The 56,164-nt window shown below is 69.8% G+C and carries 53 protein-coding genes and 1 riboswitch (1 of these 54 cut by a window edge); of the genes, 26 read left to right on the top strand and 27 right to left on the bottom strand.

Going from position 1 to position 56,164, the window contains the following annotated elements; translation table 11 throughout:
• From ACFOES_RS14265 to ACFOES_RS14140, 26 genes are all read right to left on the bottom strand, one after another.
• Positions 1–547, bottom strand: the 5' portion of a protein-coding gene (locus ACFOES_RS14265; protein WP_377833977.1) for a (d)CMP kinase. Its footprint begins 56 nt before the window's first position; only the first 547 of its 603 coding nucleotides appear in the window; the start codon lies at positions 545–547; the stop codon falls past the left edge of the window.
• A gap of 128 nt (positions 548–675) precedes the next feature.
• Complete coding sequence (locus ACFOES_RS14260; protein WP_377833976.1) at positions 676–1,212, bottom strand: hypothetical protein; 537 nt, start codon at positions 1,210–1,212, stop codon at positions 676–678.
• A complete protein-coding gene (gene aroA, locus ACFOES_RS14255) occupies positions 1,209–2,561 on the bottom strand; it encodes a 3-phosphoshikimate 1-carboxyvinyltransferase (RefSeq protein ID WP_377833975.1) in 1,353 nt (450 codons plus the stop codon). Before aroA ends, ACFOES_RS14260 begins: the two co-directional genes overlap by 4 nt.
• A 73-nt stretch (positions 2,562–2,634) precedes the next feature.
• Positions 2,635–3,357: a tRNA (guanine(46)-N(7))-methyltransferase TrmB gene (gene trmB / locus ACFOES_RS14250; RefSeq protein ID WP_377833974.1), complete on the bottom strand. Its 723-nt coding sequence runs from the start codon at positions 3,355–3,357 to the stop codon at positions 2,635–2,637.
• Positions 3,358–3,562: 205 nt separating this feature from the next.
• Positions 3,563–4,027: a preQ(1) synthase gene (gene queF / locus ACFOES_RS14245; protein WP_377833973.1), complete on the bottom strand. Its 465-nt coding sequence runs from the start codon at positions 4,025–4,027 to the stop codon at positions 3,563–3,565.
• A 3-nt stretch (positions 4,028–4,030) separates the two neighbouring features.
• Positions 4,031–5,197 (bottom strand): methionine adenosyltransferase, encoded by a 1,167-nt coding sequence (gene metK, locus ACFOES_RS14240; protein WP_377833972.1) that lies wholly within the window; start codon positions 5,195–5,197, stop codon positions 4,031–4,033.
• A 6-nt stretch (positions 5,198–5,203) separates the two neighbouring features.
• Positions 5,204–5,252, bottom strand: a riboswitch (SAM-SAH riboswitch).
• A gap of 117 nt (positions 5,253–5,369) precedes the next feature.
• Positions 5,370–6,425, bottom strand: a complete 1,056-nt coding sequence (locus ACFOES_RS14235; RefSeq protein ID WP_377833971.1) for a DUF2332 domain-containing protein — start codon at positions 6,423–6,425, stop codon at positions 5,370–5,372.
• On the bottom strand, positions 6,422–7,129 hold the full coding sequence (gene pth / locus ACFOES_RS14230) for an aminoacyl-tRNA hydrolase (RefSeq protein WP_377833970.1): 708 nt from the start codon (positions 7,127–7,129) through the stop codon (positions 6,422–6,424). Before pth ends, ACFOES_RS14235 begins: the two co-directional genes overlap by 4 nt.
• Positions 7,130–7,499: 370 nt before the next feature.
• Positions 7,500–8,033 carry an NADH-quinone oxidoreductase subunit B family protein gene (locus ACFOES_RS14225; protein WP_377833969.1) on the bottom strand — a complete coding sequence of 178 codons (534 nt, stop codon included), beginning with the start codon at positions 8,031–8,033 and terminating at the stop codon, positions 7,500–7,502.
• Positions 8,033–9,550 (bottom strand): hydrogenase large subunit, encoded by a 1,518-nt coding sequence (locus ACFOES_RS14220; RefSeq protein WP_377833968.1) that lies wholly within the window; start codon positions 9,548–9,550, stop codon positions 8,033–8,035. The genes ACFOES_RS14225 and ACFOES_RS14220 overlap by 1 nt, the downstream gene beginning before the upstream one ends.
• 4 nt (positions 9,551–9,554) lie before the next feature.
• Entirely contained in the window at positions 9,555–10,991 is a 1,437-nt protein-coding gene (locus ACFOES_RS14215) for a hydrogenase 4 subunit F (protein ID WP_377833967.1), read from the bottom strand.
• Positions 10,988–11,668, bottom strand: a complete 681-nt coding sequence (locus tag ACFOES_RS14210) for a hydrogenase-4 component E (RefSeq protein ID WP_377833966.1) — start codon at positions 11,666–11,668, stop codon at positions 10,988–10,990. Before ACFOES_RS14210 ends, ACFOES_RS14215 begins: the two co-directional genes overlap by 4 nt.
• Complete coding sequence (locus tag ACFOES_RS14205) at positions 11,669–12,622, bottom strand: respiratory chain complex I subunit 1 family protein (protein ID WP_377833965.1); 954 nt, start codon at positions 12,620–12,622, stop codon at positions 11,669–11,671.
• Complete coding sequence (gene hyfB / locus ACFOES_RS14200; protein ID WP_377833964.1) at positions 12,613–14,616, bottom strand: hydrogenase 4 subunit B; 2,004 nt, start codon at positions 14,614–14,616, stop codon at positions 12,613–12,615. Before hyfB ends, ACFOES_RS14205 begins: the two co-directional genes overlap by 10 nt.
• Positions 14,606–14,902: a helix-turn-helix domain-containing protein gene (locus ACFOES_RS14195; RefSeq protein WP_377833963.1), complete on the bottom strand. Its 297-nt coding sequence runs from the start codon at positions 14,900–14,902 to the stop codon at positions 14,606–14,608. The genes hyfB and ACFOES_RS14195 overlap by 11 nt, the downstream gene beginning before the upstream one ends.
• A 180-nt stretch (positions 14,903–15,082) precedes the next feature.
• The gene (locus tag ACFOES_RS14190) at positions 15,083–15,487 is read right to left on the bottom strand and encodes a DUF5333 domain-containing protein (protein ID WP_377833962.1); all 405 of its coding nucleotides are present in this window, start codon (positions 15,485–15,487) and stop codon (positions 15,083–15,085) included.
• 78 nt (positions 15,488–15,565) lie between these two features.
• Positions 15,566–16,453 (bottom strand): EamA family transporter, encoded by an 888-nt coding sequence (locus ACFOES_RS14185; protein ID WP_377833961.1) that lies wholly within the window; start codon positions 16,451–16,453, stop codon positions 15,566–15,568.
• A gap of 17 nt (positions 16,454–16,470) precedes the next feature.
• A complete protein-coding gene (locus ACFOES_RS14180; RefSeq protein WP_377833960.1) occupies positions 16,471–17,115 on the bottom strand; it encodes a DsbA family oxidoreductase in 645 nt (214 codons plus the stop codon).
• Complete coding sequence (gene wrbA, locus ACFOES_RS14175; protein ID WP_377833959.1) at positions 17,112–17,738, bottom strand: NAD(P)H:quinone oxidoreductase; 627 nt, start codon at positions 17,736–17,738, stop codon at positions 17,112–17,114. Before wrbA ends, ACFOES_RS14180 begins: the two co-directional genes overlap by 4 nt.
• A 105-nt stretch (positions 17,739–17,843) precedes the next feature.
• Positions 17,844–18,734: a LysR family transcriptional regulator gene (locus tag ACFOES_RS14170; protein WP_377833958.1), complete on the bottom strand. Its 891-nt coding sequence runs from the start codon at positions 18,732–18,734 to the stop codon at positions 17,844–17,846.
• Between the two features lie 3 nt (positions 18,735–18,737).
• Positions 18,738–20,108 carry a dipeptidase gene (locus ACFOES_RS14165; RefSeq protein ID WP_377833957.1) on the bottom strand — a complete coding sequence of 457 codons (1,371 nt, stop codon included), beginning with the start codon at positions 20,106–20,108 and terminating at the stop codon, positions 18,738–18,740.
• A 156-nt stretch (positions 20,109–20,264) separates the two neighbouring features.
• Positions 20,265–20,660 carry a VOC family protein gene (locus ACFOES_RS14160; RefSeq protein ID WP_377833956.1) on the bottom strand — a complete coding sequence of 132 codons (396 nt, stop codon included), beginning with the start codon at positions 20,658–20,660 and terminating at the stop codon, positions 20,265–20,267.
• Between the two features lie 65 nt (positions 20,661–20,725).
• Positions 20,726–21,460 (bottom strand): hypothetical protein, encoded by a 735-nt coding sequence (locus ACFOES_RS14155; protein WP_377833955.1) that lies wholly within the window; start codon positions 21,458–21,460, stop codon positions 20,726–20,728.
• A complete protein-coding gene (locus tag ACFOES_RS14150) occupies positions 21,457–23,916 on the bottom strand; it encodes a Lon protease family protein (RefSeq protein ID WP_377833954.1) in 2,460 nt (819 codons plus the stop codon). Before ACFOES_RS14150 ends, ACFOES_RS14155 begins: the two co-directional genes overlap by 4 nt.
• A gap of 427 nt (positions 23,917–24,343) precedes the next feature.
• Complete coding sequence (locus ACFOES_RS14145) at positions 24,344–26,311, bottom strand: acetoacetate--CoA ligase (RefSeq protein WP_377833953.1); 1,968 nt, start codon at positions 26,309–26,311, stop codon at positions 24,344–24,346.
• Between the two features lie 87 nt (positions 26,312–26,398).
• Complete coding sequence (locus ACFOES_RS14140; protein ID WP_377833952.1) at positions 26,399–26,866, bottom strand: Lrp/AsnC family transcriptional regulator; 468 nt, start codon at positions 26,864–26,866, stop codon at positions 26,399–26,401.
• 147 nt (positions 26,867–27,013) lie between these two features.
• Between ACFOES_RS14140 and ACFOES_RS14135 the strand changes: the two genes are divergently transcribed.
• Entirely contained in the window at positions 27,014–28,060 is a 1,047-nt protein-coding gene (locus tag ACFOES_RS14135) for a Glu/Leu/Phe/Val family dehydrogenase (RefSeq protein ID WP_377833951.1), read from the top strand.
• Positions 28,061–28,103: 43 nt separating this feature from the next.
• Here ACFOES_RS14135 and ACFOES_RS14130 read toward each other — a convergent pair whose 3' ends face one another.
• Positions 28,104–28,415, bottom strand: coding sequence for an NIPSNAP family protein (locus ACFOES_RS14130; protein ID WP_377833950.1), 312 nt, complete (start codon positions 28,413–28,415; stop codon positions 28,104–28,106).
• 213 nt (positions 28,416–28,628) lie between these two features.
• Between ACFOES_RS14130 and ACFOES_RS14125 the strand changes: the two genes are divergently transcribed.
• The 25 genes from ACFOES_RS14125 (at position 28,629) to ACFOES_RS14005 (ending at position 56,128) form a co-directional block, all read left to right on the top strand.
• Positions 28,629–29,321, top strand: a complete 693-nt coding sequence (locus tag ACFOES_RS14125) for a TetR/AcrR family transcriptional regulator (RefSeq protein ID WP_377833949.1) — start codon at positions 28,629–28,631, stop codon at positions 29,319–29,321.
• 217 nt (positions 29,322–29,538) lie between these two features.
• On the top strand, positions 29,539–30,861 hold the full coding sequence (locus tag ACFOES_RS14120) for an extracellular solute-binding protein (RefSeq protein ID WP_377833948.1): 1,323 nt from the start codon (positions 29,539–29,541) through the stop codon (positions 30,859–30,861).
• Between the two features lie 99 nt (positions 30,862–30,960).
• The gene (locus tag ACFOES_RS14115; protein ID WP_377833947.1) at positions 30,961–31,875 is read left to right on the top strand and encodes a carbohydrate ABC transporter permease; all 915 of its coding nucleotides are present in this window, start codon (positions 30,961–30,963) and stop codon (positions 31,873–31,875) included.
• A gap of 1 nt (position 31,876) precedes the next feature.
• Positions 31,877–32,848 carry a carbohydrate ABC transporter permease gene (locus ACFOES_RS14110; RefSeq protein ID WP_377833946.1) on the top strand — a complete coding sequence of 324 codons (972 nt, stop codon included), beginning with the start codon at positions 31,877–31,879 and terminating at the stop codon, positions 32,846–32,848.
• 15 nt (positions 32,849–32,863) lie between these two features.
• Entirely contained in the window at positions 32,864–33,964 is a 1,101-nt protein-coding gene (locus ACFOES_RS14105) for an ABC transporter ATP-binding protein (protein WP_377833945.1), read from the top strand.
• A 10-nt stretch (positions 33,965–33,974) separates the two neighbouring features.
• Positions 33,975–34,856, top strand: coding sequence for an FAD binding domain-containing protein (locus tag ACFOES_RS14100; protein ID WP_377833944.1), 882 nt, complete (start codon positions 33,975–33,977; stop codon positions 34,854–34,856).
• The gene (locus tag ACFOES_RS14095; protein WP_377833943.1) at positions 34,853–35,344 is read left to right on the top strand and encodes a (2Fe-2S)-binding protein; all 492 of its coding nucleotides are present in this window, start codon (positions 34,853–34,855) and stop codon (positions 35,342–35,344) included. The genes ACFOES_RS14100 and ACFOES_RS14095 overlap by 4 nt, the downstream gene beginning before the upstream one ends.
• Positions 35,341–37,704: a xanthine dehydrogenase family protein molybdopterin-binding subunit gene (locus tag ACFOES_RS14090; protein ID WP_377833942.1), complete on the top strand. Its 2,364-nt coding sequence runs from the start codon at positions 35,341–35,343 to the stop codon at positions 37,702–37,704. The genes ACFOES_RS14095 and ACFOES_RS14090 overlap by 4 nt, the downstream gene beginning before the upstream one ends.
• Before the next feature lie 13 nt (positions 37,705–37,717).
• Positions 37,718–38,614: an NAD(P)-dependent oxidoreductase gene (locus tag ACFOES_RS14085; protein ID WP_377833941.1), complete on the top strand. Its 897-nt coding sequence runs from the start codon at positions 37,718–37,720 to the stop codon at positions 38,612–38,614.
• Positions 38,614–39,213 carry a CoxG family protein gene (locus ACFOES_RS14080; protein ID WP_377833940.1) on the top strand — a complete coding sequence of 200 codons (600 nt, stop codon included), beginning with the start codon at positions 38,614–38,616 and terminating at the stop codon, positions 39,211–39,213. The genes ACFOES_RS14085 and ACFOES_RS14080 overlap by 1 nt, the downstream gene beginning before the upstream one ends.
• 5 nt (positions 39,214–39,218) lie before the next feature.
• A complete protein-coding gene (locus ACFOES_RS14075; protein WP_377833939.1) occupies positions 39,219–40,394 on the top strand; it encodes a M20 aminoacylase family protein in 1,176 nt (391 codons plus the stop codon).
• A 189-nt stretch (positions 40,395–40,583) separates the two neighbouring features.
• Positions 40,584–41,585, top strand: coding sequence for a Gfo/Idh/MocA family protein (locus tag ACFOES_RS14070; RefSeq protein ID WP_377833938.1), 1,002 nt, complete (start codon positions 40,584–40,586; stop codon positions 41,583–41,585).
• A gap of 1 nt (position 41,586) precedes the next feature.
• The gene (locus tag ACFOES_RS14065) at positions 41,587–43,161 is read left to right on the top strand and encodes an acyl CoA:acetate/3-ketoacid CoA transferase (protein ID WP_377833937.1); all 1,575 of its coding nucleotides are present in this window, start codon (positions 41,587–41,589) and stop codon (positions 43,159–43,161) included.
• Entirely contained in the window at positions 43,158–43,925 is a 768-nt protein-coding gene (locus ACFOES_RS14060; RefSeq protein WP_377833936.1) for an enoyl-CoA hydratase/isomerase family protein, read from the top strand. Before ACFOES_RS14065 ends, ACFOES_RS14060 begins: the two co-directional genes overlap by 4 nt.
• A gap of 1 nt (position 43,926) precedes the next feature.
• Positions 43,927–45,453 (top strand): aldehyde dehydrogenase family protein, encoded by a 1,527-nt coding sequence (locus ACFOES_RS14055; RefSeq protein WP_377833935.1) that lies wholly within the window; start codon positions 43,927–43,929, stop codon positions 45,451–45,453.
• A 56-nt stretch (positions 45,454–45,509) separates the two neighbouring features.
• A complete protein-coding gene (locus ACFOES_RS14050) occupies positions 45,510–46,760 on the top strand; it encodes an ABC transporter substrate-binding protein (protein ID WP_377833934.1) in 1,251 nt (416 codons plus the stop codon).
• A 125-nt stretch (positions 46,761–46,885) separates the two neighbouring features.
• Positions 46,886–47,761: a carbohydrate ABC transporter permease gene (locus ACFOES_RS14045; protein WP_377833933.1), complete on the top strand. Its 876-nt coding sequence runs from the start codon at positions 46,886–46,888 to the stop codon at positions 47,759–47,761.
• Positions 47,761–48,642 (top strand): carbohydrate ABC transporter permease, encoded by an 882-nt coding sequence (locus ACFOES_RS14040; RefSeq protein ID WP_377833932.1) that lies wholly within the window; start codon positions 47,761–47,763, stop codon positions 48,640–48,642. The genes ACFOES_RS14045 and ACFOES_RS14040 overlap by 1 nt, the downstream gene beginning before the upstream one ends.
• A 4-nt stretch (positions 48,643–48,646) precedes the next feature.
• Positions 48,647–49,759 carry an ABC transporter ATP-binding protein gene (locus ACFOES_RS14035; RefSeq protein WP_377833931.1) on the top strand — a complete coding sequence of 371 codons (1,113 nt, stop codon included), beginning with the start codon at positions 48,647–48,649 and terminating at the stop codon, positions 49,757–49,759.
• Entirely contained in the window at positions 49,756–51,255 is a 1,500-nt protein-coding gene (locus ACFOES_RS14030; RefSeq protein ID WP_377833930.1) for an FAD-dependent oxidoreductase, read from the top strand. Before ACFOES_RS14035 ends, ACFOES_RS14030 begins: the two co-directional genes overlap by 4 nt.
• Positions 51,252–52,010, top strand: a complete 759-nt coding sequence (locus tag ACFOES_RS14025; protein WP_377833929.1) for a 3-ketoacyl-ACP reductase — start codon at positions 51,252–51,254, stop codon at positions 52,008–52,010. The genes ACFOES_RS14030 and ACFOES_RS14025 overlap by 4 nt, the downstream gene beginning before the upstream one ends.
• Before the next feature lie 9 nt (positions 52,011–52,019).
• Positions 52,020–53,606 (top strand): GMC family oxidoreductase, encoded by a 1,587-nt coding sequence (locus tag ACFOES_RS14020; RefSeq protein ID WP_377833928.1) that lies wholly within the window; start codon positions 52,020–52,022, stop codon positions 53,604–53,606.
• Positions 53,603–53,923, top strand: a complete 321-nt coding sequence (locus tag ACFOES_RS14015) for a Dabb family protein (protein WP_377833927.1) — start codon at positions 53,603–53,605, stop codon at positions 53,921–53,923. Before ACFOES_RS14020 ends, ACFOES_RS14015 begins: the two co-directional genes overlap by 4 nt.
• Before the next feature lie 21 nt (positions 53,924–53,944).
• Positions 53,945–55,114 carry a dihydrodipicolinate synthase family protein gene (locus ACFOES_RS14010; protein ID WP_377833926.1) on the top strand — a complete coding sequence of 390 codons (1,170 nt, stop codon included), beginning with the start codon at positions 53,945–53,947 and terminating at the stop codon, positions 55,112–55,114.
• A gap of 3 nt (positions 55,115–55,117) precedes the next feature.
• Positions 55,118–56,128, top strand: coding sequence for a LacI family DNA-binding transcriptional regulator (locus tag ACFOES_RS14005; protein WP_377833925.1), 1,011 nt, complete (start codon positions 55,118–55,120; stop codon positions 56,126–56,128).
• The last annotated feature ends 36 nt before the right edge of the window (positions 56,129–56,164 follow it).

Below are 56,164 nucleotides of genomic sequence, written 5' to 3'. Positions count from 1 at the left end.
TGCTCAATTCCGAGGTGTCCAGCAGCACCGCGTCCGCGGCCGGTTTCATCGGCGCCGCCGCCCGCTCGCTGTCGCGCCGGTCGCGCTCCCGCAACTGCGCCAGCACCTCGGCCTCGCCGACCGCTTCGCCACTGTCGCGCAGTTCGAGCCAGCGGCGATGGGCGCGGACTTCGTCGGAGGCGGTGACGAAGAGCTTCACCTCGGCCTCCGGGCAGATGACGGTGCCGATGTCGCGGCCGTCCAGCACCGCGCCGCCCTCGGCCCGGGCGAAATCGCGCTGGAAATCGACCAGCGCCTGCCGCACCTCGGGGATCGCCGCCACCCGGCTCGCCGCCGCCCCGGCCTCGGCGCTGCGCAGGTCGCCGCGCTCCAGGTCGGCGGGCGCCAGCGCCCGCGCCGCCGCCACCGCGTCGCCGCCCTTGGCGCCGACGGCCCGGTAGAGCAGCCCGGTATCGAGATGGGCAAAGCCGAAATGCGCCGCCACCGCGCGGCTGATGGTGCCCTTGCCCGCCGCCGCCGGCCCGTCGATCGCCACCGTGAAGATCATCGCCTCATCCTTCCGTTCCGTTCGCGGCGCTGCCGGGACGCCTCCGGCGGGAGTATTTGGACAAAGAAGAAGCGCATTTCTTCTTTGCGAAAATACGCCCCGCGGAGCGTTCCCGACCCGCCACGGGCCTAGCCCTTCCGCCTCGCGCGCAGCCATTGTCCCAGCCGTATCAGCGCCAGCGCCAGCACGAGCGTCATTGCCGTCGCGCCGAGCGCCGATTTCACCACCGTCGCCCGGCTGGCGGCGGCGGCCATCTCCGGCGTCAGGGCTTCGGCCCCGCCGCGCAGCATCTCGGCCACGCGGGCGTTCTCAAGCCAGTCGAAGCCGGCGGTGGCCGCGCAGAGCGCCAGCCCGGCGAGCCGCAGCCAGAGCGGCCAGCGCCGGGTCAGGTGCCACAAGGCGATCCCGAGCGCCAGCGCCAGCATGCCGGGGTAGAAGAGGTCCAGCCGCTGCTGGACGTCGAGGTAGAATTCGGTCGTCACCCCGTCGAGCGCGGCGAGCAAGGCGCGCGCGTCGTCGTAGGTATAGCCCGCGGGACGCATGTCGAAGGGCATCCGCCCGCCCGCCGCCGCGGCGATGCGGGGCAGGGACCAGCCGACCATCGCGCCGTAGAGCGCCGCCGTCGCGGCGAAGAACGCGGCATAGGCGGCGCGGGCGCGGGTCATTGGTTGACGCGCGCGATCGGGGCGCCGAGCGCGGCCATCAGCGGCTCGAAGACCGGGAAGGAGGTGGCGATCGGGGCGCCGTCATCGACGCTGACCGGTTTCTGCGCCGCCAGGCCGAGGACGAGGAAGGACATCGCGATGCGGTGGTCGAGATGGCTGGCGCAGGTGGCGCCGCCGGGGACATTGCCGGCGCCCATGCCGTGGACGGTCATGCTGTCCTCGGTCTCCTCGACGGTGACGCCGCAGGCTTCCAGCCCGCGCGCCATGGCGTCGATCCGGTCGCTTTCCTTGACCCGCAGCTCCTTGACCCCGCGCATCACCGTGGTGCCTTCGGCGCAGGCGGCGACGACCGACAGCACCGGGTATTCGTCGATCATCGAGGCGGCGCGCTCGGGCGGCACCTCGACGCCTTTCAGCGTGCCGGTGAAGCGCACGCGCAGGTCGGCCACCGGCTCGCCGCCCTCCTCGCGCGGGTTCTCGAAACCGATGTCGGCGCCCATCTCGACCAGCGTGGTGTAGAGGCCGTTGCGGGTCGGGTTCTGGCTGACGCCGGGCACGGTGATCTCGGAGCCTTCGGTGATCAGCGCGGCGCAGACCGGGAAGGCGGCCGAGGACGGGTCGCGCGGCACGGCGACGGTCTGCGGAGTGAGCTCGGGCCGGCCGGTCAGGGTGATGACGCGGCCCTCGGGGCTGTCCTCGACCGTCAGCTCGGCGCCGAAGCCGCGCAGCATGCGCTCGGAATGGTCGCGGGTCGCCTCGCGCTCGATCACCACGGTCTGGCCCGGGGCGTTGAGCCCGGCCAGCAGCACCGCCGATTTCACCTGGGCCGAGGGCACCGGGGTGGCATAGCGCACCGGTACCGGGGCGGCGGCGCCGACCACGGTCATCGGCAGCCGGCCGCCCGAGCGGCCATAGGCGCGGGCACCGAACAGGGCGAGCGGATCGGTGATCCGGCCCATCGGCCGTTTGCGCAAGCTCGCGTCGCCGGTGAAGGTGGCGGTGATCGGCGAAGTCGCCATCGCGCCCATGATCAGCCGCACGCCGGTGCCGGAATTGCCGCAGTCGATGATGTCGGCCGGTTCGGCGAAGCCGCCGGTGCCGACGCCGTGGACCGACCAGGCGCCGTCGCCGGTGCGTTCGACCTCGGCGCCGAAGGCGCGCATCGCCTTGGCGGTGTCGAGCACGTCCTCGCCTTCCAGCAACCCGGTGATCCTCGTCTCGCCGACGGTGAGGGCGCCGAGGATCAGGGCGCGGTGGCTGATCGACTTGTCGCCGGGGATCTCGGCCACGCCGCTCAGCGGGCCGGAGCGGCGCGCGGTCATCGGGATCGGGGTGTCATGGCCGGACATCGGGCGCTCCTTCGCTGGTCTGACTGCCTGATAGCGCAGCCGTGGCGGGGCGTCCATCGCGTGCGCGGGCCGGTCAGCCCCGGGGCGCGGCTGCCGTCCGGCGGAAGGTCAGGTAATGCGGCACCCGGCCCTCGCGCAGCGCCTTCTGCTCGTAGCGGGTCGAGAGCCAGTCGTCCCAGGCGGTGCCGCTTTCCGCGACCAGGTCGAAACCGGCCGGCGGCACCTCTTCCAGCGTCTGGCGGACGTAATCGGGAATGTCGGTGGCGACGCGGAACTCGGCCCCTTCCTTCATCACTCGGGCGAGCGGGTCGAGATGCTCGGGCGTGACGAAGCGGCGGCGGTGGTGGCGCGCCTTGGGCCAGGGGTCGGGATAGAGCAGGAACGCCTTCGAGATCGAGCCGTCGGGCAGGACGTCGAACAGGTCGCGGACATCGCCGGGATGGACGGCGACATTCTCGACCCCGGCGGCACGGATCTTGCCCAGCAGCATGGCGACGCCGTTGATGAAGGGCTCGCAGCCGATGATCCCGACCTGCGGGTTGAGGGCGGCCATGTGCACCATGTGCTCGCCGCCGCCGAAGCCGACCTCGAGCCAGACCGGCTTGCCGCCGAACAGGGCGTCAAGGTCGAGCGGTGTGCGCTCGGGGTTGGCGTCGAAATCCACCGGGCCGGGCGACAGCGCGGCCAGATCCTCGGAAAGATACTCGCGCTGGCTGTCGCGCAGGGTCTTGCCGTGGCGGCGGCCGTAGAAGTTGCGCCACGGGCGCTGGGGCGTCTTGCTGTGCTCGTCGGTCATGTCGGCAATCTGTGCTGAAGGCGCAGGGGGTCTAGACCGCCGGGCGGCGTGGCGTCAAGGCGGGGCTCGCAAAGCGCGGCACAGTTCAGGCGTTTGCCGGGGCGTCAGCCCCGGATCGGGCCGGCCCGCCCCCCAGGGCGGGCGCGATCCTCGTTTCCGAAGAACAAGTGCAAAGTGACGGCGAGTCGTCTTTGCCCTCGTCGCCTCACCCGCGCCCGCGATAGGGCGGCACGCCCTGGTCGGGGATCCACGCCCCCTCGGGCGGGGCGCCGGTCTGCCAGAAGACGTCGATCGGGATGCCGCCGCGCGGATACCAGTAGGCGCCGATGCGCAGCCAGACCGGCGACAGCAGCTCGACCAGCCGTTTCGCGATCGCCATCGAGCAATCCTCGTGGAAGGCGCCGTGGTTGCGGAACGAGGTCAGGTAGAGCTTGAGCGACTTCGACTCCACCAGCCAGTCGCCGGGGATGTAGTCGATGACGATATGGGCGAAGTCGGGCTGGCCGGTCATCGGGCAGAGCGAGGTGAATTCGGGCGCGGTGAAGCGCACGACGTAATTGTCGCCACGGTTGCCGGCCGGCACCTTTTCAAGCACCGCCGTTTCCGGACTGTCCGGGGTCTCGACCGCTCGGCCCAGCTGGGTGAGCCCGGAGACGTCGGTTTTCGCCATCGCTTACACCGCGTTCTTCAGTTCGGCGGCGAGATCGGTCTTCTCCCAGGAGAAGCCGCCGTCATCCTCGGGCGCGCGGCCGAAATGGCCATAGGCCGCGGTGCGCTCGTAGATCGGCCGGTTGAGGCCGAGATGGGTGCGGATGCCGCGCGGGGTCAGGTCCATCACCCGGCCGATGGCGCGCTCGATCGCCTCTTCCTCGACCTCGCTGGTGCCGTGGGTGTCGACATAGATCGACAGCGGCTTGGCGACGCCGATGGCATAGGAAAGCTGCAGGGTGCAGCGGCGGGCGAGCCCGGCGGCGACGACGTTCTTGGCGAGGTAGCGGGCGGCATAGGCGGCCGAGCGGTCGACCTTGGTCGGGTCCTTGCCCGAGAAGGCACCGCCGCCATGCGGCGCGGCACCGCCATAGGTGTCGACGATGATCTTGCGCCCGGTCAGGCCGGCATCGCCGTCCGGGCCGCCGATGACGAAGGTGCCGGTCGGGTTGATCCACCATTCGGTCTTTTCCGAGATCCAGCCCGAGGGCAGGACCTCGCGGATGTAGGGCTCGACGATGGCGCGGATGTCGTCCGAGGTCTGGGCCTCGTCGGAATGCTGGGTCGAGAGCACGATCGAGGTCACCTCGACCGGCTCGCCGTCCTCGTAGCGCACGGTCAGCTGGCTCTTGGCGTCGGGGCGCAAGGTCGGCTCGGCGCCCGATTTGCGGGCCTCGGCCAGCCGGCGCAGGATCTTGTGCGAATACTGGATCGGCGCCGGCATCAGCTCGGGCGTCTCGTCGACGGCATGGCCGAACATGATGCCCTGGTCGCCGGCGCCGTCACGGTCGACGCCCTGGGCGATATGCGCCGATTGCTCGTGCAGGAAGTTCAGCACGTGGCAGGTGTTCCAGTGGAACTTCTCCTGCTCGTAGCCGATATCCTTGATGCAGTCGCGGGCGATCTGGCTGATGCGACCCATGTAGTCGCGCAGACGTTCCTGGTCGGACAGGCCGACCTCGCCGCCGATGACGACCATGCCCGAGGTGGCAAAGGTCTCGCAGGCGACGCGGGCATGCGCCTCTTCGCTGAGGAAAGCGTCGAGGATGGCGTCGGAAATGCGGTCACAGACCTTGTCGGGATGGCCCTCCGACACGGACTCGGAGGTGAAGACATAGTTCTTGCGCGACATGAAAAGTGCTCCATTGGGGTTAGACCGCCACGCCAGGAAGCCGTTGTGGCGGCAGGTCCTGAAGGGGTAGCGGCCCCGGGCGTCAGGGTCAATGGGACATATCGGTTGACCCAAAATCCCAGCGCGCAAGGCGTTTCGGCGGCTCCCTGGCGCCGGCTGGCGCGGCCGGGAGCTACTCTCCGGCCGGCGGCGTCCAGCGCAGCCAGCGGCCGTGGAAATCGACGCGGCCGAGGGCGTGGGTCCTGCCGCCGGGCCAGGTTTGCAGCGTCAGGCCCGCCCCCGGCGTCGCCTCGTCGGCCTCCATCGCCAGATGGGCCAGCGGTGCCTCCGGCGTCGCCCGGGCGCCGGCCGCCTGCAGCGCGGCGGCGAGGCGGGCGCGGGTCTCGGCCGGGAAATACTGTGCCGCGATGGTGTGATAGACGAGGTGCAGCGCCCCCGGCCGCGGTTCGGCCAGCCGCGCCTCGGCCCAGCCGGCGGCATCGCCGCGATCGACCGGCGGCGGCCGCTGCGCGGCGGCGTCCAGCGCGGCGGCGGTGCGGGCGAGGCGGTCGGACTGGTCGGCCCAGAGATAGGCCAGCAGCCGCAGCCGGTCGGCGCCCGGGGCGAGCGGGTTGAGATCGACCCCGCGACGTTCGGTGACCTCGGGCGCGGTTTGCGGCGGCAGCGGCCCGTCCCAGTCCGGCGTCAGGGTCAGCACCGGGGCGTCCGGGCCGTAGCGGTGGCCGTCGATCTCCAGCGCATAGCGGTCCCAGAGCAGGTTGAGCCCGGCGCTGGCGCCCAGTTCCGACAGCACCAGCGGCAGGCCGAAGCGGTCGGCCAGCCAGTGGCCGGCGGCGATCAGGGCGGCGGCGCGGCGGACCTCGTTGGTCTGCGGCGCGTTGTCGAGCCAGTCCAGCAGGAAGGCCTGGTGCCGGGCCATCGCCTCGAGCACGGCCCCGACGAGGGCGTCGTCGCTCAGGCGCGCCCAGTCGGCATAGGCGGCGGCGAGGGCATCGTCCTGCCCCGACAGCACCAGCGCGTGCAGCCCGCCGGCCAGCCGCAGCGGCACCGCGTCGCCGCGCGCGGTGAGGTCGCGGGGCCAGCCGAACAGCCGGTCGGTCAGCGCCGTGCCGGGATGCAGGCGGTCGGCCAGCAGCGGCAGCAGTCGCGCCATGAAGGGCGAGCCGAGCCCGGCGCAGGCCCTGGCCTGCAGGCGGAAGGCCTCGGGCAGGGAAACCGGGGCCGTCACTTGAACTTGTCCGCCAGTTTCTGCAGCGCGCTGCGGCTGTCGGGTTCGGGCTCCGCGGCCGGCTTCGCGGCCTTCCCCGCGGGTTTGGCGCCCGGCTTGTCGCCTTTCGCCTCGGCCTTGCCGCCCGAGGAGCGTGGCGGCGCGGTGCGCAGGCTGACCGCGTTCATGAATTTCTGGCTGTCGCCCGCGGCCAGCGCCGCGGCGCCGTCGGAAATGCCGCGCAGCAGGTCGTCGAGCCAGTCGTCGTCGGCCCTGGCGAAATCGTGCAGCACGTAGCCCGCGACCCGGTCCTTGTGGCCGGGATGGCCGATGCCCAGCCGCACCCGGCCGTACTCGGCGCCGATATGGGCATGGATCGAGCGCAGCCCGTTATGCCCGGCATGGCCGCCGCCCTGCTTGACCCGGCACTTGCCCGGGGCGAGGTCGAGTTCGTCATGGAAGACGGTGATGTCGTTGGGGGTCAGCTTGTAGAAGCGCATCGCCTCGCCGACCGACTGGCCCGACAGGTTCATGAAGGTCTGCGGCTTGAGCAGGACGACCTTCTCACTCCCCAGCCGGCCCTCCGAGACCAGCCCCTGAAAGCGGCTGCGCCACGGCGTGAAGCCGTGGTCCTCGGCGATCCGGTCGAGGGCCATGAAGCCGATATTGTGCCGGTTGCGCGCGTATTTCGCGCCGGGATTGCCGAGGCCAACGAGTAGCCGCATGGGTAAGCTCCGTCTGTCGCGCGGCTGTTGTGCCCCGAAACGGGGTGGATTTCCAGAGCGAGGGGTCGCAGCGCAGAATAGGGGCGATTGGCAGGCCGCGTCGCCACTGCGGGGTCGTGGCGGCGTGTGCATAGGGGATGCTGAAACGGCCGGGTGCGCGCGGGAACCGCGCAGGGCGAGTGCCGGCCCGTCCCGTCGCACCGGAGGTGCGCCGCGCATCACCGGCACGCCTTTGGCGTGACGGGCTGGCGCTTTGGCCATCCGCGCGCAACGCTCATTCGGAAGAAGGGTGTGGCGGGGATCAAGCGCCGCCGTTCGAAGGTCGCGCGCGTCCCCCCACGGGCCGGCGCTCGCCCTGCTTGCGTCGCAGCTAGGAAGCTCCGTTTCGTCCCGCCGCCTCCAGCACCTTCAGCAATCCGCGCAGCAGGTCGGCCGGCGTCGGCGGGCAGCCGGGGATCACCAGGTCGACCGGCAGCACCTTGCCGACGCCGCCCATCACCGCGTAGCTGCCGGCGAAGCAGCCGCCGTCGCGGGCGCAATCGCCCGCCGCCACCACCCATTTCGGCGCCGGCATCGCCTCGTAGGTCCGCCGCAGTGCCTCCTCCATGGTCTTCGTCACCGGCCCGGTGACCAGCAGCACGTCGGCATGGCGCGGCGAGGCGACGATGTGCAGCCCGAAGCGCTCCAAGTCGTAATAGGCGTTCGACAGGGCGTGGATTTCCAGCTCGCAGCCGTTGCACGAGCCGGCATCGACGGCGCGGATCGCCAGGCTGCGGCCCAGCTTGCGCTTGGCCGCGGCGGCCAGGTCGGCGCCGAGCGTGTCGATTTCCGCGGTGCCGGGCAGGGTGTCCGCCGGTTCGGTGAGGGGCTTTCGCAGCAGGCCTTCGAGCAGGAAACGTCGCATCACAGGTCATGCCCCGAATAGGAACAGTTGAAGGATTTGTTGATCAGCGGGAAGTCGGCGATGATGTTGCCCTCGATCGCCGCCTCCATCAGCGGCCACTGGAACCAGGACGGATCGCGCAGGTGGCAGCGGGCGATGCTGCCGTCGGCGTTCAGCGCCAGCCAGACCAGGATGTCGCCGCGGAAGCCCTCGGCCAGCCCCAGCCCTTCGCGCGGCTCGCCCGGTTCGGGCAGGGCCGCGGCCAACGGACTGTCGGGCAGCGGGCCGTCGGGCAGGGCGGCGAGGATCTGGTCCAGCAAGGCCAGCGACTGCTTCACCTCCTCGATCCGGATCCAGATCCGGGCGTTGACGTCGCCGTCTTCGCGGCAGGGGACCGAGAACTCCAGCCGGTCATAGGGGCCGTAGGGCAGGGCGCGACGGGCGTCGAAGGCGCGGCCCGAGGCGCGGCCGACATGGCCGCCGGCGCCGAAGCGGGCGGCGAGCGCGGGCGACAGCCGGCCGGTGCCGACGGTGCGGTCGAGCAGCGAGGCGGTGCTGTCATAAAGCTCGACCAGGCGCGGGAAGCGGCGGGCGATCCCGTCCAGCGTGCTCCGCAGGGCGGCGGCGCCGTCGGGCGTCAGGTCGCGGCTGACGCCGCCGGGTTGGATCAGGTCGCGCATGAAGCGGTGGCCGAAGGCGGCCTGTGCCGCGCGCAGCACCTGCTCGCGCAATGCGCCGCAATGGGCCAGCATCATCGCGAAGGCGGCGTCGTTGCAGATCGCGCCGATATCGCCGAGGTGGTTGGCCAGCCGTTCCAGTTCGGCCATCAGCGCCCGCAGCATCACCGCCCGCGGAGGCACCTCGACGGCCAGTGCCGCCTCGACCGCCTGGGCATAGGCCCAGCCATAGGCGACGGTGCTGTCGCCCGAGGTCCGGGCCGCCAGCTCGGCGCCGCGGCCCGGGCTGGCGCCGGCCATCAGCCCCTCGATCCCCTTGTGGACATAGCCCAGCCGCTCTTCCAGCCGCACCACCGTCTCGCCCTGGGCGGTGAAGCGGAAATGGCCGGGCTCGATGACGCCGGCATGGACCGGGCCGACCGGCACCTGGTGCAGGCTCTCGCCCTCGACCGGGAGGAAATCGTAGCCCGGTTCGCGCGCCGGGCCGGGCGCGGCGAGCGGCTGGCCGATCCCCCAGCGGCCATGGTCGAGCCAGGGCCGGCTGTCGGGCGCGCCCTCGGGCGCCAGCCCGTGCAGGTCGCGGATCGCCCGTTCGAGGCGCTGGGCCGGGGCGTGGTGCAGGCCGACCGAGGGGAAGGTCCCGTCGGTTTCCAGCGCCAGCAGGCCGAGCCAGTGGGTGCCCGGCGCATTCAGCGCCATGAAGACGGTCTGCTCGTGGGCCCAGAGGCCGAGCAGCGTCGCCTCGCCGCGGCCGAGGGCTTCGGCGACAGCCGTCCATTGCGCGCGCGTCACGTCGTGGCGCGGCATCGGGCCCGAGCGGGCGGCCTGTGCGGAGGTGTCGATGAGACCGGTGAGTGCCATGATCCTACCCCAGCAGCCGCGCGACGGCCTGGAACCATTCCACCACCGCGCCCGGCAGATGCAGCCCGGCCAGCAGCACCAGCGCCATGTGCAGGTAGAGCGGCGCCAGCGAAGCCTTGGCCGGCTGGGTGCTGCCCGTCGGTTCGCCGAAGACGAAGCCGGTCAGGCGGATGAGCAGCGCGCCGAAGGCGACCAGCAGCCCCAGCACCAGCAGCGCCGCCAGCAGCGGCGCGCGGGCGAAGGTGGTGGTGACGACGAGGAATTCGCTGAGAAAGACGCCGAAGGGCGGCATCCCGGCGATCGCCAGCACGCCAAGGGCGAGGCCCCAGCCGAGGGCGGGGTGGCTCTGGCTCAGGCCCTTGATCTCCTCGATCTTCTGGCTGCCCTTGATCTGGGCGACATGGCCGACCGAGAAGAAGATCGCCGACTTGGTCAGGCTGTGCATCACCATGTGCAAGAGGCCGGCGAAATTGGCCAGCGGCCCGCCCATGCCGAAGGCGAAGGTGATGATCCCCATATGCTCGATCGAGGAATAGGCGAACAGCCGTTTGATATCGCGCCGGCGGTAGAGCATGAAGGCGGCGAAGATCAGCGACAGCAGTCCCATGCCGACCATCAGCGGGCCGGGGGCGAGGGCCTCGGGCTGGGCCGCCATCAGCATCTTGAAGCGCAGCACGGCATAGAGCGCGACGTTGAGCAAGAGCCCCGACAGCACGGCGGAAATCGGCGTCGGCCCCTCGGCATGGGCGTCGGGCAGCCAGGCGTGCAGCGGCGCGAGGCCGACCTTGGTGCCGTAGCCCAGCAGCAGGAAGACGAAGGCGAGGTTGAGCAGCGCCGGATCGAAGCGCGACGCCGCGCCGACGAGCTTGGTCCAGACCATCGCCGGCGTGCCGGCGCCCAGCACCGGCTGGGCCGCGATATAGACGAGGATGGTGCCGAACAGCGCCAGCGCGATGCCGACCGAGCCGAGGATGAAGTATTTCCACGCCGCTTCCAGCGCCTCGTGGGTGCGGTAGATGCCGACCATCAGCACCGTGGTCAGCGTCGCCAGCTCGATCGCCACCCACATCAGGCCGATATTGTTCGAGGCCAGCGCGAGGTTCATGCCGAACATCATCAGCTGGTACATGGCGTGGTAGAAGCGCAGATATGTCGGCGTCAGCTTGCCGGTCTCGATCTCGTGGCCGATATAGCTGGCCGAGAACAGGGCCGCGGTCAGGCCGACGAAGCAGTTGAGCACCAGGAAGACGATGTTGAGGTCGTCGACCAGCAGGTAATCGCCGGCCGCGGGCCGCGGCAGCACGAAGAGCGCGGCGGCGGCGGCGAAGGTCAGCAGGCTGGCCAGCACGTTGAGCCGGGCGCCCAGCCGGTAGCCCGGCAGCAGCGCCAGCAGGCCGGCGGCCAGCAGCGGTATGGCGAGGGTCAGCAGGACGGGGGTCATCGCCGCTCTCCCCGGAAACTGTCGAGCGCGCCGAGATCGACGGTGTCGAAGCGTTCGCGGATGCGGAACAGGAAGACGCCGATGACGATGAAGGCGATCAGGATCGAGAACGCGACGGTGATCTCGACCACCAGCGGCATCCCCTTGGCGCCGGCGGCGGCGAGGATCAGCCCGTTTTCCAGCGACATGAAGCCGACCACCTGGCTGACCGCGTTGCGCCGCGTCACCATCATCAGAAGACCCAGCAGGATGACCGAGAGGGCGAAGGCCAGGTCCTCGCGCGCGAAGGCGTCGGCGCCCGGGGTCAGCCCGAGCATCAGCACGATGGACAGGGCGACCAGCCCCATGCCCGCCAGCATGGTCAGCCCGGTGCCGACCACCTGCTCGACCTCGCGGTGGATGCCGAGCCGCTGGACGATGCGGTGCAGCGCGCCGGGGATGATGATCGCCTTGAAGATCAGGGCGATGGCGGCGGTGAGGTAGAGGTGCTCGGCGCCCTGGACATGGGCCTGCCAGGCGACCGCGCCGGTCAGCACCAGCGCCTGCAGCGCGAAGGTGTTGAGCAGGGCGTAGAGCCGGTCCTGGTAGATCATCATGAAGCTGACCAGCACCAGCCCGCCGGCCAGCAGATGGGCGAGGTCGAAGGCGATGCCGTTGGTCGGGTGCAGGGCTTCCATCTACAGGTTCCTCGAAACGAACAGCAGCAGCGTGCCCAGCAGCCCCAGCATCAGCGCGGCGCCCAGGTAGTCGGGCACCCGGAAGACGCGCATCTTGGCGATCGAGGTCTCGAAGACGGCGAGGGCGACGCCGCCGCCGGCGAGCTTGACGAGGTAGAGCGCGAGGCCGGTCAGCAGCGCCATCCCGCCGTCGCCCTCCTGCGCGATGCCCCAGGGCAGGAAGACGCAGGCGATCAGCGAGACGTAGAGCAGCAGCTTCAGCGCCGCCGCGATCTCGATCATCGCCAGGTGGCGGCCGGAATATTCCAGCACCATCGCCTCGTGCACCATGGTCAGCTCGAGGTGGGTCGCGGGATTGTCGACCGGGATCCGGGCGTTCTCGGCCAGCGCCACGATGATCAGCGCGATCAGTGCCATGCCGAGCGAGACCCGCAGGCCGACCCCCGTCGCCATCACCTGCACCACGGTCGAGAGCTGGGTCGAGCCCGCCACCAGCGCCACGGCGAAGACGGTCAGCAGCATCGCCGGCTCGGCCATCGCCGCGATCATCATCTCGCGGCTCGACCCCAACCCGCCGAAGGGGGTGCCGACATCCATCCCCGCCAGCGCGAGGAAGAAGCGGGCGCTGCCGAGCAGGGCGACGAGGGCGATCAGGTCGGCGGTCCAGCTGAATTGCAGCCCGGTGGCGAAGGTCGGCACCAGCGCGGCGGCGACCCAGGTCGCGGCGAAGATCAGGTAGGGGGCGGCGCGGAACAGCCACGAGGCGTTCTCGGCCAGCACCACCTCCTTGCGCAGCAGCCGGGCGATGTCGCGATAGGGCTGCAGCACCGAGGCCCCGCGCCGCCGCATCAGCCGCGCCTTCACCTTGCGCACCAGCCCGACCAGCCCCGGCGCCAGGGCGACGACCAGCAGCATCTGCAGCCCCTGGATGGCGAGATTCGCGATCATTGCCATAGCGCCAGCACCAGAAGCAGGCCGACCAGCGCCCCCATGACGAGGCTGAGATAGCGGCGGATGGTGAGGAATTGCAGCCGGTTGGCGACGGTGGCGATGCGCCAGACCGCTGCGGTGAGCGGCTGGTAGAGGGTTTCGCGGATTACGTCATGGCTGGTGACACGGTGGCGCGCCGGGCGGCTGTCGCCGGGTGGCGGCATCTCGACCTCCTCGCTGGCGCGCAGCAGCACCGGGCCCAGCACCCGGCGCAGCGGCTGGGCGAAGCTGCCGGCGCCGTATTGCGTCGCCGGGTCGGCATTGGGGAAGCCGCAATCCCAGGCCGGGCCGCGGCGCAGCGCGCGGGAGCCGAAGCGGTGGGCGGCCCAGGCGGCGGCCCAGCCGGTGACGGCGATGAAGGCGAAGACCAAGAGCGGGTTGTAGGTGCTGCGCGCCTCGGCGATCGGCACCAGGGTCAGCCAGGGCTGGCCGGATTGCAGCGGCAGCCGGGCGGTTGTCAGCAGCTCCGCCGCCGGGGCGAGCCGGTCGAGCACCAGCGCCGGCACGATGCCGGCGATCACGCAGAGCGCCGCCAGCGCGCCCATCGCGGTCAGCATGAAGCGGTCGACCTCATGCGCGGTCTCGGCCTCGGGGCTGCGCGGCCGGCCGAGAAAGGCGAGGCCGTAGAGCCGGACGAAGGCGGCGGCGGCCAGCGCGGCGGCCAGCGCCAGCAAGCCGCCGGCGGCCGGGACGATGATCTGCAGCACGGGCTGCGGCAGGTCGGGGCTTTTCAGCACCGACTGGAACACCAGCCATTCCGAGGCGAAGCCGTTCAGCGGCGGCAGGGCCGAGATCGCGGTGACGCCGATCAGCGTCAGCGCGCTGGTGACCGGCATCCGGTGGATCAGCCCGCCGAGCCGGTCCAGCGCCCGCGTGCCCGTGGCGTGCAGCACCGCGCCGGCGCCCATGAACAGCAGGCTCTTGAAGGCCATGTGGTTGAAGATGTGGAACAAGGCCGCGCTCAGCGCCAGCGCGGCCGCCGCCTCCATGCCGTTGGCGCGGAAGGCCAGCGCCAGGCCGAGGGCGGCGAAGATGACGCCGATATTCTCGATCGTCGAATAGGCCAGCGCCCGCTTGCTGTCGTCCGCCATCAGGGCGTTGAGGATGCCGAGCACGGCGGTGCCGGCGCCGATCAGGATGACGGCGGCGCTGGCCCACCACGGCAGCGGCCCGGCGAGGTCGAAGACGACGCGCAGGAAGCCGTAGACCGCGACCTTGGTCATCACCCCGCTCATCAGCGCGGAGACGTGGCTGGGGGCGGCGGGATGGGCCTCGGGTAGCCACAGGTGCAGCGGCGCCAGCCCGGCCTTCGAGCCGGCGCCGACCAGCATCAGCCCGAGGATCGCGGTGGCGATCAGGGGCGAATGCGGCGTGGCGCGGATCGTCTCGAAGGCATAGGCGCCCGAGCCGGCCAGCAGGCCGAAGGCAAGCAGCAGCGACATCGTGCCGGCGGCGGCCATGGTCAGGTAGAGCGTCGCGGCCGAGCGGGTCTGGTCCTCGCGGTGCCGGGTCAGCACCAGCGCCCAGGACAGAAGCGACATCACCTCCCAAGACATCAGGAAGGTGAACGCGTCGTCGGCCAGCACCACCAGCAGCATCGCGCCGATGAAGCCGGGAAAGAACGGCAGGGTCCGGCCCGGCTCGGGCTCGTCACGGCCGTAACCGATGGCATAGAGGCTGGCCGCCGCCCCGCCGATACCGATGACGAGCAGGAAGAAGGCGGCAAGAGCGTCGAGCCGAAGATGGGCGCCGAGCCAGGGCAGGCCGAGGGGCAGGACGAGGCCGGAAGCTTGGCCGCCGGCGAGCTGGGCGAGGCCGATCAGGGCGGCGCCGAGGCTGGGCAGGCTGGTGGCGCCGTAGAGCAGGGCCGAGCTGCGCGGGTTTGCAGGCAGCACGACAGCCGCCGCCGACAGGGTCAGCAGCGCGGCAACGCACAGCGCGGCCAGCTCAGTCAGCATCGCCCTCCTTTCCGGTCCCGCCGGTTTCGGGCCGGGCCGCCGCTTCCATCAACCGCACGCCGCGGCCTCCCGACAGGCTCTGGGCGCCATCGCCGATCAGCTCGACGCCTGAGGCGTTCAGCGCGTCGACGACCTTGATCAGGCTGTCGACCACGCCGCGCACATTGCCGCCGCTGGCCTCCATCCGCTGGATGGTGGGGACCGAGACCCCGGCGCGCTGGGCCAGCGTCTTCTGGTCGATCCCGAGCAGGGCCCGCGCGGCGCGCATCTGTGCGGATGTGATCATGTGGTCTGCCGATTCTACCTGTCGAGATGCACGTTAATATCAGTAGAAGTGATATGTCAAACATCAATATGGATGTTTTGGGCAATCACGCGATCGTGCGCGGCCATGGCCCGTTGCCGGACAGCAAAACGCCGCGCCCGGGCGGGCGCGGCGGCTGCGGTTTCGGTTCTGTGCGGTCGCTCAATGGGCGCGCAGCAGCGATCCGATCAGGGAGTTCGAGGCGATCTCGGCCTCGCCGAGCTTGCAGAAGCTCCTGGGCTGGCCGTCCTTGGCGCCGTTCTTGGCCAGGTAATGCTCGGCGCCGTCCTTGACCAGCTTCTTCGCCGCCGGGTCCTTGAGGAAGGCCTTGATCTCGTCCCCGCTATAGCCCTTGTTCAGCGCGTAGCTCTTCAGCGCCTCGGCCTTGAAGAAGGCGGTGACGAGGCGGCCCGAGATGGTCGGGCAGGCATGGCGGATGCGGTCGGCGACGCGGGCGGCGACCAGCTGGCCCATGACATGGTTGTCGCTCGTCAAGGGCGGCAGGGCGGCGGCCTGCGTGGCGAAGGCCGCGAGGCTGAGCGCGGCGGCGAGCGCGAATGTCTTCATGGTTTGCGGGCCTCCGACCGGGGGATTTCTGCTCCACAGATAACCCTCGGAGCGGCGATGTGAACCCCTGCAACACGGCTACGCGGCTTGTGTTGCAGCTTTCGGCAGGGCTCCGCCGGGCCGGGGCCCCCGCCTTTGCCCCAGCCAGACCGAGCCCAGAACCACCGCCGCGCCGGCCAGCTGCACCGGGGTCAGGCTCTGGCCGAGCAGGAGCCAGCCCAGCAGCATCGCCGTCAGCGGGCTCATCATCCCGAGCATGGCGGCGGCCGAGGGGGCCAGCCGGGCAAGGCCGCGAAACCAGAGGAAATAGGTCGCGGCGGCGCCGATCAGGGTGAGGTAGAGGATGCCGCCGAGGGCGCGGGGGCTCAGGGCGGCGAGCGGCGGTTCGGTGACCAGCGCCAGCGGTGCCAGCAGCAGTCCGCCGGCGGTCAGCTGCCAGGCGGTGAAGGTCAGCGGCGGCACCGGCGGCTGCCACTTGCGGCTCAGCACCGTGCCGGCGGCCATCGACGCCGCGCCGCCGATGCCGGCCGCCAGCCCGACCGGGTCGAGCGCGGCCGAGGGGCCGAGCACCATCAGCCCGACGCCCGCGACCCCGGCCAGCGCCGCCAGCACCGGGGCCGGGCGGACCGGCATGCCCAGCAACCCGCGCGACAGCCCGATCACGATCAGCGCCTGGGTCGCGCCCAGCGTCGCGGCGACGCCGCCGGGCAGGCGGTAGGCGGCGACGAAGAGCAGCGCCCAGAACACCGCGAAGTTGAGCGCCCCCAGCACGAGGAGGCGGCCGAGCCAGTCGCGCCCCGGCAGCCGCCGCACGACGAGCAGCAGGAGCAGCCCGGCCGGCAGCGCCCGCAGCGCCGCCAGCGTCACCGGGTGGCCGGGCGGCAGGAACTGGGTGGTAACGTAATAGGTGCTGCCCCAGATAGCGGGGGCGAGGGCAGTGCTGAGGATGTCGGCGGGACGGGCCATGGGAGCCTCCGGTCGGTTCAGGATGCGCGCAGTTCCGGCAGCGCGGCGGTGAGCTGGGCACGCAACTCGGCCAGCGGGGCGTTGACCAGCCGGTGGCCGCTGTCGCGCAGGATCACGGTGGGGACCGAGCTGACCTGCAACTGGCGGGCCAGCCTTCGGTCGGCTTCGACAAGGGCGCGGGTCGCCGGGTCGGCCTGGGCGGTGCGGAAGGCGACGCGGTCGAAGCCGGCCTCGGCCGCCAGCTCCACCAGCAGCTCGGGATCGGCGACGTTGCGCGCCGCGGTGATATGGGCGCGCTGGACGGCATCGAACATCCGCCAGTGGCCGTCCTGGCCCTCCAGCCGCTCGGCCGCCTTGCAGGCCAGCGCGCCGGGCAAGCCGTGGGGATAGTCGAACGGCGCATCGCGCATGGCGTCGATGTTGAAGGCCTCGGGCCGCTCGCTGGCGTCGCGGCAGGCGGCCCAATGGGCGAGGATCACCTGCTTGGACCGGGGCAGCGAGCCGAACACCGCCGCCATCTGCGCCGGGCTGTCCTGCAGCACGAAGCAATGGTGGCGGATGTCGAGCGCGAATTCGGCGGCCAGCAGCCGCAGCCGCGGCGAGATGTTGAAACACCAGCCGCAGACCACGTCATGGAAGAAATCGACGGTCACGGCCATCATGCCACCTCGCGCTGATCGGCCGGGCTCAGCGCCAGCCGGCGGGCGATCTCGGCGACGTGGCGGCCCTGGAAGCGGGCGCCGGCGAGGTCGATCTCGGTCGGTTGCAACGAGCCGTCCGCCCCGGCGATGGTGCCGGCGCCATAGGGCGAGCCGCCCAGCACCGTGCCCTTCTCCATCTGGGCGGCGAAGGTGTAGGGCAGGCCGGCAATCAACATGCCGAAATGCTGCAGCGGCACCTGGGTCGACAGCACCGCCGCCTCGTGCCCGCCATGCTGCGAACCGGTCGAGGTGAAGACGGCGCCGACCTTGCCGACCAGCGCGTTCCGCGCCCAGAGCCCGCCGGCCATGTCGAGGAACTGCTTCATCTGCGCCGCCATGTTGCCGAAGCGCGTCGGCGTGCCGAAGAGGATCGCATCGTAATCCGGCAGCTCCGAGACCTTGGCCTCGGCCGTGTCGTCCGGGGCATAGCCGGCGGCCTCGCGGATCGCCTGCGGCACGGTCTCGGGCACGCGGCGGATGTCGACCGTGGTGCCGGCGACGCTGCGCGCGCCCTCGGCCGAGGCCTCGGCAAGGCTGCGGACATGGCCGTAGCTGGAATAGTAGAGAACGAGAACCCGGGTCATGGCTTCCTCCTGGGGCTGGATTGGGTTGGCCCGGAAGATGCGGCGAAGCGGCGCCCAGATTAACCGGCGCGGCGGCAAGTCATTCTTTACGCGGGTTGAAGAATGTCACTCCCGGCGCAGGGCGGCGCGCAGGAACTCGACGAAGGCGAGGGTCTTGGCGTCGGCGCCGAGCCGGTTGGCGGTGACGGCATAGACGTGGCGCCGGGCGAGCTCGTGCCCGGGCAGGACGCATTGCAGCAGCCCTTCGGCCTCGGGCGCGTCGGCGATGAAATCGGGCAGCGAGCCGATGCCCTGCCCGGCGATCAGCAGGTCGCGCAGCACCAGGCTGCTGCCCAGCCGCAGCTTCGGCCGCAGCGGCACCCGCGCCGCGCCTTCCGGACCGGTCAGGGTCCAGCTGTCGGCATCCTCGGAAAGCTGGAAGCTGATCTGGGCATGGCCGGTCAGGTCGTCCGGCGTTTCCGGGGTGCCGTGGCGCTCCAGATAGGCGGGCGAAGCGTAGAGGCGCTGACGCACCGGGGCGATGGCGCGGGCGGTGAGGTTGGAATCGGGCAGCCAGGGCCGGATCCGGATCGACAGGTCGTAGCCGCCCTCGATCATGTCGACGACGCGGTCCTCGAAACTCAGGTCCAGCGCGATCTCCGGGAACTCGGCCATGAAACGCGGCAAGAGCGGGCTCAGCGCCGTGGTGCCGAAGGAATGCGGCACGTTGATCCGCAGGGGGCCGCGCGGGGTGGCGGCACCGGCACGGACGCTGTCCTCCAGCGCCGCGATCTCGGCCAGCACGCGCTGGGCCTCGCTGTAGTAAAGCCGGCCGTGCCCGGTCAGCGACATGCTGCGGGTGGTGCGGCTGAGCAGGGTGCAGCCGAGGCTGTCCTCGAGCAGCTTGACCTCGCGGCTGAGCAGCGCCGGCGAGACGCCCAGATCCTCGGCCGCCCGGGCGAAGCTCTCGCGCTCGACGATCCGGCAGAAGGCGCGCATCACCGACAGCCTGTCCACCGCTCAGGCCCCGCCGAGCTTTTCCAGCAGCTTCGCATAGGCGGTCTGGCCGCGGCGGAAGGCGGAGAGGCGGAAGAACTCGTCCGGCGCGTGCAGGTTCTCGTCGTCATGGGAGAAGCCGAACATCACCGCGTGGACGCCGAGCGTCTCCAGCAGCGTCGTCATCACCGGGATCGAGCCCCCGGCGCGGGTCTGGTAGGGGGCTTTGCCGTAGACCTCTTCCAGCACCTGCGCCGCCGCGGCGGTGGCGTTGTGGCCGGCGGGCACGAGGAAGGGATCGGCGCGGCCGGGCAGGCGGGCCACCTCGACGCTGACGCCGGCCGGGGTATGTGCCTCGACATGGGCCCTGATCCGCTCGAAGATCCGCTCCGGCGACTGGTTGGCGACCAGCCGGCAGGTGATCTTGGCGCTGGCCTTGGAGGGCAGCACGGTCTTGGTGCCCGCCCCCTGCCAGCCGCTGGTCAGCCCGTTGATGTCCAGCGTCGGCCGGGCCCAGAGCCGTTCGCGCGTGGAATAGCCCGGTTCGCCGAACGGCGCCGGGGCGCCGGTCTCGGCCAGGTAGGCGGCCTCGTCATAGGGCACGCGGGCGATGGCGGCGCGGTCGGCGGCGCTCAGCGGCAGGACGTCGTCGTAGAAGCCCTCGACCGCGATCATCCCGTCCAGCGACTTCAGCGAGGCGAGGATGTGCGACAGCGCCTGCGCCGGGTTGGCGATGCCGCCACCATGGAGCCCGGAATGCAGGTCGCCGCGTGGCCCGGTGACGGTGATCTCGAGCGATACCAGCCCCTTCAGCGCCAGCACGATCTGCGGCATGTCCTCGCGCCATTGCAGCCCGTCGGACGAGAAGATCGTGTCGGCCTTGAGCCGCTCGGCATTGGCTTCGACGACAGGCGGCAGGTCGGGCGAGCCGATCTCCTCCTGGCCCTCGAAGAAGAACTTGACGTTGACCGGCAGGGCGCCGGTCTCGGCCAGCAGCGCCTCGGCGGCGAGGATCGGGATGAACATGCCGCCCTTGTCGTCCGAGGCGCCGCGGCCGTAGAGCCGGTCGTCGCGGACCTGCGGCTCGAAGGGCGGCGAGGTCCACAGCTCCAGCGGTTCGGCCGGCTGGACGTCGAAATGGCCGTAGATCAGCACCGTCGGCTTGTCCGCCCCGGCATGGAGCCAGTCGGCATAGACCACCGGGTGCCCGGCCGAGGGGATGACCTCGGCATGTTCCATCCCCGCCTTCGTCAGCCGCGCCGCCACCCAGTCGGCGGCGGCGGCGACGTCGCCCGCGTTCTCGGGCTTGGCCGAGACCGAGGGGATGCGGACGAAGTCCTTGAGTTCGGCGACGAACCGGTCCTGTTCGCGGTCGAGATAATCCTGCCAGCCCATGATGACCCTCGCTGTTCACGCAATGGCGATCCTGCGTTGGATCGGCCGGGGCGGCAAGGGGGAGGCGGAAGGGCAGGCGGCGAAAGGACGCCGGTGGAGAGTCGCCCGATCTGCAGGGCAAACTGCGCGAGGGGGCGTCGAACGCTGGCCTGCAGCCTACAGGTACCGCCCGCCGCGTTGCAGCACCTCGATCTGGTAGCCGTCCGGGTCGGCGATGAAGAAGAACCGCGCGATCACCGCGCCGGCCGGGGCGAATTCGACGATCTGGCGCGGTGCGAGCCCGGCTTCGGTCAGCCGGGCATGCTCGGCGGCGAGATCCTCGACCGACACCGCGAGGTGGCCGTAGCCATCGCCCAGCTCGTAGGGCTCGGCCCGGCCGGCATTGACGGTCAGTTCCAGCTCGAAGGTGCTTTCGTCATTGGCGAGGTAGAGCAGGGTGAAACTCTCGAACGGCAGCCGGTCGACGACCTTGAGGCCGAAGGCCGTTTCGTAGAACGCGACCGAGCGCGCCTCGTCGAGGACGCGGATCATGCTGTGAATTGCCTTGGCCATCGGGGTCTCCTTGTCTGCCGGGCTCGGGCGCAGGTCTGGCAGGCCCGGCGCGGCGGGGCAAGGGCTCAGCCGGCGCCGTTCGGCGGGTTTCCGGCCGGTGCGGCCCCTGTGGCTTCCGGCCGGTCGACCCCCAGCACCAGAACCGGGCAGCGGGCGGCCTCGATCAGGTGGCGCAGCTGTTCCTCGCCATGCAGCGGGCCGGTGCCGAGGTCGAGCACCACGGCGGCGGCATGGCGGCGCGACACCGCGTCGAGCAGCGCCGCCTCGGCGCCGGGGCTGTCCGGGGCCGGGGCATCGAGCGCGACGACATGGCTGTGCAGCGCGGTGGCGACCGTTTCGGCCAGCGCCGGGGCCGCAGAGGCTGCCGGCGGGCTCAGCAGCACGACCGGGCCGAGGCGGCGGTGCAGGGCGCGATGGCCGACGACCAGCAGGTCCCAGCCATGGGCGGCGGCGCAGAGGCTGCTGACCAGCTCGCCGGCGCGGCGCTCGAAGGACCAGTGCAGCGCCCGGGCGGCGGCCAGCCGGGCCAGCCCGGCCTCGAAGGCGCGGGCCTGGGCGGCGACCAGCCGTTGCAGTTCGGGCCGGCTGGGGGCGGGGGCAAGCGTGCCGGCGGCGGTGACGATGCGATAGCCGGGCTGGCCGAGCAGCTCGGCAAGCCGGCGATCCTCGATCATCACCCCGCCCAGGTCAGAGGCCAGCGGCCCGGCGATCCGCTCGGCCAGTTGCAGCGCGCTTTCGGCATCGGCGAAGCTGCCGGCGCCGATCAGGATGCGTTGCCGCTGGCGCGGGGCGCGGGTCATTTCTCCTCTCCCCCTCCATTGCCGCCGTTCTCGCCGGCCTTGCGCATGTAGGCGCGGCGCAGGTCGGCGAAGGCGCGCAGCTGGGCCTCGACCCGCCCGTTGATGCTGTCGGCCGGGAAGGCGCCGTCGGCCCCGCGCGTGCCGGCCGCCCGGCCGGTGAGCAAGGCGATGCCCTGGTCGATGCTCTCGACCGGCAGGATGCGGAACTTGCCGGCCTCGGCGGCTTCGACGATATCGGGCCGGACCATCAGGTGGTCGACATTCGCCTTCGGCATCAGCACGCCCTGAGCGCCAGTCAGGCCGCGCGCGGCGCAGGCGTCGTAGAAGCCCTCGATCTTCTCGTTGATGCCGCCGATCGCCTGCACCTCGCCCAGCTGGTTGACCGAGCCGGTGACGGCGAAGCCTTGCTTGATCGGCACCCCGGACAGGGCCGAGAGCAGGGCGTAGAGCTCGGCCGAGGAGGCGCTGTCGCCGTCCACCCCGCCATAGCTCTGCTCGAAGACCAGGCTGGCATGGAGCGAGAACGGCACGTCGAGCGCATAGGTCGAGGTCAGGTAGCCCGACAGGATCAGCACGCCCTTGGAATGCAAGGGCCCGCCCAGTTCGACCTCGCGCTCGATATCGACCAGCTTGCCCGAGCCCATCCGGGTCCGCGCGGTGATCCGCGACGGCCGGCCGAAGCGGTATTTGCCGAGGCTGATCACCGACAGGCCGTTGACCTGGCCGACCTTCTCGCCCTCGGTGTCGATCAGGATCGTCCGGCGGCCGATCTGTTCCTGCATCCGGTCGCGGATCCGGGCCGAGCGGCGGTCGCTCTCGCGCACGGCGCGGTCGATGTCGGCGGCCTCGATCAGGCCGTTGCCGTTCTGGTCGGCGTAATGGGCGGCCTCGCGCAGCAGGTCGGTCAGGTCGCCCAGATGCAGCGACAGTTTCTTGCTGTCCTCGGCCAGACGCACCGCCTCGTCCAGCAGCCGCGCGACGCCGCCGGCCGACAGGGGACGCAGGCCGTCGCGCCGGGCCTGGGTGGCGACCAGCCGCGCCAGCAGCTCCATGTTCTCGGGGCTGCGGTCGACCTCGTCCTCGAAATCGGCCTGCAGCTTGAACAGGTCGGCGAAATCGGGGTCGAGCAGCGTCAGCAGCATGTGCAGCCGCCGGTCGCCGATCAACACGACGCGGATGTCGAGCGGGATCGGGTCGGGCTGCAGCGAGGTGGTCGAGACCAGGCTGAGCCGCTCGGCCAGTGAGGTGATGGTGATCGAGCGGTGGGTCAGGCAGCGTTTGAGCGCGTCCCAGGCATAGGGTTCGCTCAGCACCCTCCGGGCGTCAAGCACCAGGAAGCCACCATTGGCGCGGTGCAGGGCGCCGGGCTTGATCATGGTGAAATTGGTGATCAGGGTGCCCATCTGCGAGGCATGCTCGATCCGGCCGGTCAGGTGGTCGAGCGTCGGCAGTTCCTCGGCGACCAGCGGCGCGCCCTCGGCGGCATCGCCGTCGCGCGTCACCATGACATTGACGACGTAGCGGTCGAATTGCGGCTCGCGGTGGTATTTGCGGATCGCCTCGGGAAAGGCGCTATTGCCGTTCTGCTGTGGCTTGGCCAGGAACAGTTCGGCATTGGCGATCATGTCCTGGCGCACTTCGGCCAGGTAGCTCTGGATCGACTCGCAATCGTCGAACTCGGGCAGCAGGTCGTCGATATGGGCCGAGACCGCGCGTTCGGCCATGCCCTTGTTCAGTTCCGTGACCTTGCCGCGCAGTTCCTTGTCCAGCTTCGGCGCCTCGCGCAGGATCGCGCCCAGCTCCTCCTGCAGGCGGGCGATCTTTTCGTCGATCTCGGCCTGCTCGTTCTCGGACAGGGTGTTGTAGACGTCCGGCTTGACGATCTGGCCGTCGCGGATCGCGGCCAGCATGAAGCCCATCGGCGTGCGCAGCAGGGCGACGTTCTCGGCCTTGGCCTTGTCGGCGAAATCGGCCATCGCGCTTTCCTGGCGCTGGCCGTATTCCTCGTCCAGCGCGTGGCGCTGGCTCTGGTATTCGTCGGATTCGAACAGCGCCGGGATCTCGGCGGCGAGGTCGTCGACCAGCCCCTGCATCGCCAGTTTCAGCTTCTGCGCCATGCCCGGCGGCAGGCGCAGGGCGCGGGGCCGGTCGGGGGCGTCGAAATTGTTGACATAGGCCCAGTCGTCGGGCACCGGCATGCCCTTGGCGCGCTCCTTGGTGAGCACGTCGACCGCCCAGTGCCGGCCCAGCCCCGAGGGGCCGAGGACGAAGAGGTTGAAGTCGCGATGCGGCATCTCGACGGCGAGGCGGATCGCGTCGACCGCGCGCTCCTGCCCGATCAGGTGGTCGAGCGTCTCCAGCTCCTCGGTCGAGCGGAAGGAGAACTGCGCCGGGTCGCAGGCCGTGCGCAACACCTCGGCGGGCAGTCCCCGCGTTTCGTCGTTCTCGGATACCATCGACACTCTCCCGCGTTCCCTCAGAAGGTTGTGCCCGAGCGCCCCGCCGTCAACATTGATTCCGATCAAGGGGGCGTTGGCAATGGAGGGCGGCAGGGCTTCAAGGCAGGTGTCGGGGCCTGTAGTCCTGGCGGCTCCAGCGGGCTCCGGTTGCCGTGCGTTGATGGCGCGGAATCAAGGCGTAGCCGCCGCGCAGCGCCTGCCCGTCCCGTCGCACCAGAGCTGCGCCGCGTATCGTCGGCACGCCTTTGGCGTGACGGGGAGGCGCTTTGGGGGCCGCGCGCTGACCTTCGGCAGAAAAGGGATATGGCACCATAAAGTGAGCCGATCAGGTGTTGGCGCGCCTCCCCACGGGCAGACGCCGCGCGTCTCGCGTCCCGCTTGGTTGACGTGGCGGCTTCAAGCGGCGCAGCCCCCGGCGCCGCGCCTAGCCCTCCAGCCAGGCCGTGGCGTAGCCGTCATACCAGGGCAGGCTGCCGGGATTGGCCATCGCGTCGGCGGTGGCGACCTTGGCCATCGGGTGGCCCAGCAGCCGCTTCTTGATCGGCACTTCCATCTTCTTGCCGGTCAGGGTGTAGGGAATTTCCGGCGCCATCACGATCCGGTCGGGGACGTGGCGCGGCGACACCCGCGCCTTGAGATCGGCCACGATCCGGGCCTTGAGGGCATCGTCGAGCTCGGCCCCCTCGGCCAGCTTGAGGAACAGGATCATGCAGGACGGCCGGCCGAGATATTCGAGGTCGACGACGAGGCTGTCGGCGACCTCGGCCAGGTCCTCGACCACGCGGTAGATCTCGGCGGTGCCCATGCGGACGCCGTGGCGGTTGATGGTGGCGTCCGAGCGGCCGTAGATGATCGCCGCCCCGTCCTCGGTGATCTTGACCCAGTCGCCGTGGCGCCAGACGCCGGGGAAGGTGTCGAAATAGCTCGAGAACAGCCGTTCGCCGCCCTCGTCGCCCCAGAAGAACAGCGGCATCGACGGCATCGGCGCCGAGCAGACCAGCTCGCCGACCTCGCCGATCACTGGCTTGCCGTCGTCGTCATAGGCCTCGACCTTGGCGCCGAGCGCGCGGCACTGCATCTCGCCCACCCGCACCGGCAGCATCGGGTTGCCGGCCAGGAAGGCGCCGGCGAAATCGGTGCCGCCGGCGATCGGCGCGATCCAGATGTCGGGGCGGACGTTCGCGTAGATCCACTCATAGGCCTCGGGCGACAGCGGCGAGCCGGTCGAGCCCAGCATCCGCAGCCGGCTCAGGTCGGCCTCCTTGTGCGGCGAGACCCCGAGTTTCATGCCGCCGGCATACCACGCCGCGCCGGCGCCGAAGGCGGTGACCCCGGCTTGCTCGATGAAGCGCCACAGCCGGCCGGCATCGGGATAGTTCGGCGCGCCCTCGGCCAGCGCCACGGTCGCGCCCGTCAGCAGCCCGCCGACCTGCGCGTTCCACATGATCCAGCCGGTCGAGGTGAACCAGCAATAGACGTCCTCGGGCCCGACATCGACATGCAGGTTCAGAAGCTTGAGGTTCTCCAGGATGATGCCGCCATGGCCGTGGACGATCGGCTTCGGGCTGCCGGTGGTGCCCGAGGAATAGACCACCCAGAGCGGATGGTCGAAGGGCACCGGCGGCGCCTCGAAGGCGACGTCGTCGCCGATCAGCCCGGCCCAGTCGTGGCGGGCGACCGTGCCGGGCGTCACGCCCTCGGCCGCGTCCAGCGTGATCCAGTGCTCGAGCGTCTCCAGCCCGTCGAGCAGCGCCTGCACCTCGCCGCTGCGGTCATAGTGCTTGCCGTTGAAGGCATAGCCCGAGGCGGTGAAGATCGCCTTCGGCGCGATCTGGCGGAAGCGTTCCAGCACCGTCGGCGCGCCCATGTCCGGGGCGCAGAGCGACCAGATCGCCCCCAGGCTGGCCGTGGCCAGGAAGGCGACGATGGTGTCGGGCGTGTTCGGCAGATAGCCGGTGACGCGGTCACCCTGAGCGATCCCCATCGCCCGCAGCCGGGCGGCAAGGCTGGCGACGCGGGCCTGCAACGCCTCCCAGCTCAAGTCGGTCAGGGTGCCGTCCTCGGCCTGGTGGCGGATGGCGCAGCGGCCGGGGCGGACATGGCGCATCACCTGCGCGGCATAGTTGACCCGGGCGCCGGGGAACCAGACCGCGCCGGGCATCTCGGCCTTGGCCAGCACGGCGCTGTGCGGGCTGGGGGACCGGATGTCGTAATAGTCCCAAAGCGCCTGCCAGAAGGCATCCGGGTCGTTCACCGACCAGTCCCACAGCGCGGCATAGCCGGGGAACGTGCGCCCGCGCGTCTCGCGCAGCCAGTCGATGAACGCCGCCATCTTGCTGTTCGCGGCCAGATCGGCCGGCGGCTGCCAGGCCGCGCTTTGGTCCTTCGCCATGTCGTGAATGTCCTCCCGTCTCCTCCGGGCGGATCATTCAGCGCGCTCCCGGGGCTGTCAACTGCGCCCCCGCCTGCCGGCGCGACGTCAGGTCCCGCCCGGGTGATCCGGCAGCACCTGGCGCTGCAGCATGGTGCGCAGGGCGAAGTTCGAGCGGATGTTGCGGATGCCGGGCACCTGCATCAGCCGGTCCTCGAGGAAATGGTCGAAGGCGGTCAGATCCGCCGCCACCACCCGCAGCAGCACATCGCGCGAGCCGGTCATCAGGTAGCATTCCATCACCTCGGCGAAGGTGCTGACCGCCTTCTCGAAGGCGGTGATGGCGCTGCGGTCCTGCCGCTCCAGCTCGACCGAGACGAAGATCGAGACCGGCAGGCCCAGCTTCACCGGGTCGATCCGGGCGCCGTAGCCGGTGATGACGCCCTCGGCCTCCAGCCGGGCCACCCGCCTTGCGCAGGGGGTGGGAGAGAGGCCGACCCGCTCGGCCAGCTCGGTATTGGCGATGCGCCCGTCGCGCTGAAGCGCGGCGACGATTCTGCGGTCTATGGCGTCCATGGGTATTTTCTCTATTTCAGTCACGGATTTTAGCCAGTCACGCTATATGGGCTGCTTTCATTAGGCAAGTTTGGCGAGTTTGCCTCGCCCGGCCGTGCGAATTTCCCGGCGGGAGGAGCAACGCGCGAATTGCAGGGAGATGCGCAGATGAAAATCACGGAAGTAATGGCGCCGGAGCACGAGACCGTCGTCCGGGTCGAGGAGCCGTCGGTCGGGCTGACCGGCTTTGTCGCGGTCCATTCCACGGCGCTGGGGCCGGCGGCGGGCGGGCTGCGGATGCGGCCCTATGCCGACGAGGCGGCGGCGCTGGAGGACGCGCTGCGGCTGTCGCGCGGCATGAGCTACAAGAACGCGGCGGCCGACCTGCCGCTGGGCGGTGGCAAGTCGGTGATCCTGGGCGACCCGGCCCGGAAGAGCCCCGAGATGCTGGCCGCCTTCGGCCGGGCGATCGACAGCCTCGGCGGCCGCTACTGGACCGCCGAGGACATGGGCATGTCGCCCGAGGACATGGCCGTGGTGGCGGGCGAAACCGCCTATGTCGCCGGCCTTCCCCATGGGGAATATGCCAGCGGCGATCCCTCGCCGATCACCGCGCGCGGGATTTTCTCGGCGATCCGGATCACCGCAAGGCATCGCTTCGGCTCGGACGACCTGACCGGCCGGACCGTGTCGCTGCAAGGATTGGGCCATGTCGGCGTCCATCTGGCGCGGATGCTGCACGAGGCCGGCGCCCGGCTGGTGGTGGCCGATACGGACGCCGCCCGGGTGACGGCGGCGCGCGAGGCCTTCGGCGCCGAGGCGGTGGCGCCCGAGGCGATCCTGGCCGTCGAGGCCGATATCCTCGCTCCCTGCGCCATCGGCGCGATCCTGAACGAGAAGACGATCCCGGAGCTGCGCGTCGCCGCGGTGGCCGGCGGCGCCAACAACCAGCTGGCGACGGCGGCGGACGGGGCCCGGCTGCACGCCCGCGGCATCCTCTATGCCCCGGATTTCGTCGCCAATGCCGGCGGCATCATCAACGTCGCGACCGAGATCCTGCGCATCTCGGACCGCGCCGGCTATGTCGACCAGAAGCTGGCGGCGGTGGAGACGACGCTCGACCGCATCCTGACCCGCGCCGCCGAGGCCGACCTCAGCCCCAACGACATCGCCGAGGCGACGGTGGGCGAGCGGCTGGTGCGGCCGGCGGCCTGACGACGGGCGCGACCGGGTCGCACATCCGGTCGCGCCATGCGCCCTACTTGATCGGCGAGAAGGCCGCCGGGGTCAGGAAGACGCTTTCCTGGTATTCCAGGTAGGGCAGGATCTTGGGCACGAAGCCCTGCCAGTCGGCATCGGCGCCCAGCTTCGCCCGCTGTTCGCAGCGGTGGGCGAAGGAGTCGTAGCCCCAGAGGAAGACGATCGAGTTCAGCGGCCCGCTCTCGGTCGTCCAGCAGCCGACCAGCCGGGCGTATTTGGTGATGATGCCAAGCCCCTCGGCCTCGTAGAGCTTGAGGAATTCCGCCGCCTTGCCGGCGGAGACGCGGTAGGTCCGTTTTTCGAAGATCATGGGGTCTCACTGTCCATTGCGTGCTGTGGAAACACCCTGCGCCGGGCGCGGGGTTGCGGTGGATCGTAGTCACGACGCCGTTACTCGGCAACAGGAAGTCGTCGGATGACGACAAAAATGGCTCGCGCCTTCCCATTGCCTGCCCTATGGTGTCTATTTGCGTGGCCCGGCTGCGGCGGACGAAGCGGGCGGGCCCGGGGAAAGGTGGACGGAATGAAGGCGAAATCGGACGCGTTGCGCGGGTCGAAGAGGGCCGCGGCGGCGGAGAAGGAGCGGGGCGGCACCCCGTCGCGGATGCCGCATGCCGAGCGCCGGGCGCAGATTCTCGCCACCGCCTCGGAGTTCTTCGCCGATTACGGCCTGACCGCCCAGACCCGCCGCCTGGCCGAGGAATGCGGCATCTCGCAGCGCCTGCTCTACCGTTTCTTCCCGACCAAGGAGGACCTGCTGGCCGAGGTCTATCGCGAGGAGATCCTGGGGGCCTTCAAGGGTGTCTGGTTCGCCGAGCTGGGCGATCGCAGCCGCAGCGTGGAAGAGCGCCTGACGGTCTTCTACACCGATTACCTGCGCAACACGCTCAGCCGCAAGTGGTTGAGATTGTTCATGTATGCCTCGCTGTCGGAATCCGCGATGGCGCCGGACTACATTTCGAGCATCATCACCCAGCTGCTCGAGCTGATCATGTCCGAGGCCGCGCATGAGCGCGGCGTGATCCTGCCCGACGACAAGCCGGCGCTGCACGAGATGGGCTGGACCCTGCATGGCGCGATCTCGCACTACGCCATCCGCCGCCATCTCTACCGCGCCAGCCATACCCTGCCGGAGGAGCGGGTGGTCGAGATGCATGTGCGCATGTTCCTGGCCGGATTCGACGCCATGCTCGCCCCCTACATCGCTGCCGACTGAGCTCCTGCCGCTGCGGACTGTGCTCAGGCGGTGGGCGTCCGGGCCGCCATCCTGCTTGGGATTTCAGCGTTTCTGCGCATTTGCCGCATGTAACAAGTCGTCAGTTGACGACAAATAAACTCGCCGTTACCGTCGCACTGTCAGCGGTCTTGTCCGCCGGGCGGGGCTGCCCGGCAAAAACAGAAGACAGGATCGACCAACGGAGAGGATAATCGGGATGTCGAACGGCAAATATCACCTCGGGCGGCGCGACTTCCTGCGCGGCTCGGCCGCGGCGGGCGCGCTTTCGCTGGTGCCGGCACGGATGGCCCTGGCGCAAAGCGGTGCGATCAACATGCAGACCTGGTCGGCCGCGGTCGACACGGTGCAGAGCCACCTGAGCGCCTTCACCAAGGAGACCGGGATTCCGGTCAACTACGGCAACGCGCCCTGGGCCCAGTATCGCGAGGGCATGGTGGCGAAATTCGTCGGCGGCGCGCCGCTCGACATGATGTGGGTCTCGGATTCCTGGCTGCCGGAATGGGCCGAGGCCGGCTGGATCGCCCCGGTCGACGGGTTCGACTCGCTGATGAAATACAATGCCGAGGCCGAGAAGTTCTGCACCGACTCGATGACCTATAACGGGCGTCAGTACGGCCTGACCTACTACACCGACTTCATGGCCTTCCTCTATGACGAGGAGAAGGTGAAGGCCGCCGGCTTCGACGCCCCGCCCAGCACCTGGGAAGAGGTCGTCGAGCAGTCGCTGGCGATGAAGGAGAAGGGCATCTCGGACTACCCGATGATGCTGGCGATGGCGCAGGAAAGCTGGCTGATCGAGTTCATGTCGGCGCTGGTCTACTCGCATGGCGGCCGCTTCACCGACGAGGGCGGCAAGGCGATCATGCAGAACGCAGACGGCGGCGCGGTCGAGGCGCTGCAATGGGTCGTCGACGCGGTCAGCAAGCACAAGATCGTCTCGCCCGGCTGCGTCGAGACCGGCGAGCTGTCGGGCCTCAAGGCCTTCGCCTCGGGCAACCACGCCTTCGCCATGGTCGCCAAGTACCGGCTGCGGATGCTGAACGATCCGGCCCAGTCGCAGATCGCCGGCAACGTCAAGCAGGCGCTGATGCCGAAGGGGCCGAAGGGCGATCATGCCACCGTCGGCTGGATGCGCTTCCACGGCATGTCGGCCCAGGCTGCCAAGGACAAGCAGCGCGCCGAGAACACCGCCAAGCTGATCGAGTGGTTCGGCGGCAAGGCGGACGGCGCATACAAGTTCCAGAAGCTCTTGTTCCTCGACATCGGCGCGGGCTTCGGCGTCAAGCCGCTGTTCGACGATCCCGAGATCCAGGCCGCCTACGGCAAGTACGGCGATGTCGAGATCATCAAGGCGCAGCAGGCGCTGGCGCAGAAGAAGGACGTCGTCACGCCCTGGTTCGGCGAATGGAACGAGACCAACGGCGCCGCCTGGCAGTCGGCGATCCTCGGCAATGCGGATGTTTCCGCCGCTCTCGGCAAGGCGGCGGAAACCTGGGACGAGCTGAAAGACAGCTACTAAGTCCCGAGTGCCGGCGCGGACGCTCCCTCCGCGCCGGCATTTCCTTTTTCGCCCCGAGCGGGCTGGGCATTCTGGAAGGCGGGAACATCCTTGGCGTATATGGCAGGCACGACCGGGCCGCACCGGCGCACCTTGTGGCAACGGTTCGGATACGAGGAACGCAGCGCGCTGCTGCTGATCGCGCCGGTGATGACGGTGCTGATGGCGGTCGCCGTCTTCCCGGTGCTCTATTCCTTCTATCTCAGCTTCTTCCGGATCAAGCTGACCCGGCCCAACCGGCAGCCCTTCGTCTGGTTCGACAATTACACCGACCTGTTGACCAATGACCTGTTCTGGACCTCGGTCCTGCGCACGGTGGTCTTCGCCGTGGTCTCGGTTTCGGCGATCGCGGTGATCGCGCTGCTGGTGTCATTGCTGCTGAACCAGAACTTCCGCGGCCGGCGCATCCTCAGCACCATCATCCTGGTGCCCTGGGCGATCCCGTATGTCGCCAACGCGCTGATGTGGAAATGGATCTACGATTCCGGCTACGGCGCGCTGAACGGGCTGCTCTACCAGCTCGACTTCATCGACAAGTACATGATCTGGCTCGGCGACCAGGACAAGACGCTGATGCTGATCGCCAATGCCTTCGTCTGGAAGGAGGTGCCGCTGGCCACCATCCTGCTGCTGGTGACGCTGAAATCGATCCCGGCCGACCTCTACCAGGCCGCGCGGGTCGACGGCGCCACTGTCTGGCAACGCTTCGTCCATGTCACGCTGCCGTCGATGAAGCCCGGCTTCCTGCTGGTGATGATCTACGAGACGATGATGGCGATCCGCCATTTCGACCTGTTCTTCATCCTCACCGAGGGCGGACCCGGCGACGCCAGCCACGTGCTGTCCTGGCATATCTATGTCGAGACCTTCCGCAGCCTGTCCTTCGGCTCGGGCGCGGCGATGTCCTACGTGCTGGCGCTGGTCACCTTCGCCTTGTCCTACCTCTTCATCCGCACCCTGGGACGGAAGGTCTGAGATGTCCGATCAAGCATTCCCCGCTCCGCCGTCCGCACCCGCCGTCGACTACCGCCGGCGCCAGATCATGGGCCGGCTGGCCCAGCGGCTGGTGATCTTCGTCAGCGCGATCGTGCTGGCGATCTACGTGCTGGCGCCGGTCTCCTGGCTGGTCTCCTCGGCCTTCCAGACCGAGGCCGAGATCGTCTCGGTCCCGCCGCACTGGATCCCCGACAAGCCGACGCTGCACAATTTCGACGCCATCTTCGGCGCGACCGGGGACAAGGAAGTCACCTACGAGACCCGCAGCGGCACCGACCCGGCGGCGGGGGGCTTCATCCCCTCGACCGCCAAGGACCTGCCCAAGGCGATGTGGAACAGCGTGCTGGTGGCGACGCTGGTGGTGATCCTCAACCTGCTGGTCGGGGTGCCGGCGGCCTATGCCATGGCCAAGATCCGGTTCTGGGGCCGCGATGCCTCGGTCTACTTCATCCTCATCACCCGGGTGATCCCCGATATCGCGCTGGTGGTGCCGTTCTTCCTGGTGATCCGCAAGCTGGGCCTGCTCGACACGATCTCCTCGCTGGTCATCACCTATCTCGCCGTCACCGTGCCCTTCACCGTCTTCATCCTGGTGCAGTATTTCGAGGGCCTGCCGGACGAGCTCGACAAGGCGGCCCGCGTCGACGGCTGCTCGCGCTTCCAGGCGCTGATCCGGGTGTTCCTGCCGTTGTCGCTGCCGTCGCTGGTGGCGGTGGTGCTGTTCACCTTCCTGACCAGCTGGAACGAGTTCCTGCTGGCGCTGATGTTCACCCAGACCTCGGCCTCGCAGACGTTGCCGATCCTGTTGGCGGCCTTCACCTCGGACTTCACGGTCAGCTTCTCGTTCCTGAACGCGGCCGGGGTGCTGGCGATCGTGCCGCCGGTGATCGTCGCCATCGTCTTCGAACGCTACATCGTTTCCGGCCTGACCGCCGGCGCCGTCAAAGGCTGACAAAGGAGAAGCCCCTTGGCCCGCATCCGTTTCGAGAACGTCAACAAGAAATACAGCAACGGGTTCCACGCGGTGAAGGACCTGAACCTGGACATCCAGCACAAGGAATTCATCGTCCTGCTGGGCCCGTCGGGCTGCGGCAAGTCGACGACGCTGAACATGATCGCCGGGCTGGAAGAGGTCAGCGACGGCGCGCTGATGTTCGACGACCAGATGGTCAACTACATGCCGCCGCACAAGCGCGACGTGGCGATGGTGTTCCAGAGCTACGCGCTCTACCCGCACAAGACGGTGTTCGACAACATCGCCTTCGGCCTGCACATGCGCAAGCAGCCCAAGCCCGAGATCGAGCGCCGGGTGCGCGACGCCGCCCGGCGGCTCGAGATCGAGCACCTGCTCGACCGCCGGCCGGGGCAATTGTCGGGCGGCCAGCGCCAGCGGGTGGCGCTGGGCCGGGCGATGGTGCGCGATCCGGCGGTGTTCCTGATGGACGAGCCGCTGTCGAACCTCGACGCCGCGCTGCGGATCTCGATGCGGGCCGAGATCAAGCAGCTGCACCAGGCGATGCAGACCACCTTCGTCTACGTCACCCACGACCAGGCCGAAGCGCTGACCCTGGCCGACCGCATCGTGGTGATGCGCGACGGCGTGGTGCAGCAGATCGGCACCCCCGACGACATCTACGAGCGGCCCGCCAACACCTTCGTCGCCTCCTTCCTCGGCAGCCCGCCGATCAACTATATCGACGGCGAAATCGAGGTCTCCGGCCCGGCCGAGGCACTGTTCCGCCACCGCGAGGGGATGCTGCGCCTGCCCGAGGAGACGGCGCGGAAGGTGGCCGCCGCCGGGCGCCGCTCGGTCCGGCTGGGCATCCGCGCCGAGGATGTCAGCGAGCTTGGCGAGGGCTCCGAGGGCCAGGTGCTGCACGGCACGGTCAATTCGGTGCTGCCGGTCGGCTCGGACCAGTATCTCGGCATGCAGCTGGGCGGCGACGAGCTGTTCTTCCGCGTCGGCAAGGACCTGCGGCACCGCAACGGCGACAACGTCTCGCTGACAGTCGACCTCAACCGGCTGCACCTGTTCGACGCCGAGACCGGCGCCTCGCTGGTCGCCTGAGGCGGGACGCATGAAACCAGCCCCCTTTAGCTATCACCGGCCGGCCACGCTCGACGCGGCGCTCGGCCTGCTTGACCAGTACCGCGCGGAGGCCAAGCCGCTGGCGGGCGGCCAGAGCCTCGGGCCGATGCTGAACATGCGGCTGGCGCGGCCGGCCCATGTCGTCGATCTCAACGACCTGATCGAGCTCGACTACATCCGCCGCGACGGCGCCATGCTCGAGATCGGCGCGCTGACCCGCCATCACCGGCTGGCCCATGCGCCCGAGATCGCGGCGACGCTGCCGCTGCTCGGCCATGCCGCGCGCTCGATCGGCCATTACGCGATCCGCCAGCGCGGCACGCTGGGCGGCAGCGTCGTCCATGCCGATCCGGCGGCGCAACTACCGCTGGTGGCGGTGACAACCGGCGCCGAGGTGGTGATCCGCTCGGTCCGGGGGCAGCGGGTCTTGCCGGCCTCCGGGTTCCTGCAATCGATCATGACCGTCGACCTGGCCGCGGACGAGATGGTGACGGCGCTGCGCTTCCCCGTTCCCCCGGCCGGTGCCGGCTGGGGCTTCGAGCTGTTCAGCCGCCGCCACGGCGACTTCGCCATCGCCAGCGTCGCCGCCATGCTGGTGCTGGACGGCGGCGGCCGGATCGACCGGCTGCAACTGGGGATCGGCGGCGTCGGCGCGGTGCCGCTGCGGCTGCCCGAGATCGAGCGCTCGGTGCCCGGCACGCGGCCCGACCGCAACTGGGTCTGCGCCACCGCCGAGGCCGTCGCCCGGGCCGTCGCGCCCGAGGACGATCCGCTGATCCCGGCCGAGTTCCGGCGCGAGCTGGTGCGGTCGCTGGCCGCCGACGCGCTGGCCGCGGCCTTCACTTCGGCAAAGACGGCGGTGGCGGCATGAGCGACGGCAAGATCGCGGTCAGCCTGACCGTCAACGGCACCACGCACGAGCTTCGCGTCCGGCCGCAGCGGCTGCTGTCGGACGTGCTGCGCGAGGACCTCTTGCTCACCGGCACCCATGTCGGCTGCGAACACGGCGTCTGCGGCGCCTGCACGGTGATGATCGACGGTGCCCCGGCGCGCTCCTGCCTGACCTACGCGGTGCAGATGGAGGGCCACGAGGTCACCACCATCGAGGCGGTCGGGCAGGGCCCCGAGCTGTCGCCGCTGCAACAGGCGCTGCACGAGGAGCACGGGCTGCAATGCGGCTTCTGCACCCCGGGCATCCTGGTCACCTTCGAGGCCTATCTGAAGGAGAACCCGGACCCGACCGAGGCCGAGGTCCGCGACGTGCTGTCGGGCAACCTGTGCCGCTGCACCGGCTACCAGAACATCGTCGCCGCCATCCTCAAGGCCGCGGCCGCGATGCGCGGGGAGGGGGCGGCATGAGCGAGAGCTTCACCCATATCGGCCGGCCGCTGCCGCGCAAGGAGGACCGCCGGCTGCTGACCGGCCGCGGTCGCTACCTCGACGACATCGTGGTGGCGGGGGCGCTGCATGTCTGCTTCGTCCGCTCGCCGCATGCCCATGCCCGGATCGTCTCGATCGATACCGAGGCGGCGCGCGCGCTGCCCGGCGTCACCGGTGTCTATACCGGCCGCGATCTGGCGGAATGGACGACAAACCTGCGCCTGGCGCCGCCGATCGAGGGGCTGCAGCCGGTCGAGATGACGACGTTGCCGGTCGACACGGTGCGCTTCCATGGCGACCTTGTCGCCTGTGTCGTGGCCGAGGACCGTTATGTCGCCGAGGACGCCGCCGAACTGGTCGAGGTCGAGTATGACGTTTTGCCCGCCGTCGCCGACACTGCCTCGGCGCTGGCCGAGGGCGCGCCCTTGGTCGACGACGATCTGAGCTCGAACCTCGTCTCGCAGCAGAGCTTCAGCGCCGGCGACGTTGCCCGGCGGCGGCAGGAAGCGCATCGCGTGGTCGAGGCGCGGTTCAACCTGCACCGACATACCCATGTGCCGCTGGAAACCCGCGGCTGCCTTGCCGACTGGGACGCCGGCCGCGAACATCTGACGATGCAGATCGGCAACCAGGTGCCGCATCCGCTGCGCAGCCAGCTGGCCGCGCGGCTGCGGCTGGCCGAGAGCCAGGTGACGGTGATCAGCCCCGATGTCGGCGGCGGATTCGGCCAGAAGATCGCGCTCTACCGCGAGGAACTGACCGTCGCCGCCCTATCGCGCCATCTCTGCCGCCCGGTGCGCTGGCGCGAGGACCGGATGGAGAACCTGACCGCCGCCAGCCATGCCCGCGAATACCATTGCGCGACGCGGGCCTCGGTGGATGCCGACGGCCGCATCCTCGGGCTGGAGCTCGACCTGACCGAGGATTTCGGCGCCTATTGCTTCTACCCCGCCAACTACATGGCGCGGGTGGTGGCGATGATCCTGACCGGGCCCTACCGGATCGCCGATTACGCCTTCGAGGTGAAGGTCGCCCTGACCAACAAATGCGGCAACGGCCCGATGCGGGCGCCGATGGCGATTACCAGCTGGGTGATGGATGGCACCATCGAGGCCGTCGCCCGCGAGCTGGGCCTCGACCCGCTCGACGTCCGCCGGGTCAACGCCCTGACGCAGGCCGACCTGCCCCACACCATGCCGACCGGCGAGGTGCTGGCCGACATCACCCCGCTGGAGACGCTGGAAGGCGCGGCGGCGGCGATGGATGTCGCGGATTTCCGCGCCCGGCAGGAAGAGGCGCGCGCCAAGGGCCGCTATCTCGGCCTCGGCATCTCCACCGTGGTCGAATCGACCACCTACGGTTCGGGCTTCTACAAGGCCGCCGGCATTCCCGGCTCGGGCCACGAGGCCGCCTGGGTGCGGATCGAGCCGAGCGGGGCGGTCAACGCCTCGGTCGGGCTGATGGGCACCGGCCAGGGCTACGAGTCGCCGCTGTCGCAGGCGGTGGCCGACGGGCTCGGCGTGACGCCCGAGGACGTGCGGCTGCACATGGGCCATACCGACATCGCGCCCTACGGCATGGGCAGCCGCGGCGGCCGCGGGGCGACGGCGGGGGGCGGCACGCTCTACCTCTGCGCCCGGAAGGCGCAGGAGAAGGTGCTGGCCATCGCCGCCGGCATGCTCAACCTCAACGACCCGCAGGGCCTGCGGCTGAGGAACGGCCGGGTCGAGCGTCAGCTGGAAGGCGTCTGGCAGGCGACTGGCCTCACGCTTCCGGACGTCGCCCGCCGCGCCTATCTCGACCCGACGGCGCTGCCCGAGGGGATGACGCCGGGGCTCGACGTCTCGCTGGCCTACGACCCGCCGCCGATGACCTATTCCAACGCCACCCATGCCTGCGAGGTCGAGGTGGACGTTGCCACCGGCCGGGTGCGGATCGACCGCTATGTCGTCGCCGAGGATTGCGGCACCGTGCTCAACCCGGTGGTGGTGCGCGGCCAGCAGCAGGGCGCGGTGGCGATGGGGCTGAGCGGCGCGCTGCTGGAGCAGGTGGTCTATGACGAGACCGGGCAGAACCTGACCGCGACGCTGGCCGATTACATGGTGGCGACCGCCTGCGAGCTGCCGAACCTCGAGATCGTCGCCATGAACACGCCCAACCGGACCACCCCGGCGGGCATCAAGGGGATGTCGGAAGGCGGGGTGATGGGGGCGATCGGCGTCATCGCCAGCGCCGTCAGCGACGCGCTTTCGCCCTTCGGCGTGGTGGTCGAGCAGATGCCGATCAGCCCGCAATCCCTGCGCGCCGCCCTGCGCGGCAAGACACCGAACACCAAGTAAAGGACAGCGACCAATGACCGCCAAGAGCACCATCGGCTTCATCGGCCTCGGCATCATGGGGCGGCACATGGCCGGCCACATCCTCGCCGCCGGCTACCCGCTGCAGGTCTACAACCGCACCGCCGCCAAGGCCGCGCCGCTGGTCGAGCAGGGCGCCGTGCTGGCCGAGAACCCGGGCGCGCTGGCCGCCGCCTGCGACGTCGTCATCACCATCGTCGGCTACCCGGCAGATGTCGAAGAGGTCTATTTCGGCGACAATGGCATCATCGCCAACGCCAGGCCGGGCACCGTGTTGGTCGACATGACCACGTCCAGCCCCGAGCTGGCCCAGCGCATCGCCGCGGCGGCGGCCGGGAAGGGGCTGGCCGCGCTCGACGCGCCGGTCTCGGGCGGCGATATCGGCGCGCGCGACGGCAAGCTGGCGATCATGGTCGGCGGTGCGGCCGAGACCTTCGACAGCGTGCTGCCGGTCTTCGAGACGATGGGCGCGCGGATCGCGCTGATGGGCCCGGCCGGCGCCGGCCAGCACACCAAGATGGCGAACCAGATCGCCATCGCCTCGACCATGCTCGCGGTCTCGGAAAGCCTGTCCTATGCCGAGGCGGCGGGGCTGGATCCGGCCAAGGTGATCGAGGTCGTCGGCACCGGCGCGGCGGCGTCGTTCCTGCTCAATGGCCTCGGCCCGAAGATCGCCGCGCGCGATTACGCGCCGGGCTTCTTCGTCCACCATTTCGTCAAGGACATGTCGATCGCGCTATCCGAGGCCGAGCGCATGGGGCTCGACCTGCCGGGCCTGGCGCTGGCCCGCAGCCTGTACCAGAAGCTGGTCGACGGCGGCTACGGCGAGGAAGGCACCCAGGCGCTGTTCCGCGTCTATTGCGGGCTGACCGCGACGGGGGAGGCGGCCTGATGCGCTTCGAGGGCGACTACCTGGTTCCGGCCGCGCCCGAAAAGGTCTGGGAAGGGCTCAACGACCCCGAGGTGCTGCGTCGCTCGATCCCCGGCTGCAGCGCGATGGAGCGCACCGGCGACAACGAGTTCACCGCCTCGGTGACGGCGCGGGTCGGGCCGGTTTCGGCGACCTTCAAGGGCAAGGTCGAGCTGGCGGACCTCGATCCGCCCACCTCCTACACCCTGCGCGGCCGTGGCCAGGGCGGCCCGGCCGGCTTCGCCAAGGGCGCGGCGCGGATCACGCTGGCGCCCGAGGGCAGCGGCACCCGGCTGCGCTACGAGGCCGATGTCGATATCGGCGGCAAGCTGGCCAGCGTCGGCGGCCGGCTGATCCAGGGCGTGGCGCGCAAGACGGCGGACGATTTCTTCGCCGGCTTCGCCAAGGTGCTGACCGGCGAGGCGCCGGCAGCGGCGGCTCCGGCTGGGGCTGCTCCGACCGCGGGCGCAGCCCGGGTGGCCATTGCCGCTCACGGCGGGCATATTCCCCTCATCGACCGGGTGGCCTGGCTGATCTCCGGCTTCGCCCTCGGTCTCCTCGCGGCCTATTGTTTCGGGTGACCAACATGCAGATCGACGACGCCATCCTCGCCATGCAATCGCAACTGATCGGGTGGCGGCACGATCTGCACGCCCATCCCGAAACCGCCTTCCAGGAACACCGCACCGCCGCCTTCATCGCCCGCGAGATGAAGGCGATGGGGCTGGAGGTGCACGAGGGGCTGGGCGGTGGCACCGGCGTTGTCGGCGTGTTGCGCAACGGCGCGGGGCGGTCGGTCGGGCTGCGCGCCGATATCGACGCGCTCGACGTCACCGAGACGACCGGGCTCGACTACGCTTCGCAGATCCCCGGCAAGATGCATGCCTGCGGCCATGACGGTCACACCACGATGCTGCTGGGCGCCGCCCGCCACATGGCGGCCAACCCGCCGGGCGACGGCACCGTGGTCTTCATCTTCCAGCCGGCCGAGGAGAACGAGGGCGGCGCGCGGGTGATGGTCGAGGAGGGGCTGTTCGAGCGTTTCCCGGTCGACCAGGTTTTCGGGCTGCACAACTGGCCCGGCCTGCCGGCGGGGCAATTCGCCCTGCGCGACGGCCCGGTGATGGCGGCGCTCGACACGTTCGAGCTGCGCCTGACCGGCAAGGGCGCCCACGCCGCCATGCCGCATCAGGGCATCGACCCGATCACCGTGGCGGCACAGGTCCAGACCGCCTGGCAGAACATCGTCAGCCGCTCGGTCGAGCCGACCGACGCCGCCGTCATCAGCATCACCCAGATCCATGCCGGCGACACGCTGAACGTCATCCCCGAGCAGTTGGTGATCCGCGGCACCGTCCGGACCCTGCGGCCCGAGACCCGCGACCTCTGCGAGGCCGAGATGGGCCACCGCGCCGAACATATCGCCGCCGCCTATCACGCCAGCGCCGCCTTCGACTACCAGCGCCGCTACCCGGCGACGATCAACACCGCTGCCGCCACCGCGCTGGCCCGCTCGGCCGCCGAGGCCGTCGCCGGCGCGGGCACGGTCGAGGGCGGCCTGACCCCGAGCATGGCGGCCGAGGATTTCGCCTTCATGCTCGAGCAGAAGCCGGGCAGCTATATCTGGCTGGGCAATGGCAGCGCCGAGGGCGGGCGCAACCTGCACAGCCCGAACTATGTCTTCAACGACGAGATCCTGCCGGTCGGCGTGCAGTATTACTGCGAAGTCGCCAGGCGCGCGCTGCGCGGCGACAACGGCTGACCTCCCGAGGCATCACGGACAAGTGAGAGCGCCGGGCTTGTGCCCGGCGTTGTGCGTTGCCCTATTGGGCGGGCTCGGGCCCGTCGCGACAAAACTTCCCAGAAATCACGCCGAATGCAGGTATTGACCTATTTGGAATGTTCCAATAGTAGATTTGGAACGATCTAAACTGAGATTCGGGAGGGGTACATGAACTGGGGCCTGATAGGCGCAAGCACCATTGCGGCACAGCACATGATTGCGGCCTTCCGCTCGGTCTCCGCGGGGCAGGTGAGCTGGGTCGTCAGCGGCTCGGCCGATCATGCCGCCGGTTACGCGGCCGAGCACGGCATCGCCAGTCACGGCACCGATCTTGAGGCGATGCTGGCCGATCCGGCCATCGACAGCGTCTACATTTCCTCGACCAACGAGAAGCACAGGGCGCAGGCGCTGGCCGCCATCGCCGCCGGCAAGCACGTGCTGTGCGAGAAACCCCTCGCCATGACCGTCGCCGATGCCCGCGAGATGGTGCAGGCGGCCGAGGCGGCGGGGGTCACCTTCGCCACCAACCACCACCTGCGCAATGCCGGCAGCCATCTGGCGATCCGCGACCTGATCGCCTCGGGTCGTATCGGCCGGGTGCTGTCGCTGCGCGTCCATCACGCCGTCTACCTGCCGCCCCACCTGCAGGGCTGGCGCATCAACGACGCGGCGGCCGGCGGCGGGGTGATCCCCGACATCACCGTCCACGACGCCGACACCGTGCGCTTCCACCTCGGCGAGGATCCGGCCGAAGTCACCGCCATCGCCGGCGCCTCGGGGCTGGGCGAGGGGGTCGAGGATTCGGTGATGTCGGTCTGGACCATGCCCTCCGGCGCGATGGTCTTCGCCCATGAGAGCTTCACCCACCGCTTCGCCGGCTCCGGCATCGAGGCCCACGGCACCGAGGGCTCGATCTTCGCCCGCGGGGTGATGACCCAGCGCCCGCTGGGCGAGGTCGAGCTGGTCACCGGGGCCGGGCGCGAAGCGGTGCCGTTCGACGCCCACGATCTCTACGCCCGCGGCGTCGCCCGGTTCGTTGCCGCCGCCGCCGGGCAGGGCCGTCCGGCCGCCGATGGCTGGGACGGGGTCAAGTCGCTCGCCGTCGCCGATGCGGTGCGCACGGCCGCGGCCGAGGGCCGCCGTGTCGCCGTGAATTACGAAGGGGCCTGAGATGGTGTCGAAACTCGTCACTCCGGCCGAGGCCGTCGCCCGCATCGAGGACGGCGCGGTCGTCACCGTGTCCTCCTCCTCGGGCCTCGGCTGCCCCGACAAGGTGCTGGAGGCGCTGGGCGACCGCTTCGCGGCCGAGGGCCATCCGCGCGGGCTGACCACGCTGCACCCGATCGCGGCCGGCGACATGTACGGCATCAAGGGCATCGACCACATCGCCCGCGACGGGCTGCTCGAGACGGTCATCGCCGGCTCCTACCCCTCGGGCCCGTCGAGCCTGCCGATGCCCGAAATCTGGAAGATGGTCGTCGAGGACCGGGTCGCCGCCTACAACGTGCCCTCGGGCATCCTGTTCGACATGCATCGCGACGTCGCCGCGCGCCGGCCGGGGGTGTTCACCAAGGTCGGGCTCGAGACCTTCGTCGATCCGGTCCGCGAGGGCTGCGCGATGAACGACCGCGCCGCCGCCCGGCCCATCGTCCGCCGGCAGGAGCTCGACGGCGACACCTGGCTGCATTTCCCCAACATCGTGCCCGATGTCTGCATCCTGCGCGCCACCACCGCCGACGAGCGCGGCAACCTGACCTACGAGCACGAGGGCGCCTATCTCGGCGGGCTCGACCAGGCCATCGCCACCCGCAATCATGGCGGGCTGGTCATCGCCCAGGTCAAGCGCGTCACCGCCGCCGGATCGCTGCGGCCGCATGACGTGCGGGTGCCGGGCCATCTCGTCGACCTGATCGTCCTCGACCCCGAGCAGAAGCAGACCACCGAGACGCTCTACGATCCCGCGATCTCGGGCGAAATCCTGCGGCCCTGGGACAGCTTCAGCCTCGCCGAGCATTCGGTCGAGAAGGTCATCGCCCGCCGCGCCGCGATGGAACTGCGCGACGGCCAGTCGGCCAACCTCGGCTTCGGCATCTCGGCCATCGTCCCGCGCGTGCTGCTCGAGGAAGGCCACGGCCAGGCCGTCACCTGGGCCATCGAGCAGGGGGCGGTGGGCGGCATGCCCTTGACCGGTTTCGCCTTCGGCTGCGCCTCCAACGCCGACGCCTTCATGCCGTCGCCGAACCAGTTCACCTATTTCCAGGGCGGCGGCTTCGACGTTTCGTTCCTGTCCTTCCTCGAGGTCGATACCGAGGGCAACGTCAATGTCTCGAAGCTGGGCAAGAAACCCTATCTCACGGCCGGCTGCGGCGGCTTCGTCGACATCACCGCCCATGCGCGCAAGATCGTCTTCTCGGGCTGGTTCGAGGCCGGGGCGCAGATCGCGCTGAGCGCGGACGGTCTGCGGGTCGAGAAGCCGGGCAAGTTCACCAAGATGGTCGCGCAGGTCGAACACGTCACCTTCTCGGGCGCGCGGGCGCTGGCGACCGGGCAGGACGTCCTCTACGTCACCGAGCGTTGCGTGATGCGGCTGACGGAGAACGGCCTCGTCGCCACCGAGATCATGCCCGGCATCGACCCCGAGCGCGACATCGTCGCCGCCTCCGAAGGCCGGGTGACGGTCGCGCCCGATGCCAGGACGATGCCGCTGGCGCTGCTGTCGCCCGAACCGATGGCATTGACGCTATGAGCCAGCTGCACCTCCATCTCAACGGCCCGCTGGCCGAGTTGCGGCTCGACAACCCGGCCAAGATGAACGCCTTCACGGTGGCGATGCTGCGCCAGCTCGAGGGGCATTGCGACCTGATCGACAACCGGCCGGAAGTCCGCGCCGTGCTGGTCACCGCCGAGGGGCCCAAGGCCTTCTGCACCGGCGCCGATATCGGCGCCTGGGGCGGGCTCAGCCCGGCGGAGTTTTCGCGCCACTGGGTCCGTGACGGCCACCGCATCTTCGACCGGCTGGCGCGGCTGTCCAAGCCGACCATCGCCGTGCTGCAGGGCCACGCCTTCGGCGGCGGGCTCGAACTGGCGGCGGCCTGCGACCTGCGGGTGATGGCGCCGAAGGCGACGCTGGCGCTGCCCGAGGCCGGGGTCGGCATCGTGCCGGGCTGGTCGGGCACCCAGCGGCTGGCGCGGCTGATCCCCGAGCCGGTGCTGAAGGAGATGGCCCTGTTCGGCCGTCGCATCGGGGCCGAGCGCGCCCACGCGCTGGGCTTCGTCGCCGAGGTCTCGGAAACCCCGCGCGAGGTGGCCGAAGAGATCGCGGCACGGCTGGCCAAGACCAGCCCGCGCGCCACCGAGGTGGCCAAATACATGATCCATGCCGCGGTCGGCGAGGACCGCGGGGCGATGGTCGAGGCGCTGGGCAGCGGCATGATCGCCGCCAGCGACGACCGTGCCGAGGGCGTCGCCGCCTTCCTGGAAAAACGCAAACCCGAATTCCCCGGAACCTGACATGACCGAATTCACCCTGATCCCCTCTGCCGGCACTGCCGCGGTCGACGCGCCCTTCACCGGTCGCCACCTGATCGACGGCACCTGGCAGGACAGCGCCGACGGCCGCACCTTCGAACGCCGCTCTCCCTCCCACGGCGTTCTGGTCAGCCGTTCGGCGCTGGCCGGGGCGGACGAGACCGAGGCGGCCATCGCCGCCGCCCGCCGCGCCTTCGACGCCGGGTGCTGGAGCCGGAGCTCGGGCAAGGACCGCGCGACGCTGCTGCTCAAGGTCGCCGACCTGATCGACGCCCGGCGCGAGGAAATCGCCCGGATCGAGGTGCTGGAAAGCGGCAAGCCGATCGCCCAGGCCCGGGCCGAGATCGAGGGCGCCGCCGACATCTGGCGCTACGCCGCCGCGCTGGCCCGCACCCTGCACGGCGACAGCCACAACAGTCTCGGCGCCGACATGCTCGGGCTGGTGCTGAAGGAGCCGATCGGCGTCGTCTCGATCATCACGCCGTGGAACTTCCCCTTCCTGATCGTCAGCCAGAAGCTGCCCTTCGCGCTGGCCGCCGGCTGCACCTGCGTCGTCAAGCCGTCCGAGCTGACGCCCTCGACCACCGTGATGCTGGGCGAGATGCTGATCGAGGCCGGGCTGCCGGCCGGCGTCGTCAATATCGTGCTGGGTTACGGCGACCCGGTCGGCGCGCTGATGTCCGAGCACACGGCGGTCGACATGGTGACCTTCACCGGCTCGACCGGGGTCGGCAAGGCGATCACCGCCGCCGCCTCGGGCACGCTGAAGAAGGTGGCGCTGGAGCTGGGCGGCAAGAACCCGCAGGTGGTGTTCCCCGATGCCGATCTCGACCAGGCGGCCGACGCGATCACCTTCGGCGTCTATTTCAACGCCGGCGAATGCTGCAACTCCGGCAGCCGGATCATCGTTCACGAGGACATCGCCAGGGACCTCGTTTCGCGCGTCGTGGAGCTGTCGCGCCGGGTGCCCTTCGGCGACCCGCTCGACGAGGCGACCAAGGTCGGCGCCATCATCTCGGACGCCCATCAGGCCAAGATCGACGGCTACGTCAAGGACGCCGCCAGCGCCGGGGCCGAGGTTCAGCTCGGCGGCGGCGAGATGGAGGTGCCGGGCCTGCCGGGCCGGTTCTACCAGCCGACCGTGGTCTCCGGCGTCACCCCCGACATGGCCATCGCCCGCGAGGAGGTCTTCGGCCCGGTGCTCTCGGTGCTGACCTTCCGGACCATGGACGAGGCGCTGGCGCTGGCCAACGGCGCCGCCTACGGCCTGTCGGCCGGGGTGTGGAGCGACAGCGTCCACACCTGCCTGGAATTCTCGCGTCGGGTGCAGGCCGGGACGGTCTGGACCAACACCTGGATGGACGGCTTCGCCGAGCTGCCCTTCGGCGGTGTCAAGGAAAGCGGTTCGGGGCGCGAGCTCGGCCGCTACGGGATCGAGGAGTTCCTGGAGGTGAAGACCGTGCAGATGCGGATCGGCCGCACACGGCAAGCCTGGGTCGCCGCCGACTGACTGGCGCCCCACCCGGGAGAGTGGAATAACCTACGCGATAATGGGAGGAGAACCGAATGCGTGGACTTAAAGGCAAGCTGACGACCGCCGCGGCGGTGCTGGCACTGACCGCCGGCATGGCCTCGGCCGAGAGCGTCGAGGTGCTGCACTGGTGGACCTCGGGCGGCGAGGCCGCGGCGCTCAACGTGCTGAAGAAGGACCTGCAGGCCGAGGGCATCGGCTGGAAGGACATGCCGGTCGCCGGTGGCGGCGGCGGCAGCGCCATGACCGTGCTGCGCGCCCGGGTCACCGCCGGCAACCCGCCGACCGCCGTGCAGATGCTGGGCTACGACATCCAGGACTGGGCCAAGCTCGGCGTCGTCGCCAACCTCGACAACGTCGCCAAGGCCGGCAACTGGGACGCCGTGGTGCCGGACGCGCTGAAGAAATTCTCGAAATACGACGGCCACTGGATCGCGGTGCCGGTCGACGTCCACTCGACCAACTGGGTCTGGGGCAACAAGAAGCTTCTCGACAGCCTCGGCATCGCCCAGCCCAAGACCTGGGACGAGTTCATCGCCGCCATGCAGAAGGTCAAGGACGCCGGCAAGACCGCGCTCGCCGTCGGCGGCCAGCCCTGGCAGGAAGCGACGATGTTCGACGCTGTCGTGCTCTCGGTCGGCGGGCCGGACTTCTACAAGAAGGCCTTCATCGACCTCGATCCCAAGGCGCTGGGCGGACCGCAGATGGTCGAGGCCTTCAAGCGGATGGAACAGCTGCACGGCTTCGTCGATCCGAACTTCTCGGGCCGCGACTGGAACCTGGCCACCGCGATGGTGATCAAGGGCGACGCCGCCTTCCAGATGATGGGCGACTGGGCCAAGGGCGAATTCCTGCGCGCCGGCCAGAAGCCGGGCGAGGACTTCATGTGCTTCCGCACCCCGGGCACCCAGGGCGACGTCACCTTCAACTCGGACCAGTTCGTGATGTTCAAGGTCGGCAAGGACGCCCAGCACGCCCAGGACGAGATGGCCAAGGCGGTGATGTCGCCGTCGTTCCAGTCGTCCTTCAACGTGGTCAAGGGCTCGGTCCCGGCCCGGATGGACGTGCCGGACACCGCCTTCGACGCCTGCGGCAAGATGGCGATGAAGCAACTGCAGGAAGCCTCGAAGAACGGCACGCTGCTGGGGTCGATGGCCCATGGCCACGCCAACAAGGCGGCGGTGAAGAACGCGATCTACGACGTCGTGACCGCGAACTTCAATGGCGACTATGGCGCGGAACAGGCCGCCAAGGAACTGGTCAGCGCCGTGGCCCTGGCCCAGTAACCTGAACCGGCCGGCCCGGACCCCCGGGCCGGCCCCGCCGCCAAGGCAGGGGAGAGCCGGACCGACCGGCTCCCCATCCCACCCTAGCCAAGAGGAAAGGACGCGCGATGGCCTCCGCTCCCGCCGTGGATTTTCGGACCCGTCTGCAGACCTGGCTGCCGAAACTGGTGCTGGCGCCCTCGCTGGCCTCGACCCTGGTCTTCGTCTACGGCTTCATCGTCTTCACGGTCTACCTGTCGTTCACCAACAGCACGATCCTGCCGTCCTACGACCTGGTCGGGTGGCACAATTACTGGCGGCTGTTCCAGCTGCCGACCTGGACCATCGCGGTCAAGAACCTGGCGATCTTCGCCTCGCTCTACATCGCGATCTGCATCGCCATCGGCCTCGGCCTCGCCATCTTCCTCGACCAGAAGATCCGCGGCGAGGGGATGCTGCGGCCGATCTACCTCTACCCGATGGCGCTGAGCTTCATCGTCACCGGCACGGCGTGGAAATGGCTGCTCGATCCGGGCATCGGCATCGAGCACACGATGCACCTGTGGGGCTGGACCAGCTTCCACTTCAACTGGATCAAGACCAGCCAGTACGCGATCTACACCGTGGTGCTGGCGGCGGTCTGGCAGACCTCTGGCTTCGTCATGGCGATGTTCCTCGCCGGTCTGCGCGGCATCGACAACGAGATCCTCAAGGCCGCCCAGATCGACGGCGCCTCGAACTGGAACCTCTACCGCCGGATCATCATCCCGCAGCTGCGGCCCGCCTTCCTGTCGGCCTTCGTCATCCTCGCCCACCTTGCCGTCAAGTCCTACGACCTCGTCGTCGCCCTGACCGGCGGCGGGCCCGGCCGGGCGACCGAGCTGCCGGCGACCTTCATGTATTCCTACACCTTCACCCGCAACGAGATGGGCGTCGGCGCCGCCTCGGCGGTGATCATGCTGATGACCATCGCCGCGATCATGGTCCCCTATCTCTACGCCGAACTGAAGGAGCCGAAGTGATGTCTTCCGCCTCCCAGGAAATCGCGATCCGCACCGGCGGTTTCACCCGCAAGCTGATCTATGTCACCCTGATCGTCTTCGCCGCCTTCTACCTGCTGCCGCTCTTCGTCATGCTGATCAACTCGGTCAAGCCGCTGAGCGAGATCACCGGCGGCAACATGATGGCACTGCCCAAGGTCTGGACCATCAAGCCGTGGCTCGAGGCCTGGTCGAGCGCCCAGATCGGCGTTCAGCCGACCGGCCTGCGGCCCTATTTCCTCAACTCGATCGAGATGGTCGTGCCCGCCGTGACGATCTCGACCCTGGTCGGGGCGCTGAACGGCTACGTGCTGACCAAGTGGCGCTTCAAGGGCAGCTCGATCCTGTTCGGACTGATGCTGTTCGCCTGCTTCATCCCGTTCCAGATCGTGCTGATCCCGATGGCGCGGGTGCTGGGGATGCTGGGCCTCGCCGGCTCGGTCCCGGGGCTGATCCTGGTCCACATCGTCTACGGCATCGGCTTCACCACGCTCTACTTCCGCAACTACTACGCCGCCTTCCCGACCGAACTGGTGCGCGCCGCCCAGATCGACGGCGCCGGCTTCTTCCGCATCTTCTGGCGCATCCTGCTGCCGTCCTCGGCGCCGATCATCGTCGTCTCGGTGATCTGGCAGTTCACCAATATCTGGAACGACTTCCTGTTCGGCTCGTCTTTCTCGGGCCAGGCCAGCCAGCCGATGACCGTGGCGCTGAACAACCTGGTGCAGAGCTCGACCGGCGTGAAGGCCTACAACGTCCACTTCGCCGGCGCGATCCTCGCCGCGCTTCCCACCCTCCTCGTCTACATCGTCGCGGGCCGCTACTTCGTGCGCGGTCTGATGGCCGGCTCGGTGAAAGGATAATCCGATGGGCTTTCTCGATATCTCCAACGTCACCAAGTCCTACGGCGCGGTCGAAGTCCTGCACAAGATCGACATCTCGGTGCAGGAGGGCGAGTTCCTCGTCCTCGTCGGCCCCTCGGGCTGCGGCAAGTCCACGCTGCTGAACATGATCGCCGGGCTCGAGGGTATCTCCTCGGGCGAGATCGCGATCCGCGGCAGCACTATGAACGGCGTCCATCCGTCCAAGCGCAACATCGCCATGGTTTTCCAGAGCTACGCGCTCTACCCCAACATGACGGTGGGGCAGAACATCACCTTCGGGCTGGAGATGCACGGCACGCCCAAGCCCGAGCGCGAGGCGGCAATGAAGAAGGTGGCGGCGATGCTGCAGATCGAGCAGCTGCTCGACCGCAAGCCGGGCCAGCTTTCCGGCGGCCAGCGCCAGCGGGTGGCGATGGGCCGGGCGCTGGTGCGCAACCCCGACGTCTTCCTGTTCGACGAGCCGCTGTCGAACCTCGACGCCAAGCTGCGCGTCGACATGCGGACCGAGATCAAGAAGCTGCACCAGAACCTCGGCACCACCATCGTCTACGTCACCCATGACCAGATCGAGGCGATGACGCTCTCGACCCGGATCGCGGTGATGAACAAGGGCTATGTCCAGCAGCTCGGCACGCCGAAGGAAATCTACGACACGCCGGCCAACATCTTCGTCGCCACCTTCATGGGCAGCCCGGCGATGAACATCATGCCGGCGAAGGTGGTGATGGCGGACGGCGCGCCCCATGCCGAGGTGACGGATGCCGACGGCACCGCTCGCCGGTTGCGCTTCAGCCAGGCCAACATGGCGGAATGGGCCGGGCGCGAGATCATCCTCGGCATCCGGCCCGAGGCGATCACCGATCCGGACGGCGCCGACCGCAAGTCCTCCAACATCCAGTCGCTGACCAACCGGGTCAACGTCACCGAGCCGGCCGGCTCGGACACCTTCGTCACCACGACGCTGTCGGGCGGCGATGCCATCGCCCGGATGCGGGCCGATGCCGAGGTGCGGGCCGGCCAGATCTTCGATTTCGCGGTCGACATGGACAAGGCGGTGGCCTTCGATCCCAGGACCGAGGACCGCATCCCGGCATGACCTCCCCGGATATCCTCATCATCGGCTCCGGCATGGGCGGGGCGACCCTGGCGGCGCGGCTTGCGCCGACCGGGCGGCGCATCCTGATCCTCGAACGCGGGGCGCCGCTGCGGCCCGGTCCCGAGGCCGCCGACGACGCGGCGATCTTCGCCCGCGGCCATTACCGGCCCCGGGAGGAATGGCTCGACGGGCAGGGGCACCCCTTCAACCCAGGCAACTACTACCATCCCGGCGGTAACACCAAGTTCTACGGCGCCGCACTGATCCGCTACCGGGCCGAGGATTTCAGCCCGCGCGCCCATCTCGGCGGACAGAGCCCGGGCTGGCCGGTTTCCTACGACACGCTCGAACCGTGGTATCAGCAGGCCGAGGAACTCTACGAGGTCCGCGGCAAGCTGGGCGAGGACCCGAGCGAGCCGCGCCATTCCGGCACCTATCGCTTCGCCCCGGTGCCCGACGAGCCCGCCATCGCCGATCTGCGCCGCCGGCTGGCGCGGCAGGGGCTGCATCCGGCGACGCTGCCGCTGGGCGTCGATATCGACCGCTGGCTGGCGCATCAGCGCACGCCCTGGGACGCCTTTCCCGGCACCACCCCGGCCAAGAAGGATGCCGAGAGCATCGGTCTGGCCACGGCGCTGAAACATCCCAACGTCACCCTGCTCACCGGCGCCTGCGTCCACCGGCTGCGTGTCGGCGCCGACGGCCGGATCGCGGCGGTCGAGTTCTTCCGCGCGGGCCGGGCCGAGACGGTCTCGGCGCCGCTCATCGTGTTGGCGGCCGGCGCAGTGAACAGCGCCGCGCTGCTGTTGCGCTCGGCCGGGCCGGAGCATCCGGCGGGCCTTGCCAACGGCTCCGACCAGGTCGGGCGCAACTTCATGAACCACAACTGCTCGGCCGTGCTCGCCCTGCACCCGCTGCGCCGCAACCCGTCGGTCTACCAGAAGACCCTGATGGTGAACGATTTCTACAGCGCCGGCGGGCCGGGCGGCGAGCCGCTGGGCAATATCCAGCTCTTGGGCAAGATCTCCGGCACCATCCTCGCCTCGCAGTCGTCGCTCCCCAAACCGCTCGCCGGCTGGATCGCCCGCCGCTCGGTCGATCTCTACGCGATGAGCGAGGACCTGCCCGACCCGGACAGCCGCGTGACCCTGCGCGACGGCAAGATCGTGCTCGACTGGAAACGCTCGAACTGGGCGGCGCATGAGACGCTGGTGCGGCGGCTGAAACAGGTGCTGCGCCGGGCCGGCTATCCGGTCGTCGTCTCGCGCCCCTTCGACCGGCGCACGCCGTCGCATCAATGCGGCACCGCGCGGATGGGCGACGACCCGGCCCGCAGCGTCACCGACACGTACGGCCGCAGCCACGATCACCCCAACCTGTTCATCGCCGACGCCTCGGTCCTGCCGACCTCGGCGGCGGTCAATCCCGCCCTCACCATCGCGGCGCTGTCGCTGCGCGCCGCCGACCATATCGCAAAGACGGAGTTTGCCGCATGAGCGGAACAGCCCTGATCACCGGCGGCCAGCGCGGCATCGGCCTCGGCATCGCCGAAGCCCTGGCAGCCGCCGGCTACCGCGTCGCGCTGGCCTCGCGCTCGGCGCCCGACAGCGCCGAGGTCGGCGCCGCTCTGGCCCGGCTGGGCCCCGACGCCCGCTACTACCGCCACGACCTGACGGAGATCGACGGCGCCGCCACCCTGCTCGACGCGGTCGAGGCCGATCTCGGGCCGGTGACGACCTATGTCTCCAACGCCGGGGTGCCGGCCAAGGTGCGCGGCGACCTCTTGGCGCTGCAGCCCGACAGCTTCGATTTCGTCCTCGGCGTCAACCTGCGCGGCGCCTTCTTCCTGGCGCAGGAGGTGGCGCGGCGGATGGAGGCGGCGGAAGATGGCGCCTACCGCTCGATCAGCTTCGTCACCTCGGTCAGCGCCGCCATGGCCAGCCCCGAGCGCGGCGAATACTGCATCTCGAAGGCCGGGGCGGCGATGATGGCGCAGCTCTTCGCGCTGCGGCTGGCGCCGGCCGGCATCGGCGTCTTCGAACTGCGCCCCGGCATCATCGAGACCGACATGACCGCCGGCGTGAAGGACAAATACACCGCACGGATCGAGGGCGGGCTGGTGCCTGCCGCCCGCTGGGGCCAGCCGGGTGACATCGGCTCGATCGTCGTGCCGATCGCACGCGGCGAGATGGCCTTCGCCACCGGGGCGGCGATCCCGGTCGATGGCGGCCTGTCGATCCCGCGGCTTTGAGGGCAGACCATGGATTACGATTTCATCATCATCGGCGGCGGCTCGGCGGGCTGCGTCCTGGCCGCCCGGCTGTCGGAAGACCCCGCGGCCAGGGTGCTGCTGCTCGAGGCCGGGGGGCGCGACCGGCACCCGTTCTACCACCTGCCGGCGGGCTTCGCGAAGATGACCAAGGGCATCGGCAGCTGGGGCTGGCACACCGTGCCGCAGCGCCACATGAAGGGGATGCAGATCCGCTTCACCCAGGCCAAGGTCATTGGCGGCGGCTCGTCGATCAACGCCCAGATCTACACCCGCGGCAACGCGCTCGATTATGACGAGTGGCGCCAGCTGGGCTGCGAGGGCTGGGGCTACGAGGACGTGCTGCCCTATTTCCGCAAGGCCGAGGACAACGACAGCTACGACAACCGCTACCACGGCAAGGGCGGGCCGCTGGGGGTCTCGCAGCCGCGCGCGCCGCTGCCGATCTGCGAGGCCTATTTCGCCGCCGCCGGCCAGCTCGGCATCCCGCGCAACCAGGACATGGCCGGCGAGACCCAGGACGGCGTCGGCTATTACCAGCTCACCCAGCGCAACGTGCGCCGCTCCTCGACCTCGATCGCCTATCTCGGTCCGGCGCGCGGGCGGCCGAACCTGACCGTGCGTACCGGGGTGCAGGTCGCGCGCATCGTGGTCGAGAACGGTCGCGCCGTCGGTGCCGAACTGGCGGGCGAGGGCATTGTCCGGGCGAGCAGCGAGGTGATCCTGTCCTCCGGCGCCATCGGCTCGCCGCGGCTGTTGCAGCTCTCGGGCATCGGCCCGGCCGACGAATTGCAGGCGCTTGGCATCGCGCCGGTGCTCGACCAGCCCGAGGTCGGCGCCAACCTGCAGGACCATATCGACCTGTTCACGATTTCCGAATGCACCGGCAACCACACCTATGACCGCTATGCCAAGCCGCATTGGTCGGCCATCGCCGGGCTGCAATACCTGCTGACGCGTTCCGGCCCGGTCGCCTCGAGCCTGTTCGAGACCGGCGGCTTCTGGTATGCCGACCCCGACGCGCGCTCGCCCGACATCCAGTTCCATCTCGGTCTCGGCTCGGGCATCGAATCCGGCGTCGCCCGGATGCCGCATGGCGGGGTGACGCTGAACTCGGCCTACCTGCGGCCGCGTTCGCGCGGCACGGTGCGGCTGGCCAGCGCCGATCCCAGCGCCGCGCCGCTGATCGACCCGAATTACTGGGAAGACCCGCATGACCGCGAGATGTCGATCCGGGGGCTGAAGCTGGCGCAGGAGATCCTGCGGCAGGATGCGCTCAAGCCCTTCGTCATGGCCGAACGCCTGCCGGGGCCGGAGGTGCGGACCGACGAGGATTACTTCAACTACGCCTGCGCCAACGCCAAGACCGACCACCACCCGGCCGGCACCTGCCGGATGGGCGCCGACGAGGCTTCGGTCGTCGATGTCCGGCTGCGGCTGCGTGGGCTCGACGGGCTGCGCATCGTCGACGCCTCGGTGATGCCGCGACTGGTCTCGGCCAATACCAACGCCACCACGATCATGATCGCCGAGAAGGCCGCCGACATGATCCGCGCAGACCATGGAGGCGCGCAATGATCCGCCATATCGTCCTGGTCCGCTTCCGGCCCGAGATCAGCGAGGACCGTATCGCCGCCATCTTCGCCGACCTGCATGGCATCAAGGATGTCCTGCCCGGCGTCCTCGCCATCGCCTCGGGCCGCAGCGAGAGCCCCGAGCAGATCGAGCGCGGCTACATGCACGGCTTCACCGTCGATCTCGCCGACTGGGACGTTCTGGCCGCCTACCAAGCCCATCCCGATCACCGCCGCGTCGGCGCCGCGCTGGTCGAGGCCGCGCAAGGCGGGCTAGACGGCATCCTCGTCTTCGACCTGCCCGTCGCCGACCCTGACTGACCCCCTAGCCGGAAGATTGCCATGCTGATCCTGCCGACCGAAGACCGCCGCCTCGAACCCTACCGCCTGACCGGCGAACCGCTGGTGCCGCGCGCACCCAGGGTGCCGCTGACCCGCACCGCCTTTGCCGCCGCCCATGTCGTCTCGGACCCGATTGCCGAGCGCAACCCGTGGGATACCCGCCCGGCGATCGACTGGGAGGCGACGCTGGCCTTCCGCCAGGGGCTCTGGGATCAGGGCCTTGGCCTTGCCGAGGCGATGGACACCGCGCAGCGCGGCATGGGGGTGGACTGGGCGACGGCGAAGGAGCTGATCGAGCGCACCATGGTGGCCGCCCGCGCCCACCCGCTGCGCCCGCGCGTCGCCTGCGGGGCCGGCACCGACCACGTCGCGCTGGAAGACCTGCGCGATGCCGCCGCGATCCGCGCCGCCTATGAAGAGCAGATGGCGGCGATCGAGGCCGCCGGCGGGCAATTGATCGTGATGGCCAGCCGCGCCTTCCCTGCCATCGGCGCGGGCGCCGAGACCTATCTGGAGGTCTATGGCCAGTTGCTCGAGCAAGCGGCGCAGCCGGTCATCCTGCACTGGCTCGGCGACATGTTCGACCCGGCGCTGAAAGGCTATTGGGGCTCGACCGATGTCGCGCAGGCCTCCGACACCGTGCTGGACCTGATCGAGGCCCATGCAGGCAAGGTGGACGGCATCAAGATCTCGCTGCTCGATCAGGCCCATGAGGAGGCCTTCCGCGCCCGGCTGCCCGAGGGCGTCCGCCTCTATACCGGCGACGATTTCAACTATGCCGCGCTGATCGAGGGCGACGGCCACCACCATTCCCACGCGCTGCTCGGCATCTTCGCCGCCATCGCCCCCGCCGCCGCCCAGGCGCTCGAGGCGCTGGCCGAGGGCGACAGCGCCAGCTATCACGCCCTGCTCGCCCCCACCGTGCCGCTCAGCCGCGAGATCTTCCGGGCGCCGACCCGGTTCTACAAGGCCGGCATCACCTTCCTCGCCTGGCTCAACGGGGCGCAGAGCCATTTCATCATGCCGGCGGGCTTCCAATCCAGCCGCGACATCACCCATTATGCGTCGATCTACCGCCTCGCCGATGCGGCCCGGTTGCTGCAGGAGCCGGAGCTGGCGGAGAAGCGGATGCGGCTGCTTCTGGAAATGCACGGCATCGAGCAGGGGTGACAGGTGGCACGCAGGCCGACGATCATCGACGTGGCGCGACAGGCGGGGGTGTCGAAATCCACCGTCTCGCTGGTGTTGCAGGACAGCCCGCTGGTCAAGCCCGAGACGCGCGAGCTGGTGCGCAAGGCGATGGCCGAGATCGGCTATGTCTACAACCGTGCCGCCGCCAACATGCGTTCGTCCAATGTCGGGCTGATCGGGCTGGTGATCAACGACCTGCGCAACCCGTTCTTCACCGAATTCGCGACCTCGGCGCAGATGGCGTTTTCGGCCCGCGGCTATGCCACCGTGATCGCCAATACCGACGAGGATCCCGGGCTGCAGGCCCAGGTGGTCGGCTCGATGATCGAGCACGGCGTCTCGGGCATCGTCATCTCGCCGGCCTATGGCGAGGAGGACGCCACCTTCGAGACCATCGCCCGTGCCGGCCTGCCGGCGCTGCAGGTGCTGCGCCGATGCGACAGCCGCACCGACCTGTTTCCCTTCGCCTCCTTCGATTATGCCCGCGGCGGCCGGCTGGCGGCGGCGCATCTGATCGCGGCCGGCGCCCGCCGCATCGCCTTCGTCGGCGGTTTCGAGGGCACGCCGATCACGCGCGAGCGGATGTCGGGCTATCTCGCCGTGATGGAAGAGGCGGGGCAGGCCCCTTTCGCCCTGCACGGCCGCAACTCGCGCGGCTTCGGGCGCGAGGCCGCCGTGGCGCTGACCCGCGACCACCCGGAGATCGACGCCGCGATCTGCTTCAACGACCTCGTCGCGCTGGGCATGATGAGCGGCTTCGCCGAGCTCGGCCGGCCGGTTGGCAGCGCCTTCCGCCTGGTCGGCTTCGACGATATCGAGGAATGCGCCCAGGTCTGGCCGCAGCTCAGCTCGGTGCGCTGCCATATCGCCGATTTCGCCCGCGACACGGCGGCGAACATGCTGCGCTGGCTGGAAGAGGACACCCGCCCGCCGGCCGAGACCCGCGCCCCGGTCGAGCTGATCGTGCGCGCCTCGAGCGGGGGCGGGGCATGACCGGCGTCGCGCACCCCCGGGCCTTGCTGCGGGCGC

Source organism: Acidimangrovimonas pyrenivorans (assembly GCF_042643245.1).
Taxonomy (GTDB): domain Bacteria; phylum Pseudomonadota; class Alphaproteobacteria; order Rhodobacterales; family Rhodobacteraceae; genus Acidimangrovimonas; species Acidimangrovimonas pyrenivorans.
Note: the sequence above shows the minus strand (reverse complement) of the source record. Positions and strands in the feature narration are given on the sequence as shown.

Bases quoted from the DNA above. Each gene is read 5' to 3' on its own strand.
- ACFOES_RS14260 (WP_377833976.1), bottom strand. From the start codon at position 1,212: ATGACCCGCGCCCGCGCCGCCTATGCCGCGTTCTTCGCCGCGACGGCG.
- aroA (WP_377833975.1), bottom strand. From the start codon at position 2,561: ATGTCCGGCCATGACACCCCGATCCCGATGACCGCGCGCCGCTCCGGC.
- trmB (WP_377833974.1), bottom strand. From the start codon at position 3,357: ATGACCGACGAGCACAGCAAGACGCCCCAGCGCCCGTGGCGCAACTTC.
- queF (WP_377833973.1), bottom strand. From the start codon at position 4,027: ATGGCGAAAACCGACGTCTCCGGGCTCACCCAGCTGGGCCGAGCGGTC.
- metK (WP_377833972.1), bottom strand. From the start codon at position 5,197: ATGTCGCGCAAGAACTATGTCTTCACCTCCGAGTCCGTGTCGGAGGGC.
- pth (WP_377833970.1), bottom strand. From the start codon at position 7,129: ATGCGGCTACTCGTTGGCCTCGGCAATCCCGGCGCGAAATACGCGCGC.
- ACFOES_RS14225 (WP_377833969.1), bottom strand. From the start codon at position 8,033: ATGCGACGTTTCCTGCTCGAAGGCCTGCTGCGAAAGCCCCTCACCGAA.
- ACFOES_RS14220 (WP_377833968.1), bottom strand. From the start codon at position 9,550: ATGGCACTCACCGGTCTCATCGACACCTCCGCACAGGCCGCCCGCTCG.
- ACFOES_RS14215 (WP_377833967.1), bottom strand. From the start codon at position 10,991: ATGACCCCCGTCCTGCTGACCCTCGCCATACCGCTGCTGGCCGCCGGC.
- ACFOES_RS14210 (WP_377833966.1), bottom strand. From the start codon at position 11,668: ATGGAAGCCCTGCACCCGACCAACGGCATCGCCTTCGACCTCGCCCAT.
- ACFOES_RS14205 (WP_377833965.1), bottom strand. From the start codon at position 12,622: ATGGCAATGATCGCGAATCTCGCCATCCAGGGGCTGCAGATGCTGCTG.
- hyfB (WP_377833964.1), bottom strand. From the start codon at position 14,616: ATGCTGACTGAGCTGGCCGCGCTGTGCGTTGCCGCGCTGCTGACCCTG.
- ACFOES_RS14195 (WP_377833963.1), bottom strand. From the start codon at position 14,902: ATGATCACATCCGCACAGATGCGCGCCGCGCGGGCCCTGCTCGGGATC.
- ACFOES_RS14190 (WP_377833962.1), bottom strand. From the start codon at position 15,487: ATGAAGACATTCGCGCTCGCCGCCGCGCTCAGCCTCGCGGCCTTCGCC.
- ACFOES_RS14185 (WP_377833961.1), bottom strand. From the start codon at position 16,453: ATGGCCCGTCCCGCCGACATCCTCAGCACTGCCCTCGCCCCCGCTATC.
- ACFOES_RS14180 (WP_377833960.1), bottom strand. From the start codon at position 17,115: ATGATGGCCGTGACCGTCGATTTCTTCCATGACGTGGTCTGCGGCTGG.
- wrbA (WP_377833959.1), bottom strand. From the start codon at position 17,738: ATGACCCGGGTTCTCGTTCTCTACTATTCCAGCTACGGCCATGTCCGC.
- ACFOES_RS14165 (WP_377833957.1), bottom strand. From the start codon at position 20,108: ATGGGCTGGCAGGATTATCTCGACCGCGAACAGGACCGGTTCGTCGCC.
- ACFOES_RS14160 (WP_377833956.1), bottom strand. From the start codon at position 20,660: ATGGCCAAGGCAATTCACAGCATGATCCGCGTCCTCGACGAGGCGCGC.
- ACFOES_RS14155 (WP_377833955.1), bottom strand. From the start codon at position 21,460: ATGACCCGCGCCCCGCGCCAGCGGCAACGCATCCTGATCGGCGCCGGC.
- ACFOES_RS14150 (WP_377833954.1), bottom strand. From the start codon at position 23,916: ATGGTATCCGAGAACGACGAAACGCGGGGACTGCCCGCCGAGGTGTTG.
- ACFOES_RS14145 (WP_377833953.1), bottom strand. From the start codon at position 26,311: ATGGCGAAGGACCAAAGCGCGGCCTGGCAGCCGCCGGCCGATCTGGCC.
- ACFOES_RS14140 (WP_377833952.1), bottom strand. From the start codon at position 26,866: ATGGACGCCATAGACCGCAGAATCGTCGCCGCGCTTCAGCGCGACGGG.
- ACFOES_RS14135 (WP_377833951.1), top strand. From the start codon at position 27,014: ATGAAAATCACGGAAGTAATGGCGCCGGAGCACGAGACCGTCGTCCGG.
- ACFOES_RS14130 (WP_377833950.1), bottom strand. From the start codon at position 28,415: ATGATCTTCGAAAAACGGACCTACCGCGTCTCCGCCGGCAAGGCGGCG.
- ACFOES_RS14125 (WP_377833949.1), top strand. From the start codon at position 28,629: ATGAAGGCGAAATCGGACGCGTTGCGCGGGTCGAAGAGGGCCGCGGCG.
- ACFOES_RS14120 (WP_377833948.1), top strand. From the start codon at position 29,539: ATGTCGAACGGCAAATATCACCTCGGGCGGCGCGACTTCCTGCGCGGC.
- ACFOES_RS14115 (WP_377833947.1), top strand. From the start codon at position 30,961: ATGGCAGGCACGACCGGGCCGCACCGGCGCACCTTGTGGCAACGGTTC.
- ACFOES_RS14110 (WP_377833946.1), top strand. From the start codon at position 31,877: ATGTCCGATCAAGCATTCCCCGCTCCGCCGTCCGCACCCGCCGTCGAC.
- ACFOES_RS14100 (WP_377833944.1), top strand. From the start codon at position 33,975: ATGAAACCAGCCCCCTTTAGCTATCACCGGCCGGCCACGCTCGACGCG.
- ACFOES_RS14095 (WP_377833943.1), top strand. From the start codon at position 34,853: ATGAGCGACGGCAAGATCGCGGTCAGCCTGACCGTCAACGGCACCACG.
- ACFOES_RS14090 (WP_377833942.1), top strand. From the start codon at position 35,341: ATGAGCGAGAGCTTCACCCATATCGGCCGGCCGCTGCCGCGCAAGGAG.
- ACFOES_RS14085 (WP_377833941.1), top strand. From the start codon at position 37,718: ATGACCGCCAAGAGCACCATCGGCTTCATCGGCCTCGGCATCATGGGG.
- ACFOES_RS14080 (WP_377833940.1), top strand. From the start codon at position 38,614: ATGCGCTTCGAGGGCGACTACCTGGTTCCGGCCGCGCCCGAAAAGGTC.
- ACFOES_RS14075 (WP_377833939.1), top strand. From the start codon at position 39,219: ATGCAGATCGACGACGCCATCCTCGCCATGCAATCGCAACTGATCGGG.
- ACFOES_RS14070 (WP_377833938.1), top strand. From the start codon at position 40,584: ATGAACTGGGGCCTGATAGGCGCAAGCACCATTGCGGCACAGCACATG.
- ACFOES_RS14065 (WP_377833937.1), top strand. From the start codon at position 41,587: ATGGTGTCGAAACTCGTCACTCCGGCCGAGGCCGTCGCCCGCATCGAG.
- ACFOES_RS14060 (WP_377833936.1), top strand. From the start codon at position 43,158: ATGAGCCAGCTGCACCTCCATCTCAACGGCCCGCTGGCCGAGTTGCGG.
- ACFOES_RS14055 (WP_377833935.1), top strand. From the start codon at position 43,927: ATGACCGAATTCACCCTGATCCCCTCTGCCGGCACTGCCGCGGTCGAC.
- ACFOES_RS14050 (WP_377833934.1), top strand. From the start codon at position 45,510: ATGCGTGGACTTAAAGGCAAGCTGACGACCGCCGCGGCGGTGCTGGCA.
- ACFOES_RS14040 (WP_377833932.1), top strand. From the start codon at position 47,761: ATGTCTTCCGCCTCCCAGGAAATCGCGATCCGCACCGGCGGTTTCACC.
- ACFOES_RS14035 (WP_377833931.1), top strand. From the start codon at position 48,647: ATGGGCTTTCTCGATATCTCCAACGTCACCAAGTCCTACGGCGCGGTC.
- ACFOES_RS14030 (WP_377833930.1), top strand. From the start codon at position 49,756: ATGACCTCCCCGGATATCCTCATCATCGGCTCCGGCATGGGCGGGGCG.
- ACFOES_RS14025 (WP_377833929.1), top strand. From the start codon at position 51,252: ATGAGCGGAACAGCCCTGATCACCGGCGGCCAGCGCGGCATCGGCCTC.
- ACFOES_RS14020 (WP_377833928.1), top strand. From the start codon at position 52,020: ATGGATTACGATTTCATCATCATCGGCGGCGGCTCGGCGGGCTGCGTC.
- ACFOES_RS14015 (WP_377833927.1), top strand. From the start codon at position 53,603: ATGATCCGCCATATCGTCCTGGTCCGCTTCCGGCCCGAGATCAGCGAG.
- ACFOES_RS14010 (WP_377833926.1), top strand. From the start codon at position 53,945: ATGCTGATCCTGCCGACCGAAGACCGCCGCCTCGAACCCTACCGCCTG.